Source organism: Brevibacillus sp. TJ4 (assembly GCF_044627595.2).
Classification (GTDB): domain Bacteria; phylum Bacillota; class Bacilli; order Brevibacillales; family Brevibacillaceae; genus Brevibacillus.
The window spans coordinates 4234598-4291846 of record NZ_CP185865.1; the positions used below are offsets into that span (position 1 = coordinate 4234598).

Here is a 57249-nt window from a genome sequence, read left to right on the forward strand (position 1 = left end):
AAGGCGGTTGCTCTATCCGACTGAGCTACTGAGACATATCCAAAATAGGTAAATAAAATGGGGCGATCGATGGGACTTGAACCCACGAATGCCGGAGCCACAATCCGGTGCGTTAACCCCTTCGCCACGACCGCCATGATATTTCGTCTGTATTCATTTCCTTGGCAGGGGCAGTAGGAATCGAACCCACACCAAAGGTTTTGGAGACCTTCGTTCTACCGTTAAACTATGCCCCTGTGGTAGCGGTGGAGGGGATCGAACCCCCGACCTTTCGGGTATGAACCGAACGCTCTAGCCATCTGAGCTACGCCGCCATAATGTAACATGAAATGGCGGAGGGAGAGGGATTCGAACCCCCGTGACGTTGCCGCCTAACGGTTTTCAAGACCGCCCCGTTATGACCACTTCGGTATCCCTCCGCAAAAATGGAGCGGGTGATGGGAATCGAACCCACGCGACCAGCTTGGAAGGCTGGGGTTCTACCATTGAACTACACCCGCAAATAAATGGTGCCGGTAGAGGGACTTGAACCCCCACGGTTTCCCTCACGATTTTGAGTCGCGCGCGTCTGCCAATTCCGCCATACCGGCCTATGTGATTACAAAACAATGGTCGGGAAGACAGGATTTGAACCTGCGACCTCTTGGTCCCGAACCAAGCGCTCTACCAAGCTGAGCCACTTCCCGTAGTATACCGAAAGCTGCTGCGATAGATTCATTCGCTATGTGAACTTTGCTTATGAAAAAAGAAAAGCGTGCCCTGAGAGATTCGAACTCCCGACCTTTTGATTCGTAGTCAAACGCTCTATCCAGCTGAGCTAAGGGCACATGTATCATGGAGCGGACGACGGGTCTTGCTTCCCTGGCGCTTCCTCCTCGGAATTCTTCCTTGGAAAGCCAGATCGGTAGTACCCATGCACTTTCTCCGCTGTATTCGCATCAAGGGTAAACCCGGTACGGGTGAGAGACCCTGCGAATACTTTATGGAGCGGACGACGGGTCTCGAACCCGCGACCTTCGCCTTGGCAAGGCGACGCTCTACCAATTGAGCTACGTCCGCATGACATTTGTTGTAAGACCCCGAAAAGCACACAGAATTCGCTACGAATAGCGCTTCCGCTCTCAAGGTTTTTTGGTGCGGTCGAGAGGACTTGAACCTCCACGGTGTTGCCACCACTAGAACCTGAATCTAGCGCGTCTGCCAATTCCGCCACGACCGCATTTAAAAACTGGTGAGCCATGAAGGACTCGAACCTTCGACCCTCTGATTAAAAGTCAGATGCTCTACCAACTGAGCTAATGGCTCGTATCATTTTTCAACGCCACTCAACATAGATTGAAGATGGCGGAGCTGACGGGACTCGAACCCGCGACCTCCGGTGTGACAGACCGGCGTGAACTCCAACTTCACCACAGCTCCAAAGTAATTTTGGTTGCACCCTACGGGTACTACCTTCCTTTCTGAACAATGCTGCTTAATCGACGTAGTACAGAAAGAAAATTGGTTGCGGGAGCAGGATTTGAACCTGCGACCTTCGGGTTATGAGCCCGACGAGCTACCGAACTGCTCCATCCCGCGACGATGTGGACGAACGAGTGGTCAATCCAGCTGACCTTGTCTCGCGGTATCCATATGGTGGAGGCTGACGGGATCGAACCGCCGACCCTCTGCTTGTAAGGCAGATGCTCTCCCAGCTGAGCTAAGCCTCCACATGCCCCAAAATGTTGTTGGGGCCCCCGCAAAGTGCTCGGTGTTGCTACAACGCATCCACTTCACTTTGCGGGGTATTTTATGGTGACCCGTAGGGGATTCGAACCCCTGTATGACAGCGTGAAAGGCTGCTGTGTTAAACCGCTTCACCAACGGGCCACTATGTAAAAAGGAAGATATGGCGGATGGAGTGGGATTTGAACCCACGAGACGAGTTATCCCCGCCTACACGATTTCCAATCGTGCTCCTTCGGCCGCTCGGACATCCATCCGTAACTTGTCAACAATGCGTTTGCACAACTCTCTTACAGAATCAAAATTCTATCACAGCTCAAATCAAAAATCAACACATTTTTTCTCGACTTAAAAATTTTCACTCGTGTAGAACATTTGTTCAACAGCGACAATAGCCATTTTATCGCGCCAACCTTGCAATGTCAACATCAAACGGTAAAAAATCGCCACCAAAATCCTTCCAGCCAGCACAAACTGCTCCCGCCAACTATCAAAGAACAGGGCTATTCTCGCCATTCCTCGCATAGGACTTACTAGGTGTGCTTTTGCCCGCCCTGTCTGCGACGTTCTTTAGTATACCCGATCGTCCCCGCAAACGAGTAATGCAAATCTCTCCATAGAAAGGATGCGAGAACCGTGTTTCCATTTCGCCAAGCCGTCTCTTCCGACAAAGAAGCCATCCTCCGCATCGATGCGATGGTCACCGGCGACACCAGTCGCGCCCCGCAACTATCCCAAGCGATTGACAGCGGCCATTGCTACACGATCGCATTTGACAACGACGTGACCGGCTATGCTGTCATAGACCAATCCTTCTTCCGGCAAACCTTCCTCTCTCTGCTCGTCATTCACCCGTTCTACCGCCGTATGGGACTTGGCGATGCGCTATTGCAGCGGCTAGAGGAGATGTGCCCGACAGAAAAGCTGTTTCTCTCTACATCGCTGACCAATACGCCGATGCAAAAGCTGTGCAAAAAACGCGGCTATGTTGAAAGCGGTTCAATCGACAATCTGAATCCAAATGAGCCTGAGCTCGTGTTTTGCAAACAAATAAAAATGCCGCAGTCTGCACCCGCTCCCAGACCACGACATCCGTATCTCACCATGTCCCCGCACATGTATTCTTATTGATTCCGTTCAAAAATGAGGCGCAGCCCTTTGAGGGTCAGGTGCGGGTCCACGACGTGGATGCACGGCGTTTCACTCGCGACCAGCTTGGCCAGGCCGCCCGTCGCGACAACCTTCGGCTCGGTACCAGCCTCGGCCGCGATACGGCGGACAATCCCTTCCACCTGACCCACAAATCCGTAATATATGCCCGCTTGCATCGCGGCAATCGTATTGCGCCCGACTACGTGTGCCGGTTTGGCGATCTCGATGCGGGGCAGTTTGTCCGCACGGCTGACCAGTGCTTCCGTGGAAATCCCGATCCCCGGCGCAATCGCCCCGCCCATGTACTGCCCGCGACCATCAACATAGCAAAACGTAGTAGCCGTTCCAAAATCGACGACGATCAGCGGCCCACCGTATTCGTGGAGGGCGGCGACGGCATTGACGATCCGGTCGGAGCCTACTTCACGGGGGTACTCATACTTGATATTCAGCCCGGTCTTGACCCCCGGTCCGACCACCAGCGCCTTTTGCTGCAAATACTTCATGCACATCCGTTCAATCGTATGGTTCAGAGGCGGCACGACCGAAGAGAGGATCACGCCTTTGACCTGATGAAACGCCAATCCCGCACTTTCAAACAGGCTTTTGACCAGCATCCCGTACTCGTCTTCCGTCTTGTTTCGATCGGTAGCAAAACGCCAGTGCTGGCGAAGCTCGTCTCCCTCGTACAACCCCATGACTATATTGGAATTCCCTATATCCATGACTACCAGCATGAAAAGCAGCCCCTCACCATTTTCACGTATTCGAGCCAAGAATCTGTGAAGCTCTACAGACACCCCGCTCTACGCATTTGCGTGATCCACGCACTCCTTGCATTTTCCGTACACTTCAAATTTATGACCTGTCACTTCAAAATCATCGGGAACCGAGGCCATCACATTCATCGGACAACCAGGCAACGACGAAGTCTTTCCGCACACCGTACAAATCACATGATGATGGTGATGCCCATCCGCCGAGCAGGCCAGACGGAATTTCCCCTCGCCGTCCAGCTCCGTCTCTTCCAGAATTCCCAAATCCACAAAAGTGGCAATGTTGCGGTAAACCGTATCCAGACTAAGAGCCGGATACAGCTCCTTGATCCGCTCCATGATATCCTTGGCCGAAAGGTAGCGCTTCTCGTCCGCGAAAATGCGAATCAGTTCCTCTCGCTTGCCCGTGTATTTGTATCCATGCTCTTTCAGGATTTGCAGTGCTTCCTCGACTTTCATCGCTGTACACTCCTTCCCTATTTGTCCTTTGCTTGTGTCGGATGTCAGCGGAAGAGGGCTCGCAGCTTCTTCACAGCCAATACCACCAGCAAAATCAAAACCGCCATCAATACAATTGTACCACCAGATGCCCAATCAAACAGATAGGCAAAATACAGGCCGCCCAGCACAGAGATTTCGGCAAACAAAATGGAGAACAGAATGGTCTGGCGAAAGCTGCCGGAGATTTGCAAACTGGCTGCGACGGGCAGCGTAATCAGCGCGGAGATCAGCAGCACCCCTACGATGCGCATGGAAGCTGCAATCGTCAGAGCAACCAGCACCATAAACCAGAGATTGATCACCCGTCGCGATACACCTGACACACGGGCGAACTCCTCGTCAAATGAGACGGCGAACAGCTCCTTGTAGATCAAGAATACCGTACCGAGCACGACCAGGGAAACCCCGATCAGCGCGTACAAATCTTCCTTGGTCACCGTGACGATTTTGCCGAACAAATACGAGTACAAGTCAGCGTTGAAGCCCTGCGCGATACTGATCAAAACCGTAAACAGCCCCAACCCGGTGGAGAGAATAATCGGAATGGCCAAATCCTGGTGCGAGCGAAACACTTTGCGCAGCCGTTCGATAAACAGCGACCCGATGACAGAGAACAACATCCCGAAAAACAGCGGATTTACCGCTGAAAACAAAGCCACCTTTTTCGACAGGACCATCCCCGCCGCCACCCCGGAAAGCGTCACGTGGGACAGGCCATCCGCCATCATCGACAGCCGGCGGACGATCAAAAACGTCCCGAGAATCGGACAGATCAGCCCGATCAACACGCCGGAAAACAAGGTATAACGCAAAAAATCATACTGCCACCAATCCGCAAGCATGCTCTATTCTCCCTCTTTTCACTTTGCCAGCTCAGTGGTGATGCGACAAAAGCTTCATCGACCCACCGTACATTTGCTGCAAAATGTGTTCGTGATTGTGTTCAAACTCATGTGCCGTTCCGTGGAAGTGGATTTTCTGCTGCACGCAGGCGACTTTGTTCACCCACTGTGTCATCACGCCCACGTCATGGCTGACGATCATCATGGTCATTCCGTTCTCTTCCTTGAGCGAGCGCAGCAAGCTGTAAAACTGCTCGATCGACTCCTGATCCACCCCTACAGTCGGTTCGTCGAGAATCAAAAGCTCCGGCTCCGCCACCAGTGCGCGAGCGATAAACACACGCTGCAACTGCCCGCCGGACAGACTGCCGATGCGCTGGTCCAGCTTTTCCAAAAGTCCTACCCGCTCTACCGCTTCTTTTACTTGCTGGTGATGGCTCGCGGTCAATCGGCGGAACAAGCCGACCTTGCCGACCAGCCCGGAGGAGACGACCTCCCGCACCGTCGTCGGAAAGCCGCCCGCGCCGTGCGCAACCTGCTGCGCAACATAGCCGATGCGGTTCCACTCGCGGAATTTGGACAGCGGTTTGCCGAACAGGTAGACGCCCCCGGAAGTCGGCGTAAGCAAGCCCAAAATGAGCTTCATCAATGTCGATTTGCCTGAGCCGTTGGGACCGACGATGCCGAGAAAATCGCCGCGCTCCAGCGTAAAGTCGACATCGGTCAGCACCCGTTTATCGTCGTATTGAAAGGAGACGGAGGACAGCTTGACGATCGCTTCTCCCTGCACCTGTTGTTCCATACCTATACATCATCCCTTAAATCGGATTTGTTCTGATTTGCTACATTTCATCCTACTATGATTTTGCCCGAACCACAACAGTTTCGTGCGGACGAAACCACCGCGAGCCAAAAAAGGAGATGCCGGACTGACCTAGCATCTCCTCCTTCCCTATTCGTTCAATGCCTTGCGCAATGTCTCCAGATTTTCGCGCATGATGGACAAATAATCTTTGCCGGCTTGCACATCTTCGGCTGTCAGTCCTTCCAGCGGATTGAGCGTCGCCGTCTTCACGCCCGCCTCCCTGGCGATCACTTCAGCCACTTTGGGCGACACCAGCGTTTCAAACAGCACATAGGAAATCTGATTCTCCTTCACATATTCGACCAACTGCTTCATCTGGGACGGAGAAGGCTCCGCGGCAGGATTCAGACCGGAGATCGCGACCTGCTCCAGGTTGTACCGTTTGGCCAAGTAGCTGAAAGCGCTGTGGGAAACCATGAATTCCTTTTTCGCAGCTTGAGCAGCCATCTCCTGGAAATCCCGGTCGAGCTGGTCCAGATCGTCAGCAAGCTGTTGGTAGTTTGCTTCATAAGCCGAAGCATTGGCAGGGTCTTTTGCGACCAGTGCGCCTTTGATCGTTTCCGCTTGGGCTTTCAACAGCGTCGGATCGAGCCACACGTGCGGATCGGTATCGCCATGGTCGTGGTCGTGACCGTGCCCATGCCCATCCTCGTGAGCATGTTCGTCGGCATGTTCGTGCTCATCCTCGTGAGCATGATCGTCGGCATGTTCATCATGCGCATCTGCATGTGCGTGAGCGTGCTCATCGGCGTGTTCGTCCGCATGCTCGTGATCGTGGTCGTGCTCATCCGCATGCTCGTGGGCATGGCCCTCTTCATCCCCACCCACATGTATCAATTCGATTCCTTCTGTCGTGTTGACGACTTGTGTATGGTTTGTATCGAGGTTGGCTACCGCCTTATCTACCCACAGCTCCAAACCGCTGCCGTTGTAGATGAACATGTCAGCTCCGGTCACCGCGACCATATCCTTGGCTGTCGGTTCAAAATCATGTGGTTCAACCCCTGGCGGCACGATGTTTACGACTTCAATAAGATCATGTCCGATGCGCTTGGTCACGTATTCCAGCGGATAAATCGTCGTATATACAGTCAGCTTTTCTGCTGCTGCTCCGCCTTCCTGCGGAGCGGGTGCGCTTGGCGTGCTTGGCGTGCTGGTTGTGCCACATCCGGCAAGAGCGACCGCTGCAACCCATGACAGGATAGCCTGTTTTGTTTTTCTCATCTTCTGAATCTCTCCCCATGAATCATAATGATTCCGATTTACTTCCCGTTACTCATTATAGGGGCGGTCACCCAAAATGTAAATAGGATTTATTACGATTTAATGGTCATAATGGAGATTCGTTCGTTTTCTCCTCTTTTTACCTATGCTATGATAGATACGAGGGGGTTAGTCCACTATGAAACGGAAACGAACGTCTTGGATCGCGATCGCACTGCTCGGAGCTTCCCTGCTTGCCGGCTGCGGCACGGCGGACAACGCCAGCGTACACGGCGACGGACACGGGCATGATCACGTTCATCATACAGCAAACGGAGACTTGCAGGAGCAGACAGCATCTGTCGACCAGCTTCCCAGCTTTCTGGACAATCAGGACCCGGTAGTGGTGGAGTCCTATAAAATTGCGGCAGCAAACTTCGAATTGCTCTCCACGATCCCGTGCTATTGCGGCTGTGGAGAAAGTGCGGGGCACAAGCATAACGGCAACTGCTTTATAAAAGAGGAGCTCCCCGACGGATCGATCGTCTGGGATGACCACGGCACGCGCTGCGGCGTATGCCTGGAAATCGCCGTCATCTCCTCCAAGCTGAAAGAGGCCGGCAAATCCGACCTGGAAATTCGCAACTATATCGACAGTCAGTATCAGCAAGGGTATGCAACGCCTACCCCGACACCTATGCCATCGTAGCATGGACTGTCACACCTTACAGCTTGTAAAAGCCTGGTATCGCTTGGGACTGACCCCCGTTTGTGAGTCAGGGATCAAAACACCTTTCAAGTTAAGCTGCCAGTCGCCTGTAATCCATCGGCGACTGGTTGTTTAGTTTCGTTTGAATGCGAATTGAGTTATAGTAGTGAATGTAGTCTCGAACGGTTTGCTCAACGATTGCAGTCGTTGTGCAGGTCAAACCTTCGAGATAGAACGTTTCAGACTTTAGTGTGGAATGGAACGATTCGATGGGGGCATTATCAGCAGGCGTACCCTTACGGGACATGCTCATGATAATCCCTTTTTCTTTTACCGCTTCTTGATATGCCTGTGACGTATAGACGCTGCCTTGATCGCTGTGAAGCATTGAACCTTCTGTGAGAGGCAGCTGATTCAGCGTATCTAATACAAATGCTGTGTCTTGTTTATCTGCTATACTGTACGCCACGATCTCCCCATTAAACAAGTCTAAAATGCTCGACAGGTACAACGTCTTTCCTCCAAACGGTAAATAGGTGATATCCGTCACGAGTTTTTGCATCGGTGCATTCGCCTCAAATTGACGTTGTAACTGATGTTCCGCTACATGGGCTGGCTGTCCTGTTGGCTTGCGCTTCTTTACCCTGACTCGACACTGTAGTCCCTCACGTTGCATGATTCGCTGCACACGTTTGTGATTAATGGACTGCTCTTTTCGAAGCAGCGCAGTAATCTTCCGGTAACCATAGCGGAATTTATGAAGGGTGCAAAGCTGACGAATCTTCTCGGCGAGCAGATTTTCTTGTTTTGTGGCAAAAGCTGCTTTCCAGCGATAGTATGTTGCACGAGCAACCCCTAGCAGTTCACAAGCTTGCGTGACGGACATTTCATCTCGAATAGATTCCATCCAGGCGACTACGGCCTCTGGTGACACCTCCTCTCCAATTCTTTGTACTTTTTTAGTACATCTAGCTGTTGTTTCAGGTAACGATTTTCTGCCTTTACTTGTTCAAGCTCTGAGGCAAACTCAGGACCTTTCCCAAAGCTATACTGCTTACCGACAGGCTGCCCCAGCCGATGAAGCTCACCATTACGATACCATGACATCCAAACTTTCAGTTGTGTTACATTCCTGATCCCTAGCTCGTCCATGACCACCTTTACCGGAATTCCTGCTAATCTCATTTTAATTGCCTGCATTTTCACTTCTACGGGGTAACTAACTCGTGTTGCCAACGCAAAAACACCTCCAAGTTGTTTTCCATATCTTACGACATGGTTCCGTTCACTTGAAGGTGTTTTAATTTGTCTCACGTTATGGGGTCAGTCCCCTTTGATGCCAGGCTTTTTTCTGTTCACCAAAACCGTTCATGTAACCCTTGCAAAAGGCAGAAGACTGTATTAGGATAATACCTAGATATTCGATGTATCGAAATCCTATGTAAAGGTGGAGCCGATGAAAATCAGCAAGGAATTGATGAAAGGAAGCACCGTTATCCTGATTCTGACCCTTCTCGAGCGAAAGCCGATGTACGGGTACGAGATGAGCAAAGAGATGGAGGTACGCTCCAAAGGTATTCTGTCTTTGAAGGAAGGGACTCTCTATCCGATCCTGCACACGCTGGAGTCAGACGGCATGGTGGAATCATACTGGAGCGATGGCGATGGCGGCAGAAAGCGAAAGTATTACCAGATCACCAAAAAAGGGTCGAAGCATCTGCGGGAAAAGCAGCAGGAATGGGTCTCCTTCCGAACCGCTGTCGACAACGTGCTGGGAGGAGGGCCGGCATGAACCAGCAGAAACAAATTGACGCCTACATACGCGAGGTTTGCAGCCACATCAAACGAACCGACGTGCATGAATCGATTGCCCTCGAACTAAAGGGTCACCTGGAAGAAAAGATCGAGCAGTATCAAAGCGAAGGAATGAGTGAGGAACAGGCTGTCGATCAGGCGATTGCTGACATGGGCAGTCCCGTCACTCTGGGAAAGCAACTGCATTACGCACACAAGCCGCGCATGGAATGGAGCATCCTCGCCATATTGGCTGGACTGATTAGCTGTGGCTTGCTCGTCATGCACGGGCTGGGGACAGCCCAGTCGGGGAACGCGCTGCTCACCAGCAAGCTGTGGGGGATACTCGCCGGAACTGCCGCGTTTACCGTCATGCTGTTTGCTGACTACCGAAAAGGAAAACGGTATAGCACACATCTGTATGCAGGCACAGTCCTGCTGATGCTCGCAACACATGCGCTGGGCACGACCATGAACGGAAAGCCTTATCTCGATCTCGGCTTCCTTACGCTAGATCTGTTGGGAATTGCCAGCATTCCGCTTGTGATCGCGCTGGCCGGAATGTTCGCCGACTGGGACTGGAAGCGGCAGCGGACCATCTGGATCGCCTTTGCTGCTTTTGCGTTGCCGTTTTTGCTCCTCGCAGGCGGCTCGGCACCCTTTTCTGCCGTGCTCTTTTTTGCCGCTTTTGTGCTCCTGGTCGTCCTCTCTCCCGCACAAAAGCGAGTTGCGCTTGCCACTGTCGGCTTGACGGTCGTATTCACGATCGCGTTCGTTGCCCTGACGATCAAGCCCTACCAGATCGAGCGGCTGCACCTGGGCACACCCGCTGACCCGAGCGGTTCCGGCTACACCATCTCACAGTCGTTGCAAGTGATGCACTCTGCGAGCTTGTTTGGCAGCGGCTCGGACGCCACCCTGCCAGCGATTCCGGCATTGGAGTCCGACTTCGTCTTTACGTATGTGGTCCATCAGTACGGATTGGCAGCGGGTACAGCCATTCTCTGCCTCGGAATCGTACTGCTGCTGCGGCTGGTGCGGGCAGCCAGACAGGTGCGCCGCGACACGTACGGCTTCATGCTGATGACCGGCTTGATGACGCTGTTTTTCCTGCCTTATTTCTGGAGCATCCTGATGACTGTCGGACTGGTACCGCTGATCTCGGTAAACCTGCCTCTGATCAGCCACGGCAATGCACAGGTGATCCTCTACATGGGGCTGTTCGGGCTGATGCTCACGATTTATCGCCACAAGGATGTGCCCACTTGCCAGCCGCAGCCCAAATAAAAACGCGCGCGGGATTGCACGATCACCTTCGTCCGCCAGCATACGCAAACAGGGAGCAAGGCCGATTTTTGGCTCTGCTCCCTGTTTTTTGTCGTGGACGTTTTCTTCACACATCGTCCCTGCTGAAATACAGCCTGCTTATTGCTTCGCGATCACCTGCTGCATGATAAAGCGCGCTACTCCGTCCTCGTCGTGGTGAGGCGCGATATAGCCTGCGAGCTGCTTGATCTGCGGCGCAGCGTTCTCCATCGCCACAGCATACCCGGCATTGCTCAAAGCCTCTCGGTCGTTTTCCGCGTCTCCAAACGCCATCACCTGTTCGGGAGCGATCCCCCATTTTTCACGAAAATAACGCAGTCCTTCCCACTTGGACACGTTCGCTCCGATCATCTCCAGATTGTGACGGCCGGACGAGGTCAGCGTCAACCGATCTGCCCACGGCTCCCATTGCTGTCTCAGCCATTGCAAGCGCTCCGGATCACGGTGCCACATAAACACTTTCAAAATTTCGATCTGCCCCGCCTGCATCTTTTCCTGGATTTCCTGCAGCGAAATCGTGCGCGCGAGCTTGTAAAAAGCGTAGTTGCGAAACGCAATGTCCTCGGCGTCTGTGCTGTCCGCAAGCATCGCCGCCAAGCGCGTCCGGTCCTCTTCAATCATCCAGCGGTTGCTTGCCGTGTCATGCAGCTCGTAGTACATGACTTCTTGCCGTAGCATGGCAATGACCTCGTCGATCAGCGCTTGCGGCAAAAGCGTTTTGCGTACGAGTGAGCCGTCTGCCTCCAGAATCGCAGCGCCGTTGCTGCAGACAAAGCCGTCAAAGGGAAAGGCATCGATCGGGATTTGCGCGGAGCCGTACGTTCTGCCAGTCGACAAAACCAGCTTGCAGCCCTGTTCGCGCAGAGCCAAACAGGCTTCCTTCGTCGCCTGGGTCATCTGCGAATCTTTGTTGAGCAAAGTTCCATCCATGTCAAAAGCAGCCAACTTCGGTGTCAATCCCACTGTTTCTCCCCCTTGCACACGTTTATGATAGTGTGAGTATTCAAACTTTTGCGCTGTATAGAACAAAAGGAGCACCATAGGCGCCCCTTATTGTTTTGGTTCATCTTCGTTTTTGGCTTCCGGCTTGTCTTGTGCTTCGTCCTCAGCCGTCGTTGTCTCGTCTTTTGCTTCTTCTTTCTTCGGTTGAATGTTCACGACCACATCCGATTGGTTCTCTGGATTATCCGGATCGTTTTCCATTTTTCCTGTCTCGATCAATTGCTTGATTTGTTCTGCATCCAGCGTTTCCACACGAAGCAGCGTATTGGCAATCAGATCGAGCTGATCGCGATGCTTGGTCAGGATTTCCTTACATTTCGCATAGCAATCGTTGATGATGTTTTGCATCTCCAAATCGATCTCGTACGCGATCTTGTCAGAGTAGTTGCGCTCGTTGCCATAGTCGCGTCCGAGGAAGACTTGCCCCTGGCTTTTTCCGAACTGCATCGGACCCAGACGGCTCATTCCGTACTCGGTAATCATGCTGCGAGCGATCGCCGTAGCGCGCTGGAAGTCGTTGTGCGCGCCGGTACTGATATCGCCCAGCACCAATTCCTCCGCCACGCGGCCGCCCAACAGACCGACGATCTTGTCGAGCAGATCGGACTTGGTGGCGAAGAAGCGGTCTTCTTTCGGCAGGAATACCGTGTATCCGCCAGCCTGACCACGCGGGATAATGGTAACCTTGTGGACCATCTCTGCGTTTTTCAGATGATAGCCGATGATCGTATGTCCAGCTTCGTGGAACGCGACCAGACGTCTTTCGTCCTCGCTGACTACGCGGGACTTTTTCGCCGGACCGGCAATGACCCGGTCGATCGCCTCGTCCACTTCCGCCATGTTGATTTGTTTTTTGTTTTTCCGGGCAGTCAGAAGCGCCGCTTCGTTCAGCAGGTTTTCCAAATCTGCGCCGGTAAAGCCCGAAGTACCGCGGGCGATTACATCCAGTCTCACGTCGTCGCCAAGCGGCTTGTTGCGGGCATGAACCTTGAGCACCGCTTCGCGCCCTTTGACATCGGGACGATCCACTGTGATTTGACGGTCAAAACGTCCCGGACGCAGCAATGCCGGGTCGAGAATATCCGGGCGGTTGGTAGCCGCGACCATGATAATTCCTTCGTTTCCGCCGAAACCGTCCATTTCTACGAGCAACTGGTTGAGCGTCTGCTCGCGCTCGTCGTGTCCGCCGCCCAGACCTGCTCCACGCTGGCGACCGACAGCGTCGATCTCGTCAATGAAAATGATACACGGCGCATTTTTCTTCGCGTTTTCAAACAAGTCGCGAACGCGGGATGCACCGACCCCGACGAACATCTCTACGAAGTCAGAACCGGAAATGCTGAAGAACGGAACTCCTGCCTCACCAGCCACAGCGCGGGCAAGCAAGGTTTTCCCTGTACCCGGAGGGCCGACCAGCAGCACCCCTTTGGGAATACGGGCACCCACGGCGTTGAACTTGCGCGGGTCTTTCAGGAAGTCCACGACTTCCTCCAGCTCTGCTTTTTCTTCATCGGCACCCGCCACATCGGCGAAGGTGACGCGTTTCTTCTCTTCGTTATACAGCTTGGCACGGCTTTTGCCGAAGTTCATCACACGGCTGCCGCCACCCTGGGCATTGTTCAACAGAAAGAAGAACAGGATGAAGATGATCACAAACGGAATGATCGACGTCAGGAAGGTGAGCCAGATGCTGGTTCCTTCTGCTGGATTAAACTCGACGCGCTCCACTTTTTGCTCGTCGATTTTCTGGTCGACCATGACAATAATATCGGAGTCATACAGCGGTACGTTGGTGAAAAATTTGTTGCTCTCTTGTCCGGCAGCCGGATTTTTCAGTACCCCTTCCACCCTGTACGTGCCGTTTTCAGGGCGGATAGACAATTCGGTTACATTATCGGCTTGCAACTGCGCCCGAAATTCCTGATATGTAAGTTTTCCAACCTTATCAGTACCGGAGAGGATGAAATTTACGATCCCGACCGTGACAAGAAAAATAAGCAGGTAGAACCCGGTATTTCGAAAAAAGCGATTCATTCCTTACCTCCTCTCACGAACAGACACATTTCACATTTTACCATAGCAACAAGGTCGCCACAACAAAGCTACTTGCTGTAAACTTCCGGTTTCAGCACGCCAATGTACGGCAGATTCCGGTATTGCTCCGCATAGTCCAAACCGTACCCGACGACGAACTCATCGGGAATGTCGAAGCCGCTGTAATCCGGGGAAATATCCACCTTGCGACGCTCCGGTTTGTTCAACAGCGTCACTACTTTGACAGAGGCTGCTTCCCGATGGCGCAGCAGCTCCACCAGCCGGCTCAGCGTAAGTCCGCTATCCATGATGTCTTCTACGACCAGTACATGCCGGTTCTGTACAGACGTATCGAGGTCTTTGAGGATTTTCACCATGCCAGAGGACTCGACACCGCTTCCGTAACTGGACACAGCCATGAAATCCATTTCGCAGGGAATATCCAACTGGCGGATCAGGTCTGCCATGAACACGACGGCCCCTTTCAACACGCAGATGACGAGCGGATTTTTGTCCCTGTACTCTGCGGCCAGTTGCGCGCCCAGCTCCCGTACTTTCGCCTCGATCTGTTCCTCTGACAGCAAAACCTTCTCGATGTCTTGATTCATGCAAAAACCCCCTGCCAATCTTCTCCAAACTCTACCCGCACATGCAGAATACGCCTGGTTTGTGCGCTGATAGGCGCTGCGGCGGAACGGCGCACACCCGGTACCCAAATGACTTGATCGTCCGCTGTCAGCAAGGGAAGTTTGTCACGCCAGTTCCGTGGGACTTTGGCGTCGATCAGCAACTCCTTCAGTTTTTTATCCGAATGGAAGCCAAACGGGACCAGCCGATCGCCGGGCTTGCGGTTGCGAACATGCAGTGTTCCCGGCAACCGGTCGGCATCAAAAACCGCTTCGTTGTCGAGCAGTTCCCCCAAGTGAAACGGATGGGGCAGATAGGACGCCCGAATCGTAGCATTCCCTTCTGCAACCCGGATCACGCCAGGTACAACAAGTTTATAACAATATGTATGTATGCGCTCCACTCTGCGATTACGACGGAAATGAATCTGGCCGTAGACCCGGTTTACTTCCAGTTCATGCGGCAAATGCAATTCCGTTGAGGGGCGCATCCCCCCAGACATGTGCAAAACGGTCTCCACATGCTGCGAAGACCATTCAGCTTGCTTTGAGAGATAACTTAATATTAGAGTAATCATTCTTCTTTGTAAAGCAACGTCACAACTTTGAAACTTGTCATTGTCAATGGAAATCCGCTCCTGATCCTGCTCGACGATCAACTCCTGCAATCGCTCCCTGGCCAACTGCTGCAAATACGCTTCATCCTGGCGAAACGCCTCGGCAGCTTGCAGGATGTGCTCGCGAAACTTGTCGTTTACTTCCTGCAGGCGCGGCATCACTTCCAGGCGCAGCAGATTGCGCTTGTACTTGCGTGACTGATTGCTGCTGTCCTCGCGCGGGGCAAGAAGATGCGCTTGGCAATACGCCTCCAGCTCCCGGCGCGAAAACGACAGCAGCGGACGAACGAGCTCGATGGACTGATCGTCGTCCAGCCAGCGCCGCCTCGGCATGCCGGCAAGCCCGCCCAGGCGCGTCCCTCGTACCAGCCGAAACAGGATCGTCTCTACCTGGTCATCCGCATGGTGGGCCAGCGCCACCTTGGTCGCCCCGCACTGCTCCGCCACTTCCCGATACAAACGGTAGCGCAGCTTGCGGCTTGCCTCCTGCGCGCCCATCCCGGTTTCTTTCATATAAGAAGGAACGTCGCGGACAAACAGGTGAAAGGCGACACCGAGGCTTTCGCAAAGCTGCTCGGCGTACAGCGCATCCTGCCTCGCCTCATCGCCGCGAAAGCCGTGGTTGAGATGAACGGCGTGCAGCTTCCAGCCGTACTGATAGTGTTGATTGAGAGTCGCCAAGATATGCAGCAAAGCTGTAGAATCATTGCCCCCTGACAGCCCGACGACAATCGTCTCATGCGGAGCAAATAGCGCTTGCTGCTCGATCTCATTGCGCACGCTTGTAAGCATGGCGGGCTCCTTTCCAGATCGTCAGGGCGGAGATGCCAAAGATCAGACCAAACGCAATCGCTCCGGCCACCATCAAGGTTTGCGTCGCCAGGCTGATGCCGTTGACGTATTCATTGTTGACAAAAGCAAGCATCGACCGGTAGGCGAGCGAACCTGGGACGAGGGGGATAATTCCCGCTACGCTGAAATTGGTGGAAGGTACCCGCAGCAGAATCGACAGTACCTGGCTGAGCAGCGAGACGACTGTGGCAGAGGCCAGCGTCGAAACGAGCACATCCGCTCCCAGCCAGGTCAGCAGGGAATATACCATCCAGCCGATCATGCCCGCCAGACCACATCCAGCGATCGTGCGAACCGGAACATGAAACAGCACGCACCACGCTGTCGACGAGATCAGGCTCAACACCAGCCCTTTTAGCAGCATCTCATTCACCTCATAAAAACGACAATGTAATTACCGTGGCCACGGCGACCGACACGGCTGTCAGCATCGCTTCCACTCCGCGCGAGACACCTGCGACCAAATCGCCTGCCATCAGGTCGCGCAATGAGTTGGTGATGGCCACACCGGGGAAGAGCGGGATCATCGCCCCGATAATCAGGGAGCTGATATTCAGCAGAGGAAACAGCGTCACCAGCAAAAGCGACACCATGCCGCCGAGCAGGGCAGCGGCAAATTCGGTAAAAAATTTGATGTGGACAAACTTTTCCAATTGTTCAATACTTCCATACACGGTAAGGCCGGCAATCGCGGTTGGCAAAAAATGGTACCACTCACCGCCCGAAAGCATGGAAAAGGAGCCGCTGGCAATAGCGGCTGCGATATGTTTGATCCACGGTGGATAGTTTGGTTTTTGTTGGTCGATTTCACGCAGGGAGCGATACGCTTCCGCAAGCGTGATGTCTCCGCCTACATAGCGGCGGGACACGTCGTTGACCAGGGTGATTTTGTTCATGTTGGTCGTCCGTTTCGGGGTGCGAATCATTCGTGTATGATCCTGGCCCTGGCAGCGAAAAGAGAGGATGATACTCGTCGGTGTCGCAGAGCTGTTTACATCATCCATCCCTGCCGCCACAGCGATACGGGTCATCGTCTCTTCCGTACGGTAGGTTTCTCCCCCGTTTTTCAATATGATCGACCCTGCCAACAGACATGTATCCATCGTTAAATCAGCGGACACGCAATGTCACATCCTTATAAAAACCAGGCGTAGTAAAGGGTGCCGGCCAACAACAGCATCGAGGCGACGAACAGGCTGCCGATCCATTTGCCCGCTGCTCCCGAATCGGGCTGGGGTGCTGGCTGCGCCGCAACCGCCACTGCAGACTGGCGCAAAATCGCAAGCATCTCCGCTCTCATCTCTCTGGCTGTCGCGTACTTCCCGTGAAATGCCTTGATCAACGGCACACGGTACGGGTACAAACCGTCACTGTTCCGTATTATATCACATAGCGACTGGGTTTGCCGCGATTCCCCTTGTGCAATCGCCATTTTCCACGCTTGCGGGTCAGCCATCAGCCGGACCATCATGGTGGCTGCTGAAAACAGATCGTATGCAATCTCGGCTCGCCTGTCACCGGAGTGCCAATACGCCCGGTCGTACTCCTCGGTAAACTGGCGGACAGCGTTGCCGAGCTTCGTCACGCCGCCGAAGTCGATCAGCCGGGTTTGCTTGTCGTGACGCGTCACGATGATATTTTCCGGCTTCAGATCGCCGAACACATAGCCGTGCTGATGCAGGATGTCGAGACGGGCCAGCAGTTGGACGATCAGCACCGGAACCCACTCCGTGCCCGCCTGTCTGACGTACTCGTCGAGCTGGTCCCCATCCAGATATTCCATTGCGTAAAACGGATACGTCCTGCCGTCGATGACCAGGTCGTCCACATCACACAGGAGCGGTCCCACTCGGGTATCCCGCCCCTGCTGTACACTTTTTAATACATGGACCTCCATGAGAATGTCCATGCTCTCGATACCGACCTTTACCGCACGCCGCACGCCGCCCTGGGTCACCAGGTACACGGCCCCGTTCGCGCCACGTCCCACCTCCCGCACGACGTGGTACGTATTTTGGTTCCACTTGCCGCGAAACTGGCGGGGCAGCACAGGCGTAGACGCTTTAAAAGACATGGTCGCGCAGCGTGCCGTCAGCGTCGTCTTCCTCCGACACGTCACGATAGCGATCTGCCAAATGTTGCGGGAGCTTGATCTGCTCAAACAGGGCAATCGCCTCGACGATCGCCGGACCGGTCGGCGTGATGCCGCTCATCGCCAAATCAGCGCTTAACTGATGCGCCTGCTCCACCTGCTCTGTCCACGGAATCCTTACGTCCAGGAACTTTTGTTTCCCAGGAAATGTGCAGACTGCCATCCGGCTCTGTCCGCTTCGCGAGCGCAGGCTGATGCTGAAGTCGTGGATCGCCTGCTGGACGGCGGACAGCTTTGGCTTCATGCTGCCAGATGTATCGACCAGCATGACTACATTGAGGCTGCTCTTTTCTCCCAGCTCGTCCACCATTCCCGCTACCTGCACCCTTTTTTCCGGCGCCAATTCCTGAATCCCGGAATCTCCGAGGATTTCTTGCAATTCTTTATTCACGACCTGGTGGATGGTCCGGGTCATCGCCTTGCGCGTCAGCATCTGCACGGTTTGCGCCAGCTGCTGCGGGTAGACGATGTCGCACAAGCCTCCACCCGCTTCTGCAATCTCGCGGATCTCTGCTTCTCCCTTTTCTCCCATCTCACTCTTGTCGATTACGCCAATGACATTTACAGTAATGCCTTGATCTCGTGCCAGGGACGCCGCCGCCACGGGACTCATCCCGGAATTGGAGCATCCGTCTGTGACAACCAAAATCTGCCGAAGTGTCGCTTCTTTCACAAATAATCTCCCCATTCTGCCTGTTTTAGCAACAGTATCGCCGCAGGATGGGGAAAACATACCTCGTCAACTGACAATCCGCGGCCGGTCGAGCTTTTCCATGCCCTGCACCTGGATCGCCGACCATTGCGGCACAAAGCGGTCAATGCGGGCGACGAGCACCGTCATATCGTCGACGATCTGGCCGGAATGCTGGCGGATGACCTTTTCCAGCAGCAGGTCTGCCACTTCCTGCGGCTCGTCCGTGACCAGCTCGGATATCATCCGCTTCATCCACATCTGTCTGTTCTCGATGTGGCGCGGCGCTTCGTAGATGCCATCCGACATCATAATCAGCAGATCCCCGGGCTTGAGCATGCGCGAGACGACATCGACCTCGATTTCATCGAGAATCCCCACCGGCAGGTTGTTGGCCGAGATCGTGATCACATCGGAGCCCCGTTTTACAAAGCTGGGCGTCGAGCCGATTTTGATAAACCGCGTATGCGCTGTCTGCAAATCGATCAGCGCCAGATCGACAGTGGCGAACATCTCGTCCGTCGAGCGCAGGGCAAGTATCGAGTTGACCGTCTTGATCGACAGCTTTTCATCGATCCCGGAGCGCAATAGCTGCTGCAGCATGTCGAGCGCCGACTGGCTCTCCAGGAGCGCCCGCTCTCCATTGCCCATCCCGTCGCTGATCGCCAGAGCGATTTTGCCGTTGCCCAAATCCATCGTGCGGAAGCTGTCCCCCGACAACAGCTTGCCGTCTTTGGCTGCGCCCGCTACGCCGATGTCGATCTCGAATGTTTTGGCGGACGACAGGCACATCGTGCAGGAGCCGTCTCTTTGCGCTTCGCAGTGCCGCTCCTTGACGATGATGTTTTCGCCCAAAATCTCCGTCAGCATCGGCGCGACGATTTTGGCGCATTCGTCTCTTCCGTAGCAGGAGGGCTGGCTGATCTCTATATCTACTTTGCCTTCCTCCAGACTGTGTATGTCAACGCGGCGCACCGACAGGCCGAGCCCTTCCAGCGCTTTCGAGACCTGCTTTTCCTGAAAGCTCAGCTCCATCCCTTCCCGCTGGATTTCCATCGCAAAATCACTCATCACCCTGGAGACGCCGGAGAGCTGATCGGCTACCAGCTTGCGGCTTTCCTTCACCTGCTTTTTCAGCAGTTCAAACGACTGCTCGCGGTCGTACTCCTGCTCGATGACGGTGATGACCTTTTCTGTCTTCACGCACTTGCGCTCCCAGTCGCGGGGCGGCGTCACCCCGGCGAGCGTGCCGTTTTCAAACACGCGCTCCATCATCCAGCGCATGCTGTCATACGTCGCGTCCGTATCCTTTTCCCAGCACTGCTCCTTTTTCCAGCACTTCTGGCACGTAAAAGCGGTGACCCGGCTCAGAAAGGCGTCGGCGTGCTCCTCTGACTCCTCGTTTTGCGCGGTCTGGGCAAAGCTGCGCGAGAGTTGTGTAAACAGATCGGAAAACTGCCTGATTTTTCCCGCTGTCACATCGCGCACCTGGCGCATGTACTCCTGATGCGACTGCTGGTTTTCCGGTGTGCCCGGGATAAAGCGGGCGACTTTTTTCCATACAGCGCTGGGGGTGAGCAAAAAGAACACCACCGCAATCGATGTCTCCGCCAGCGAGAAGAACAAGGTATCTTCCGCGCCGCCGTAGATCGCCAAAATTGCGGTCCCGATCAGCAGCCCTGCCGAGACGCCTACCTTGCCCCCTTCCTTGAGCAGACCGGCGAGCAAGCCGGAGAAGGCGAGCAGGTTGATTTGCTGCAAAGCCGAGACATTGGCGAGGCTGAGGATCAGTCCGGTCACGACACCGACGGCTGCACCGACCGTCCCCCCGCCGACGAAGGCGAACAAGAGAAGCAGGTAGCGGGAGAAGACATGCTCCATCGAGACGCCCTCGATGACCCAATCGACGGTTCCCGTCATCAGCGACGCGAGCAGGATCACCAGCGAGACGATCTCTTCATTTTTCAGCGGCTCGTACGGCTTGGACAAAAAGACGACAGAGAGCGACTGAATAAAAATCAGCGTCAGGATAAACCCGAGTATCGCCTCGATCCCGATCATCACGAGTTCGTAAGTGTTTACCTGGTTGGTCAATATATGAAAAAACAGATGGCTGAAAAACACGGTCAGCATCACGAGCAGGGGCGTACGGGAAAAATCTTTTCGCCTCATTCGCTCGCTCAGCCTGCATACGGCATACGCCAGTACGATTCCCAAAAGCGCTTGCATGCCCAGCGGAACCGATTGGGTAAACGAGCCTGCGATCAAGGCAGCCCCTGTTACCAGCATGATGTCGCGCCTGAGGTAGAACATCACCATAAAGTAGGGGATGACGAAAGGAGTCAGTTCTTCGAGGATCAAAGCCCGTCCAAGCAAGAAGCCCATCGCCAAGGGGATGGCATTCCATTTTTGCGCCAGCTTGGCCAGCCTTTCCGTCCATGTTGTTGCTGCGGTATTTAGCGAATCCGATACTTGCCGGGTCCATTCCTGACCGGCTCCCGAGATATTTTTATTTGCGAACATTGTGGCACCACCCCGTCTTGGTCGTTTTTCGTGACTCCATTATACGAAGGGGCCATTGTAAAATTTGTCAAAATACCAAAACGCATACACAGAATCGTGCGACAATATTCCTGACACAATCGGACAAAAGAAAAAGCCGACGTCATGGCGGACAACGTCGGCTAACAGGTGAATCGCGCTTCGCGATACGGGCTTACGAAATAGTATTCTCCATATTTGGTAAATGACCTTCTCTTTTTGAGAAGAAAATGCTCGCGACACAAAGAAAGAAAAATCGGAATTTTTTGGATTTTATGACCGGTTGCGGTTTCGCCTTTCTCCGCCTTTTTTGCGCTCAGCCTGTCGATCTTCGCTTTCTTTTAAAAAGCGACTCAGCTTATCCTCAAAGTTTTCCGTCCGCTCCCGCACCGAACGCTGCGTCCTGGTTGGTTCCTGAGCCTTTTTGATGGACAAGCCAATTTTGCCTTCACGCAGATGAAGCACCTTCACGGTCACCTTGTCCCCGATCTTGAGGAACTGGTGGATGTCGTGTACAAACGTGTCGGCGATCTCGCTGATGTGAACCAGACCGGTAGCTCCCCCTGGCAGCTCCACAAAGGCTCCAAACTTGGTAATTCCCGTCACTCTTCCTTCCAGTTTGCTCCCGATCTCTACTTGCATGAACGCGGAAAGCCTCCCTCTTCTGAAGATAAGCGCAAACCTTATTCCGGAATCACGTATATGCTTTCGCCAGGCTTGGTGTAGTAGATTCGTTTTCGGGCCAACTCGGCGAGATATTCCTCGTCATTGAGGCGACTCGCTTCATAGGTGAGCTCTTCTTGTTCCTGCATCAAAGCTGCAGTCTCCTGTTTGAGCTGATCCAGTTCGGCCTTTTTCTGGGCAAGCACGTCGCTTTGCAGATACAATGTATATCCCGTCCAGACAAAGCAGCAGAGAATGACAAAGAAAAAGAGCCGGATTCTGCGCTTCTGGCCTTTGCGATTTGCTGGTGCGGACGTTGCCTTGCTCATCGTTTCTACTCACCCCTGACGTTTACTCCCGTTTTTTCTTCGATGGAAACCATTTCTTTCCGTAGTTCCAAAATCCTGTTGCCCTGCCTGCAATTTTTTTCCCCAAATCTTGACCCCATCTGGCAAACGGCGATGTGACAAAACGCGTCACTTTCCACAAGAAGCCGAGAATCCCCATCAGAATGCCGTAGATAAATGTCAGCAGCATGAGGATTAGCCGGTACAAAAAGAGAATGGGGCGAACAAGCAGGGTGTGAATCACCAGCAGGCTGGTCCGATATAACCACTGTGAAAATCTTATCACGCGATGCAAAAAATGGATATACTTCTTGCTACCTAGGTAAAAATACACCCACGCTCCGACAATCATGCCAAAAAATACAGGAAAACGAATCATCCCGTCGTTAACCTTGACCAGAATCCAAAAGGTCAGTCCGAGGCTCCCGACCCAAAAGATCACATCGAACAGAAAGACCATCCAGATGGGCATTCTGCTTTTGTCCTTGAAAACGTGGTAGGTGTCAAACCCCATCCCCATCAGCGCACCACACGTGAACATTGCCAAAACCGTCTGCAGTTGGACAGAGATACTCACTTGAACAACTTGCCGAAGAACCCTCTCGACCGATCCCCGGCTTGCCCTTGTTCCAGATAGGCCATTTCGTGAACAAGACCCTCAATGGCCACTTCTCCGGTCTCCAGACTCAAATTTTTCATATGCAGGTTTTGGCCACGTATGGTTAAAAATCCACCCTCTGTCTCCAGAAGGAATTCTTCGCTGTCAAAGCTCTCTACGTTTTTGACGCCGGAAATCGCCAAGCTGCGCCGATTGACCATGACGACTTCGTGCCGAGGCCGCTTCATGTGCTCGTTCATCCTTAACTCCTCCCTCAACGTACCCTTCTTGTACCATCGTATGGGAGGGGATGTCCGTTTATGTGCGTTTTCTCGGAGAATGGAGGAAAATTGAGGGATAAAAAAAAACCGGAGTGGACGTGTGGGATGGACACGTCCGGCTCCGGGTGAAGCACATCGGAAAGGTTGCCTGCTGGCTTAGCGGTAAACGGTGTAGATGCCGTTTACGTAAATAATCTGGTAGCCGGTGCGTTCTGCGACAGCGCGCAGCGGAATGACCGGGATATTGTTGCGCAGTTGCACTGCTTCCGGCAAAGTGATGCTTTGTCCGTTTACAGTAGCAGTCTTGGAGCCGACTGTAAACTGCATCGTCGTATTGCCGCTCACAATGCGCGCGGATGTATTATTCCAGGTAACGGACATGCCCAGCCCGTCACGATAGAAGGAAGCTGGCATCAGGGTGTGGCCGTTCACCACGATTGGCGCTGTGGCAAGTGCGTGTGTCGCGCCATTTTTGGTGTACGAAGCGACATTGGCTTTAAAGCCTACGCCATTGAGAGCCACGATATTCACCGGGCGGGCAAACAGCACGCCTTGCTCCTCGGAGGAGAAGATGGAAATGCTGTACATGCCGGTCGTAGCCGGGTTGACGATGGCTGCCGTCTCGGCGAAATTGATTTGTACGGCAGTGTTAGCCGGAATGTCCTGTGCCGGGAAGACAACCAGGTTTTGACCGCGTACGCCTACATAGTTTGCAGCGACTCCGTTGACCGTGACGGTGTTTGCCGGCACGTAGGCAGGCACCGTGAAGCCGACTGGCAGGACGACTTCAATAAAGTCCTGTCCTCTGGTCAGCGGTTTGCCCAGCCCTTTGATTCCGACCTGCAGGCCTGTCGGCGTAGAAGCCGTCGCTCTGCTCAGCGCAAGTGTAGCTGTGCTGTTGTCGACTGGTACCGCAGGAGCAGTGTTGCCGGTGATATCGAATTTTTTGGAACGGTATGTTTTACCGTCTACTTTTGCTACGATCTCGTAAGACCCAGGCGTGCGTGGGTTAATGATGTACGCCAGCTCCGCGAACCGTACCGTCATCTTATTGGTGCTGCTAAAGCCGCTCGGGATATTGAAGCTGACGCGGTTTCCGCTCACGCTCAAGCCGGAGACAGCAATGTTGTTCACAGTTACATTGGCGCTGGAGATAACCGGTGGAACCATTTCCACGCTCGGGAATTCGATTTCAACCCGATCCCCATACGCTACCCGTTCGTCCAGGTTGAAGTCCAGTGTGTAGCTGGTCCGCGCACCAGGGCTGGAATTGGTAATCGACACGTCAAATGCTGACGAAGACGTACCGGACGACGACGAACCCTTGATTTCAAACGAGTCGGACTTGTACGTCTTCTTGTCATACTCGACCTCAATCACGTACGACTTGCCGGAGGACGGGTTTTCAATCCCTGCCGACTTGAGGAAATCGATTTCCAGGTAGCTGTCGCCATCTGCATCTTCCGGTACGTCGATGCGGACGGTGCTGCCGGAGATGGTCACTCTGTCGGCACGCTCGCCGTTTACCTCTACGTAGTTGCGGTTGATGCTGCTCGGCAACATTTTCCTATCCGGGAATGTGACGGTAATCGTTTTCCCTTCGCGCAATTTCGTACTCAGCTTGATTCTGCCAAGCGAGATCGACGTTTCTTGGCCCGCATTGCTGTTGCCCAGCTTCACGTCAAATTTGCCGCTGCTGCCCGATTTGGAAGAGGAATTTTTGCCACCGATTGTGATCTCTTCCGTCTTGAAGCTGTTCTCAGCGCTTGTCTTGACGCTGATCTTGTAATCGCCCTTGGACTTCGGGTTGGTGATTCCATCGATTGTCAAAATCAGCAGAGTACCCTTGCTGATTTTTTCATCAATCTCGACCTCGATCGTGGTCCCGCTGACCGATACGTCGTAGATGTCGTACTCGTCGCCGTCGTCGTCTTCCAGTATGACGTCTCTCGGCTTGAGATTTTTGTCTACCTTAAACCCGGACGGAAACTTGACGGTGATGATGTCACCTGCTGAAAGTGCCTTGTCAATTTCAAACTCGATCGTATATTCAGTTTCTTCATCAGTATCCGTATCGTCAGCCGAGACATCTTCTACCGAAAGGGCATAAGTCGCTTGAGGGAACAGTACAAGCGGACTGGCGAACACGGATGTAGCCAGCAGTAGGGATACACCTGCATGTAATTTTTTGCGCAAGATAAACGCCTCCTTTTCCTGCAATCCCTTATAGCTTAAAGAATGTTTGGCAGGAAAGGGTTACAGAGCGGTAACGAATTGATTTCTTTACTTTTCTGCCAGGCCCTCCACGATCGCATCCCCGTTTGCGGCGACGCGTACCAGCGCGTACTTCGCCTTCTCCTCCACCTCGCGCCCGGTGCCTTCCGGGATGAAGTAATTCTCGATGCCGTACTCCACGTTGCCGTAGCCGTACACTCTGCCGTTGATGATCACGTCTCCCGCTTCTGCCTGGTAAGTCCGGTTCCAGGTGCCCCCCAGCTCGTAGTAGCCGCTGAAGTCGTACACGTCGTCCTCGGTTTTGCGCAACACGACGCGAATCTTTTCATTGGATGGCAGCTCATTGCTCAATCGGGAAAAGGAGTAGCTCAAGCGAACGTAATCGCCTTGCAGCAGCGAGCGCGGATCGAACGGCCGCAGTTCCAGCTTGACCAAAGTACCCTTTGCTAAAATCGCTTCACTGCTCCACACCTGGTAGCCGGCGACAGCAAACTGCAGCATGATCACCAATCCCAGCGCGAGTCTTTTGCTCGCCCAGACAGGCGGCCTGGCTGCGGAAACCTGCTGCCCGCTGCGAAGCTCAAGCGTGTAGCTGACGAGGAAGAACAGCACACTGAGCAACAGCAGGCTAAACGACTTGTGCAGCAGGCTCCAGAGAAAGTCGTGGTATTTCATCAGCAAAAAGACGAACCAGAATCCAAGCGAGAGGCGGAATTCCCACACGCGTCCTGTACGAAGCGTCCAGTACAGCAAAAAGGTGCTGAGGGCAAAAAAACCGAGATTGAGCCACAATCCTGCCATCTGGGTATAGCTCTCCGCAAGCGTGAGCAAGACGAACAGCCCGTAAAACAGGGAGGTGCCGCGCAAAACGGGATGCAGGCGCGGCCACAGGTACAGTGCCGTTTGCAGAAGGAATACAGCCCATAATCCTGCTTTATTCCAGAACAAAATGTACAGGTTCATGTGCAGGACGAGCGAGAAGGCGACCTGCGCCATCAAACGCCCCGGCAGGCTGGGGACCAAGACCCAAAGGCCGGCGATGATCGCGAGAAATACGATCCACAGCGCATTGTCATTGTATTGGGAAAAGTAAAAACCGAGCAGCAAGCCGACTCCCAGGAGCGTGTAGCGGACAGTCGCATCCATCCGTTTCGCCAACACTGCCGGCAGCAAGAAAACGACTACGGTCAGCAAAAAGAAGCCAAACTCCCCCAGTACATCATCCAACGATGTCAGCGACGCAAGGGCAATGATGGAAAGCGTTCCGAGCAGGCTGGCAACGGTGACGATGAGGGCCGTAAATACCTCGCGAAACACGCGAAACCAGCGGCTAGACGTCACCTGTTCATGTTGGCGCAACCGTTTGACCAGTACCGTCGAGCCCGCCACGAGACCGACAACCAAAAGCAGCCCGATCAGCATATACCCCAGGGAAGGGTAGGTAAACATGTAGTAGATGAATTGGTAGAGCGCAAAGATCGTCAAAAAGCCCGACGTGACCAGCAGCAGTCCGCGCTGTGGCCGCCATTTGAGGAAAGCGTAAAACAGTGCGATATTGACCAGAATGTAAAGCAGCTCAGGAATGAAACTGTACACATCGACGAATGACATCACCAACAGTGCCGTACAAAACACGAGAAAAGACAGGATGCGAACGACAGGCAGGTCAGGCGTTTTCCGCGATGTCAGCCAAAACAAGGCGAGATTGCCCAAAGCGATGAGCCAGTAAAACAGGAACCACCACTGGTCCTCCCAGCGCAGACGAAGAGAAGACTGGTTCAAGTAAAACCAGATAACCAGATGGACGAGCACATAGCTGAGCACGTAAAACGGCTGATAGCGCGTCAGGACGGCAAACAGCAGATTCGGCACCAGCCAGACGACAAACAGCAAGTAGCTGTCGGCATGAGAGTTGTAGATTTGCCCCAGCAGGGCGACCGTGATTCCGAATGAGATACCGCCTGCGACAAGCAGCCAGTTGCTGATAAACGCCTGCCTTTTCCAGAACAGGGATACAAGATAGGAAGTCAAATAGAACAGAGCGAGCACCGCAGCACTGACCCCGATTTTTTCCCAGCGGTCCAGTGCCGGCCAATTGGATGCAAAAAAGTATAAGAGCGCAGAAAGCAGCAGTGAGATGGCCAATAAGTAGCCCAACCGTACAATATTTCCGTGTATCACCCTGACACGACCTTTCTGAATGGGGTACATCCATTATATGCTAATTTTGGGATAAAAAAAGAAACCACCTTTGATGCGGCGGTTTCTTTTTGATCCGATCACGAGGCGGCTACTCCCCTTTGAGGTAGGCATCCTCTTCTTTTTCATCACGCGGCACCGGCACTTCGCCCAGCACCGTGTACAGCGAAGCAGCCTCTTCCTTGCGCGGATTTTCCTTGATGTCCTCTACTTGTACGGTCACGATCTTCTGACCGAAGCGAATCGCCAGCTTATCCCCGATCTTGACGTTGCTCGACGCTTTCGCCGGACGGTCGTTGATTTCCACGCGCGCCTTGTCGCATACCTCTTTGGCCAGAGTGCGCCGCTTGATCAGCCGGGATACTTTCAAATACTTGTCCAATCTCATGCTTCTGCTCCCCTTTTTTGCTGCTGCTTGGCTTCCTCCCACCACTTGTCCATCTCTTGCAGGTCGGTTTGGTCAAAGGTTCGTCCTGCCTCTTGCAGCTTTTTCTCGATATAGGTAAACCGATGGATAAACTTTTTGTTCGTCAGCGCCAGCGCCTCTTCGGGATCAATCTTGAGGAAGCGGGCCAGGTTGACGACGGCAAACAGCAAATCGCCCAGCTCGCCGGGACGTTCCTGCTCGGATGCTTCCTGCAGCTCGCGGAACTCCTCTTCGACCTTGCTGTACACATCGGCGATGTCGCTCCAGTCAAACCCGGTCTGCGCAGCCTTTTTCTGCAGCTTGTAGGCGTACATCAGTGCTGGCAGGTCGCGGGGAATGCCAGCCAACTGCGACTGCTTGCTTGTGTCGATGCCTTTTGCCGCTTTCTCCTGCTCTTTGATCTCCTGCCAGTTGGCCAACGCTTCGCTGGCATCTTCCGCATTTTTCTCGCCGAATACATGCGGGTGGCGGCGAATCAGCTTTTCGTTGAGTCCGGCGACGACATCATCGACGGTAAAATAGCCTTCCTCAGCCTTGATCTGGGCATGCAGCATGATCTGCATCAACAAATCGCCCAGCTCCTCGCACATCGCATCGGGATCGTCGTCATCGATCGTCTCCAGCACTTCGTACGTCTCTTCGATCAGGTTTTTGCGGATGCTTTGATGCGTCTGCTCACGATCCCACGGACAGCCTTCGGGGCCTCGCAGGATAGCGACAATGTCTTTCAAATGGGAAAATTGCCGGTACAAAATCCGCTCATCGCGAGCCGGCGGCACGTAGATCAGCGTCAGATTGCCGAAGTGGTCGAGCCGATCCAGCTCGTACAACGGAACCGTCTCGATCCGCTCCTGCCCGACTACACCAACAGCCGTAGCCACCGTTACCTCGTATTCATCGGGCAGCACTTCCATCAGGCTGAGCTTGACCTCAGAGGCGATAAAGGCATCGTACACCTGGGCGATAATCGTATGTAAACCGGGAGAAACCTGGCTGCTCTGCATGGATGTTCCGTCCAGCAGCGCGAAGCCTTCGATCGGGTCGATTTGCAAACGGGCAAACAGCGGGTCGAGAAAGCTCTGTCCGCCCCCGATCTCGATCTCCACGCCGCGCTCTGCCGCCTGCTCCAACAGAAGCTGAACTGTACGCTCCGCCACCAGCGGATGTCCGGGAACGGCGTAGACGATCTCTCCCAACTCGCGTGCGCGGTCAAACAGCGTCTCTGCGATTTCGGCGTAGACGTCGGAGAAGCTGTCGTGCCGTTCGTACACCTCGTCGAAGGATTGCAGCGACACCCCTTCTTCCGCCAATTGTGCGACGACGGGATGCTCCTTCGTCCGCAGGTACAGATGTTTGGCCTGGCGAATCGTCCGGTAGATGCCGTATGGCAACTGCTCCAGGTCCCCTGCGCCCAGGCCGACGACTGCGATTTTGTATGTTGTCTGTTCCATCCGTTACGCCTCTCTTCCCTTTTCCATCTTGCCTTTTGCCGGTGCGATCAAGCGGAATTTGGTCAGCATGGAAGCGATCCGCTTGCCTTTGGGCAGATACGAAATATCTTCGCGCGTCAGCCCGCCTGTCTTCAACAGCGCCAGCAGGTAGACCAGCGCGCCAGTTCCAACGGCAATCAACCCCACGACGGTGTGGAACAGCCGCTCGGAGGAAAGCACGCCCTCAAAAGCCATATAGCCAAGCCATTCGACAACCAGGACCACTACCGACATCACCAGTACGGCGAGGAAAGGCTTGTACACCGTCTTGCGCATGCCAAACTGCGCACCAGTATACTTTTTCACACCCAATACATTCAGCACCATCGCGACGACGTACGCCAGCACGGTAGCCAATGCCGCGCCGGTAATGCCGAAAAACGGCACGAGCGCCAGGTTCAGCACCAGCTTGACCACGACGCCGATAAACAAGTTGCGTGCAGGGCGCATCACTCTGCCCATCCCTTGCAAAATGCCAGCGCTGGCAATCGTCAGCGTGGCGAACAAGATCGTGAAGGACTGGACGGCAAGCGCCTGCGTCCCGCTGCCGTCTCCGTAGAGCATCACGTTGATCGGTTCGGCGAGCAAGGCGAGTCCAAACGAGGCGGGCAAGCCGAGCAAAAAGGTCAGGCGCACCGCAACCTCGGAACGATAGGCGATCAATTTATTTTGCTTTTGCGCGGCAGCTTCGCTAATCGCCGGTACGAGCGCCAGCGAGAGCGAGGTCGCGAAAAACGTGCCAAACTGGATCAGCGGCTGTCCGCGATCGAACGCCCCTTTGAGCAGCTTGGCGGCGTTTTCCTCCATATTGCTGAACTGCAGCATGTTGATGACCGTAATCGAGTCCACCAGCGGGATCAGCGGAATGACCAGCGAGCCCAGGCAGATCGGCAGCGCATATCTCAACAGCCGGCTGAGAATCTGCATGTTGCCCAGGTTGCTGATGCTCGCCTCGCTGGAGAAGCCCATAGCCGCGCCAGCAGACGGCATTTTCCGGTTCTTTTCCTTGCGCCAGTACCACAGCAAGACCAGCGAGGCGGCAATCGCGCCGGGGAAGGCAGCAAACACAGCGCCGGTCCCGGCCAGGTACGCATCCTCATACACGTTCATCGCCCAGAAGGCGGCGATCAAAATAAAAATGACCCGCACGAACTGCTCGATCACCTGTGATACGCCCGTCGGCATCATGTTTTGATGTCCCTGAAAATAGCCGCGGAAAATCGCGACCAGCGGCACCAGCGGCAGTGACAGGGCGACCGCACGCAACGGCGTCGTCAAATGCGCATCCCCCATGAATGCAGCGACCAGCGGCGCACCGCTGTACAGCAGGATGAAAAAGAGGCAGCCGAGTACAAACAAGGCAAGGCTGGCCACGCGAAATACTTTGCTCGCGCCTGGCGCATCACCAATCGCCGTCCGTTCCGAGACGATCTTGGAAATCGCAATTGGAAAACCCGCAGTCGCCAAAATCAGCAAGGCAGAATACAGCGGGTAAACTTGCATGTATACGTACAATCCGATGTCACCGGCAATATTTTGATACGGAATACGGTATACCGCTCCCAGCAGCTTGGAGACAAGACCGGCCACTCCGAGAATCGCAGCGCCTTTCACAAATAAATGAGATGCCTTTTCATGAGCCATGTGCCTGTACGTTCTCCTCTCCAAACTCAAACTTCGTCCATTATACCACAAGAAGCGAACTACAAAAAAACAGCCCCGATCGAGGCTGTTTTCCTGAAAAAGACGCCTATTGTTCCATCTGTTTCGCCAAAAACCCCGCTGCGGTTTCCGCCATTTTCATCTCCAGATCACCCATCTTCGTCGATTCATTTTTGTTCAGGAGAATCACTGAGCCGATCGGATCCCCTCCCGCTACAATCGGAGCGACGACGAAGGAGCCATAGGTTTCGCTCATATCCCGGCAAATTTCATAGGAACCCGGATTTTTTTCCAGCCTGGTCTTCCGCTCTTCCAGGCATTTTTCCACGATGCTGCCAATTGCTTTTTCCAGATACTCCTTCTTGGAGGCCCCGGCTACGGCAATTACGCTGTCTCGATCAGATATTAAAACAGTATGGTTCAGGCTCTCGTACAGAGAGTCAGCGTACTCTTTCGCGAAATCACCAAGTTCTCCAATAGGGGAATACTTCTTGAGAATGACCTCTCCATCGCGGTCGACGAAAATCTCAAGCGGATCGCCCTCACGAATGCGCAGCGTGCGGCGAATCTCCTTTGGAATCACGACCCGTCCGAGGTCGTCAATTCGACGAACGATACCAGTTGCTTTCATGTCTTGTTGCCTCGCTTTCCCTAAGAAGTGGGTAGTGAATAGGTGCTTGGTGGTGGATACCTGTATTTTTTCCTGAAATTCTAATTTTACCTATGCGCAGCGACCACAACTTTTTCCATCCTGTTTCGGTTACTCTCCCCCGGGCGGTAGCGAGTGACTATAGTATTTGTTCACGTTTCAAGAATATGCGAGAAAACGAAAAAACAGGGAGTCGCGTCTCCCTGTTTTCCCTGTGCTTATTCAGCTTGTGCGTTTTTGATTTCCGGAATGTTGTACGTAACGATCAACTTGTCCAGTTCATCGGTGCTAAACGAATCGTACGCAGCTTCCAGCGCCTGTCCGCTCAGTTGATCCTTCATCTCGTCAAAGGTTCTCTCCTGGCGGCTTTCCACTTTGACGATGTGGTAGCCGTAATCCGTTTTTACCGGCGGTCCCACTTCTCCCACCGGCTGGGTCAAGGCTGCCTCTTTAAACTCAGGCACCCATTGCGCCACGACTGCGTTTTCATACAGCCCGCCGTTGTCCTTGCTGCCTGGGTCTTCGGAGAATTCCTGAGCAAGCTGGGCGAAATCTTCTCCGTTTTTCAGGCGCCCTTCCACGTCTTGCGCGATTTTCAGCGCTTCTTCTGGCGTGCGCGTCTCAGACGAAATGAGAATGTGGCGGACAGAAGCGAGCGTACGGTCCGCGACGTCCATCTTGTCGTAAATTTGTTTCAGATCCTCGTCCTTGAGATCGTTGCGCAGGACTGTAATCGAATCGTTGATGATCGCCATTTGCTCGACGATCGTCTCCTTGGTTACGCCGTGGCCTTCCACGAAACCTGCAAACTTGGACTCGGCATCTTCGCCAAAGAAGGACATGTACTGGCCTTTGATTTGTTCAAATGTTTGTTCAGCCTGAGTCACCGATTCTGCGTGAACCGCTTCATCAGCGCGGCTCGCCAGAATTTTCGTCGCTGTATACTCGCGGGCAAACACTTTGATCATTTCCTGGTCAGCCATGGAAATCATGCTGCCTTGCTGCGGATTGATAAAGTTGATGACGCGCAAAAACGTCTCGAATTCGCCGGCGCTCAGTTTGCCGCCCTCGTATTCGACAATCGTCTCATCTGCATTCGCCTCGTACGGCAGCTCCAGCTTCGGGAACATGCTCAACGGATCGAGCTCATCCGCTGAATTCTCATTTTGGTTGGCAGGCGTCTGGTCACCTGTTTGTGTTTGTTCTTTTGCTCCTCCACATCCGGCGAGCAGTGCCATGGTCAACACGACAGCGGACAAAATGGCCAACGAACGTTTCTTTTTCATACAGCCTTCCTTTCTGGAACGCATCAGTCAGTTTAGGAAACTGTGCTTTCCGTACCGGTATCTTTTCGTACCTGGTGGAATTGGCGCAGCAGCTTTTCCACCAATTGTACTCCCTCGTCTTCTTGCAACCCTTTTACTTTAACAGTAATGATGATCTGTTGTCCACCTGTCAGACCTACACGCCTGCTCCAATTGCTGGCAACCGCAAACAGGGCGCCGCCATCGATGTTGTTGTTCTGGCTGGGGTGGAGGTACAGCTTGATCTCATCCGGGTTTTTCTGGCTGATCTCGGTGATTTTGTGCTCCAAGGCGTAGACGCGCAGGCGGGAGATGGTCAACAAATTCTCCACCGGCTTGGGAACCGGACCAAAACGGTCGAGCAGCTCCTCGGCCAAATCGTCGACATCGTCGAGCGAGGAGACGGCCACGAACTTTTTGTACATCTCGATTTTTTGCCTGCTGTCGGTAATGTACAGCGACGGGATGTAGGCGTCCAACTGCAAGTTGATCTCGACCGGGGAGGAAATCTCCTGTTTCGCTTCCCCTTTCAACTCGTCGATCGCCTCCTTCAGCATCTGGCTGTAGAGGTCAAAACCGACCGAGTTGATAAACCCGTGCTGCTCGGCTCCCAGCAGATTCCCCGCACCGCGAATCGACAAGTCGCGCATCGCGATTTTAAAGCCGGAGCCAAGCTCGGTAAACTCCTTGATCGCCTGCAGACGCTTTTCTGCCACTTCTGTCAACACTTTGTCGCGCTGGTACGTAAAGTACGCGTAGGCAATCCGGTTGGAGCGTCCGACGCGGCCGCGAAGCTGGTACAACTGGGACAAGCCCATCTTGTCCGCATTGTAGATAATCAGCGTATTGACGTTGGGGATGTCGACACCTGTCTCGATGATCGTCGTGCTGACCAAAACGTCGAAGTTGCCCTCCAAAAAGTCGAGGATGACACTCTCCAGCTCGCTTTCGTTCATCTGTCCGTGCGCGACCGCAATACGCGCATCGGGAACCAGCATGGAGATTTGCTCCGCCATTTGTTCAATCCCCTGTACCTGGTTGTAGAGGAAAAAGACCTGTCCGTCGCGCGCCAATTCGCGCTCGATCGCTTCACGCACCAATGCCGGACTGTATTCCATGACGTAGGTTTGTACGGGAAAACGGTTCTCCGGCGGCGTCTCGATAACCGACAAATCGCGCACGCCCAGCATCGACATGTGCAAGGTACGTGGAATCGGCGTCGCGGTCAGGGTGATTACATCTACGTTTGTTTTCATCTGTTTCAGCTTTTCCTTGTGACTGACGCCGAAGCGCTGCTCCTCATCGACGATCAGAAGCCCCAGGTCACGAAAAGCCAAGTCTTTGGAAAGCAGGCGGTGGGTGCCGATGACGACATCTACCGTGCCTTCCTTCAGCCCCTTCAAGGTCGCGTTTTGCTCTTTGCGTGAGCGGAAGCGGCTCAGCACTTCCACCCGGATCGGGTAGTCGGCAAAACGCTCGCGAAACGTCTCATAGTGCTGCTGTGCCAAAATCGTCGTCGGCACCAGCACAGCCACCTGTTTGCCGTCCATGACTGATTTGAAAGCGGCACGGATCGCAACCTCCGTCTTTCCGTAGCCGACATCCCCACATACGAGACGATCCATCGGGCGTTTTCGTTCCATATCTTCTTTGACCTCGGCGATCGCCCGAAGCTGGTCAGGCGTCTCCTGATACGGGAACATCGCCTCGAACTCGCGCTGCTCCAATGTATCCGGCGAAAAGGCGTGGCCGACAGCTTGCTCGCGCGATGCGTACAGCTTGATCAAGTCTTCGGCGATGTCTTTGACCGAAGATTTGACCTTGTTTTTCACGCGCTTCCATTCGCTGCCGCCAAGACTGTAGATTTTGGGCTGGGCTTCTTCGCTGGCCACGTATTTTTGCACGTGGTCGATCTGGTCGATCGGAACGAACAGACTGTCGCCTGCTGCGTATTGAATATGCAAGTAATCTTTATGAATTCCGAGTATTTCCTTCGTTTCGATACCCAGGTATTTCCCGATCCCGTGGTTGACGTGAACGACGTAGTCGCCCGGCTTCAACTCCATGTAGTTTTTGATGCGCTCGGCGTTGTTCATCGTTTGCTGGACTTTTCGCGCCTTGCGCTGCTTGGCGGTAAATACCTCGCCTTCGGTAATGACGACCAGCTTGTTGAGCGGCAGCTCAAATCCGGACTGCAAGTTGCCGAGGATGATCGTCGGACGTCCCGGCGGCACGCTTTCCACCGCTTCTGTCAGCAGGTCCGCTTCCATTTCGTAATCGTGCAGCACCCGCTCCAGACGCTTGGCCCGCTCCACGTCGGCGGCGACGAACACAATCTGGTCCTGCGACTTCTTCCAGCGAGCCAGCTCTGTTTTCAGAACATTCATCTGTCCGTGGAAATTTTGCATGCTGCGGCAAGTCAGATTGACGATGTTTTGCGGCTGCGTTTTCGGAGATTGACGCAAAAACAAAGACAGGTAAACCAACTGCCGTTTGCGGGTGGAGAGAATATCCTCGTACGTGCGGGACAAGGTTAGATTGGCCATGTATTCGCCCTGGGCAATCCGCCCGGTCAGCCACTCCGCCTCTTCCTTTTGCAGTTGCACGGCTGTGTCCATGACCCGGGACGGTTCATCGATGATGACGAATGTCTCTTGCGGCAAATAAGACAAAAGCGTATCCTGCGTCGGATAGACGACCGAGATGTAGGAATACAGATGGGGAAAACGCTGTCCCTCTTTCATTTTTTCCACGTCCGAGCCAATCTGTTCGAGAAGCCTTTCCTTGGCTGCTCCGTCTTTGAGCTTGCCCAAGGTTTCTCCCAGCTTCTGCTCCAGCCTGCCTGCCGACTCCTGCAAGAGCGGCGTGGAGGCGATCATTTCCTTCGCCGGACCGACCTGGTAGGATTGCACGGAAGTGAGGGAACGCTGGGTAGCCATGTCAAACGTGCGGATCGAATCAATGTCCACGTCGAACAGTTCGATGCGCACCGGATAGTCGGAATCGATCGGAAACAGGTCGATGATGCCGCCGCGAACGCTCAGCTCACCTTTGCGCTCGACCATGTCGACGCGTTCGTAGCCAAGCTCGATACAGCGCAGTAAAAACGACTCGATGTCCAGCTCTTTCCCGACGACCAGTTCGATCTGCGCTTCCTTCCACACCGCTGGCGGTACGACCAGGCGGCGCAGTCCCGCGAATGGCGTAACCAAAAAACCCGTAAAGCCCTGGGCCAAACGGTTGAACACATGAATGCGCTGCGCCAGCATCTCCGGACTTGCGATCGCCAGCTCCGAGCCGATCAGTTCATTGCCGGGAAAAAGCAGCACCTGGTCGGAGTCGACCAGTTCGCTCAAATCCTCAAACACTTTCTGGGCTTGATACATATTGTGGGTGACGACGCAAACAGGACGATTGGTCATCTGCCACAACGCGGTCATTAGCGTCTGTCTTGCCGAACCGGCCAATCCGGATACAAGCTGTTCGCTCAGTCCTTTTTCCAATCCGGCAGCAATCGTCCCGACGTTTACGTCCTGTTTCATCGGGTTAATGATGACTTGCATTCACGAATCCCCTCTCTGTTCTTCTATCCTACAAGCTCCCGGCAGGTTCCGAGATGGGGCTGTTTTGATTGACCATGCGAAAAGAAGCCTTAGCTCCCCAAGCTAAGGCCTTGTCAGATCAAGCCTTTTGTGTCCAATCTATCTTACTGAAGCGGATTTCCTACAATGGAAAGCTCGGGATGCGTCATCAGCGCTTCACGGCAATAATCGCACATGATGCTGACTACGGTATCCCCATTTTGTTCTTTCGATATTATAAGAGCCCTCTCTTCCGCGGTCAAGGAATCGAGTCCCAACTGGGCTTCTGTCACCTGTGAATCCGTGAATTCCGCAATCTGCATGCCGCAGCATCGACACGAATAACGTATGCTCACCCTGTATGCCACCCCCACACTTTTCCTACTGTTAGTATGGGCGCAAGCGTGGAAAATCATACTAGGGCATCCTCGACTTCAGTTAGGGGCAGCGTGCATCCGCTTACCTTTTCAGGCTGTTGAAATGGTTCATCACTTTCAGAAAAGGCTCAGTCGTCCACATCGCGGATGCTTCCGCGGCCAGGCTGACAGCTTCATCGATCAAAGCTCTCTCTGACGCGGGAAATGCCTGCAGCACGTAATCGCTGACACTTCGCCCCGGCTCCGGACGGCCAATCCCGACCTTGATCCGTTTGAATTCCTGTGTCCCCGTGTGCTGAATCATCGACTTGATCCCGTTGTGTCCTCCCGCGCTTCCTTTTTCCCGCAAGCGGAGATGACCCGTGGGCAAGTCGAGATCATCGTAAATGACGACCAGATCGTCGGGAGAGAGCTTGTAAAACTTGAGAATTTCCGCGATCGATTCACCGGAGAGGTTCATGTAGGTCTGCGGCTTGACCAGCAGCACCTTTTCCCCCTCGAGGCGGCCTTCTCCGACCAACGCGCGAAACTTGTTCTGCTGGACAGGAATGGACCACTTCTCGCTTATTTTATCTATGGCCATAAAACCTGCATTATGTCGGGTATCTTCATATTTTTTACCAGGGTTGCCCAACCCAATGATTACTTTCACGCCGTATAACCTCCAATCTCTCCCCATTGTACATAAAACCGTTCACGGAATACAATGCACGGATGCTGTGGCGCAAAAGAAAACCCCGGCATTTCCATAATACCGGGGATGTCTGTTCACATGTGCAACTACTCCGCAGCTGCTGTCTTCTCGGCTGCCTCGGCTGTCTCTTCCGCCTGCGCCTCAGCTTCCAGCGATTCGTCGGAGGCTGCTTTCACCGGCAGTACGCTGACCAGAACCTCCATCGGCTCCAGTTCCACATCGACACCTGCGGGAATGTCCAGATCCTGCACCAGCACGACATCGCCTATCTGCATGCCGTCTACATCGACTGTAAACGACTCGGGGATATTTCCCGGCAGACAGTTTACCTCGACGCTATGCCGCACCAGCGTCGCCACTCCCAGCTCCGGATCTCCGGCGATCATCACCGGTACCGTCGTGTGAATTTTTTCATTCATATTGATCTGCTTGAAATCTGCATGCAGAATGTTGCCCTGTACAGGATGACGCTGCAGCTCGTAGACCATCACGTCATGCGCCGTGCCCCCGACCGTCAGCCGAAAAGGCTTGTTCGTGGCCTGTTGCCGCAACGCCGCATCCAGTTCGCGTCCACGAACCTGTATCCGCTGGTTGCCCACCTCGGCGCCGTAGAGCACGGCAGGTATCCACCCCTCGCGCCGCAGTCGCTTGACGTTGTTGCCCGTTTCGTTAGCACGCAGTTGAGCCTGTATCGCTTCCACAAAAAAACCTCCTCTGGCAAGCTAGGTAAACATTTCCTCCTTAGCTTGTCCAGAGAAGGTGTATTTCAACCCCGTCTCGCAATCGGGGGATCGGCTCTCGCTTAGTCGAACAGCTTGCTGACGGACAACTCTTCGTGAACGCGGATGATCGCTTCCCCAATGATCGGCGCCACGGACAGAACCGTGATCTTGTCGATGAGCTGCTCTTCTTTCAGCGGAATGGTGTTGGTGACGATCAGTTCCTTGATTTTCGAGTTGGAAATCCGCTCAATCGCCGGACCGGACAATACCGGGTGCGTACAGCACGCGAACACTTCACGCGCTCCAGCTTCGACCAGGGCATTGGCTGCCAGTGTGATGGTGCCTGCGGTGTCGATGATGTCGTCGATAATGATTGCCGTCTTGCCCTCGATATTTCCGACGATGTTCATCACTTCTGCCACGTTTGGCTCCGGACGGCGCTTGTCGATAATTGCGATCGGCGCTTCCAGGCGCTCTGCCAGCTTGCGCGCACGGGTCACTCCGCCGTGGTCAGGGGAGACGACGACGATGTCCTTCAGGCCTTTTTCGCTGAAATGCTTTGCCAAAATCGGAACGCCCAACAAATGATCAACCGGGATGTCAAAGAAGCCTTGAATTTGCGTCGCGTGCAGATCCATCGTAATCACGCGCTGTGCCCCAGCCGTCTCGATCAGGTTTGCCACCAGCTTGGCTGTGATCGGATCGCGGGCGCGCGCCTTGCGATCTTGACGGGCGTAGCCGTAGTACGGAATCACCACGTTGATACTTTTGGCCGATGCACGCTTCAACGCATCTACCATAACCAGCAGCTCCATCAAATGCTCGTTAACGGGAGCAGATGTCGGCTGAATGACAAATACGTCACAACCGCGAACACTTTCGTTTAGCTTGATTTGGCACTCTCCATCACTAAACTGAACGGCTTGGGCATTTCCCAAAGGAACGCCGATATGTTCAGCGATATCCTTTGCCAGCTTCGGGTTTGCGTTACACGTAAATACTTTCAGTTTGGGGTCGCGGTAGTTAGCCATGGTCTTCTCAAGAACCTCCCGTTATGATTGCTTTTTGCCTTTTCGAGGCATTTTGTCGGCGTAATCCAATTTATTGACTTGTCTTTCCCGAGCGATTGCCAGTGCGTTTGCAGGCACATCCAGATGAATGGTCGAGCCTGCCGCTACATACGCATTTTGTCCTACTGTCACCGGTGCTACCAGATTGGTGTTGCAGCCGATGAACGCTCCGTCCTCGACAACGGTCTTGTGCTTGACTGCGCCGTCGTAATTGACGGTAATCGTGCCGCAGCCGATGTTGACATTGGCTCCGATCTCGGCATCACCTACGTAGCTGAGGTGAGGAACCTTGGAGCCTTCCTTGATTTTCGCGTTTTTCAGCTCGACGAAATCGCCGACCTTTACATGCGGGCCAATTTCCGTACCCGGACGCACATACGCATACGGCCCTACTGTAGACTCACGCTCAATAGAGGCCTCTGCCATCACAGCGTAGTGAATGGTCACCTGATCTGCTACCGTGACATCCCTCAAGTCTGCCTGCGGTCCGATGACACAATCGGAACCAATGGTTGTCCTTCCACGCAAAAATGTTCCAGGCTGAATAATCGTATCTGCGCCAATCGTAACGTCAGCCTCAATGTAGGTGCTGCTCGGATCGACGATCGTCACGCCGTTTCTCATGTGCTCCACGGCGATCCGTCTGCGCAGATATGCTTCTGCATCCGCCAGTTGGACGCGATCATTGATCCCCATTGTCTCCTCGGGATCAGCGGCAGCGAAGCCAACTACCTTTTCGCCGCGCTCCCGCAGGATTGCGACACAATCTGTCAAATAGTATTCGCCTTGCGCGTTGTCATTTTTCACTTCTGCCAAGGCATCCCATAATTTTTGATTGTCAACACAGTATATGCCTGTGTTGATTTCGCGGACCGCCCTCTCCGCCTCTGTCGCGTCCTTGTGTTCCACGATTCGCAATACTTCGCCCGCTTCATCGCGGATGATCCGCCCATACCCGGTCGGATCGGGCAGCACGGCAGTCAAAACAGTCGCCGCCGCCTGCTGTGACTCGTGGTAGCGCAACAGGTCCGTAAGCGTTTGCTTGGAGAGAAGCGGAACATCTCCGTACAAAAGGAACGTAGTCCCTTGTTTTCCTTGCAAAAATGGTGCAGCTTGCTGGACAGCGTGTGCTGTACCCATCTGTTTTTCCTGCATCGCATATGTGACGCCTTCGCCCAGCTCGGCGCGAACACTGTCAGCGCCATGTCCGACGACGACGATCATATTCTCTACCTGCATGGAAGCCATCGTATCTATGACATGTTGAACCATCGGCTTCCCGCATACCGGGTGCAAAACCTTGTGCAGCTTCGATTTCATCCGCGTACCCTGACCAGCGGCCAGAACCACGGCATGGATCTTGGACATGTCAACCCTCCATCGTAGAAGTTCCACAATGACTATATCTTAATCATATGTGGATTTCAAGATAATCGGTCCATGATCTCATCGTTTGTTCACATTGTCCCGGAAATTGACATAGGTCTGGAAACATTTAATATTCTGGAAAAATCATGGTATATTGGATGAATAGAGCACTGCAAAAAGGAGGATATGAGCATGCCTACGCGCGTATACATCCTGACAGGCTATCTCGGCAGCGGCAAAACGACGCTGCTGCAAAAGATGCTTGCCCACATGCAGGAGCACGACGGACAAGTCGTCGTATTGATGAACGAAATGGGTGCAGAAGATATTGACGGGGAACTGCTGCAAGGGTTCGGCTTTCCGGTCAAAAAGATGCTGGACGGCTGCATCTGCTGCTCGCTGCAAGGCGAGCTGACGGAAGGACTGAAAGAAATCCTCAACTCCCTCTCTCCCGATACCATTCTCATTGAAACGACAGGCGTGGCCGACCCGATCGATGTAGTTGACGGCCTGACCCACCCCGAATTGTTCGACCGCCTGGAGCTAAAAGGCATGATCAGCGTCGTCGATGCTTCCCGCTTCCTCGAGCTGAACTCCCGTTTTCAATCAACGGGCGCACTGGTCAAGACAATTCGCAACCAGGTGAGCTACGCCGATTTGTTGCTGCTCAACAAAACCGACCTGACCCCTCCCGAGACTCTGAAAAAAGTCGAGGAAAAGCTGCAGCAGCTCAATCCTCGCGCGCCCCTCTACCACACCGTCCAAAGCGAAGTGGACATCCAGCTTTTGCTGTCGGTCACACGCATCGCCCAGACGGATGATGCACAGCGTGCCGCAAAAGTGCCGGTCCAGACCAGCATCGGCCGATTCGACAAGCTCAAGCAGTCACTTGGCCTGAAAACAAGCCCTTCGCTTTACAACAGCATCGAATCATTCGCCTTGTATTTTACCGGGCCCGTAGACCCAGAAAAATTTGAGGATTTTCTCTATAGCCTGCCGAAAAACGTCTACCGTGCCAAAGGATATGTTCAATTCCAGGGGAAAGAAGAGCTGATCTCCTTTCAACATACGGACAACCAGGTTCTGTTTTTTCCGTTCGAGAACTTCGGCCCCAGGATGGTCGCTGTGTTCATCGGCGAAGGCATGGATCAGGAGAAAATCCGCCGCGATCTGGAAGCGTGCTACGCCCAGACAAAGGAAAGCACCCTGTCGCAATGACAGGGTGCTTCTGTGTTATGCGCCTGCTTCGATCGTGCTTTCTTCTTCTTGGCCGACGCGCTCGTATTCAGTTAAAACAGCCAGCTGAATTTTTTCGCGTGTAGCGGAAGAGATCGGATGAGCAATATCGCGGAATTCGCCGTCCGGTGTACGCTTGCTCGGCATTGCCACGAACATGCCATTGTTTCCGTCAATGACACGGATATCATGAACCACAAATTCATGGTCAATCGTAATGGACGCGATCGCTTTCATCCTACCATCCGTATTCACGCGGCGAAGTCTAACGTCTGTTACTTCCATCGTGTTCACTCCCTTTATCTATGAAAAGCGTTTTGTTATATTTCCACTCTCTGGGTAAATATTCCTGCTAGTTTTATTTAATTTTTCAAAAAAAATTCACCGTTCCACAGAAATTCCCAAGAAAACAGCAATAAAAATAGTCCGCTGCACAAAAAATGTGGCGGACTCTGTCTGTTTTCGCGTGCCGATCAGCCTTCCAGATAGGCGACGAATTCAATTTCTACCTTCACGTCACGCGGCAAACGCGCCACTTGAACCGTGGAGCGGGCAGGTTTGTGCTCGCTAAAAACTGTACTGTACACGTCGTTCATTTTCGCAAAGTCGTTCATATCTGCGAGAAACACAGTGGTCTTCACGATGCTCGACGGCGTTGCGCCTGCTTCTTCCAGCAAGCCCTTGATGTTGGCCAGTACTTGTCTGGTCTGCTCTTCGATGTCTCCTTCTACCAGAGAACCGTCGGGGCGCAGCGGAATTTGTCCGGATGCAAACAGGAACGGACCTGCCTTGACCGCCTGGCTGTACGGTCCGATCGCTGCAGGAGCCTTGTCAGTGGATAGGATGGAGATGTTCATCTTCAATTTCCTCCTTTAGTGGGTGGGTTATTCCTTCTCGAAAAAACTGCCCAGCTCGATGGCGATCTGCTTGCCTTTGATATCCACGCCTTGTACTTTGGCGAGGGAGACATAATCGTCAACCAGTCGCTCGGACACATCCGCCGTCGTCTCTACCAAAACGCCGCAGCCGACGACAGTAGCCTGGAATTCCTGCAGCAAATCAATCATGCCGCGCAAGGTCCCGCCTGCTTTCATAAAATCGTCGACGATCAGTACGCGTGAATGCTCGGCCAATGCCCGGCGAGCCAGCGACATGGTCTGAATACGCTTGCTGGAACCGGACACGTAATTGATGCTGACGACAGAGCCTTCCGTCACTTTGTTGTCCCTGCGCACGATTACGACCGGCACGTTGAGATACGTCGCCGTCGCGTAGGCGAGCGGAATGCCTTTTGTCTCTACCGTCATCACCACGTCTACGTCCTTGTCTGCATACGCTGTCGCGAACAGCTTTCCGATCTGTGCCATCGTAGTCGGGTGTCCCAGTATATCAGACATGTACAGGTAGCCACCTGGTAATAGCCGGTCCGGGTTCTCCAATTGCTGGATCAATACACGCATAAATGCGAGCGCTTCCTCTGTTTTCATCCGGGGGATGTACTTGACTCCCCCTGCCGCACCCGCAACCGTTTTCAACAGGCCGACCCCCTGGAGTTCAAACGCCTCCTTGATGATCGACAAGTCTTCACTGATAGATGATTTCGCCGCGCCATACTGTTCGGCAAAAAGGGTGAGCGGAATCAGCGTATGAGGATGGGCTAGCAAGTGCTGGGTCATATCGACCAACCGTGCACTTCTACGCATTTTCTTCATGGCTCTTCCTCCAAAACCGAATGTTATGACGCTAATGTATCATTTATATACGGGTTTATGCAAGTATTTCCCGTTCTTGCGAGCCTAACATTCGGGCCACGTATACATCCTTCACAAAACCGCGCAGCGCATTGTAGATCCGATGCACTTTTGCTTCCTTCTGGACGAGGGCAAACACAGTCGGACCGCTTCCGGACATCAGCACCCCGTCAGCGCCCGAAGCGATCATCAACTCCTTGATTTGCCGAACCTGCGGCTGCAGGTTCAGGGTGACTGTCTCCAGTACATTGCCGAGCGATTGGCACATCAGGGAGAAGTCTTGCTCCTCGATCGACCGCAGCATACGTCTTGTATCGGGATGCTGTTTTACATGCTCCAGGCGAAACTGGCCGTACACGTCAGCGGTGGACACTCCCACCGGAGGCTTTGCCAGGATGACCCAGCAGGGGGCTGGCGCACCCAGGTGGACGATCTTTTCGCCCCGCCCTTTGGCCAGAGCGGTCCCTCCGTATACGCAAAACGGTACGTCTGAGCCAATCTCCGCTCCTACCTCCGCGAGCTGGTCCAGAGTCAAGTCCAATCCCCAAAGCTGATTCAGTCCGCGCAAGGTGGCGGCTGCATCGCTGCTGCCGCCCGCCAGACCGGCTGCTACGGGAATTTGTTTATCGATATACAGGTGCACGCCGTACGGAACCTGATAGCGTTCCTTCAGGAGTACCGCTGCCTTATACGCATGATTGCGAATGTCGTCGGGTACAAAACTGGCTGAGCAGTCCAGCGTAATCTGGTCGTCGCCGCGCAATGTCAAATCTACGCGGTCAGCCAAGTCTACAGTGGTCATCACCATTTCCACTTCATGATAACCATCCGGCCGTTTGGCAAGTACGTCGAGAGTCAGGTTGATTTTGGCCGGCGCTTTGACCGAGATACGCACATTGCTCACCTCTGGCTACGTTCTAAATTTCCTAGTTTCTTATTGTAGCACAGGGATTCTCTTCCATGCCAGTTGTACCGTCCAAAAGCGAAAAAGGGAAACTTTTTCGGCAATTGTGAACGAGGCAAAAAAAAACGCCGGGTTTCCCCGGCATTTTTGTCAACGAGATTACTTGGTATTCTGTTTGGCTAACGCTTCCTCGGCAATCTGAACAGCGCGTTTTACCATGTTACCTGCATCCCGCGTTGTGATGGCGCCCCAGCCTTCCGATTTTACCGTATCGTAAAACCCCAGCTCCTTGGCCAACTCCATCTTGAACTCTTCAGACATAATGCCTCGTCTGCGACCCATAACACCCTCCCTTTCGTTGACAAGGGATAGTATGTACCCAGGTGCAAAAAATAAAACAGTAGAACCCCGAAGGTTCTACTGTTGTACAAATGTGATGCGGATGTGCTCATTTTCGCGGCACACCGTCAACTCTACTGTTTCTGTCAAGATGTCGGCATAGCTGTAAGAGACCCGCTCAAAAAGCTGGTCGTCATCCAGCTTTACCACAAATACAGACGGGTACGTTTCTTCGAGGACGCCACTTCGTTCGACGGTTTTTCGGCGACCGCCATTGGCCTTCAGTAGGATGCGTTCACCAATATGCCCGTCTAAACTGCGCTTAATGTCAAGCAATGCATTTCTTGCCATTGTTCCATCCACCTCGCTTGTTTCTATTATAACAGCTCATGCTTATTTTGTCAAAGAAATAAAAAATTATAGCAATCCGTCCGAGTTTTTGTCAACGGACTTTTTTTCGTGTTTTACGTAGATATTTGTCAAAATCATATGCAGAATGTGCAGAACACAAAAAAATCCCCATCTTTGGCCGAATGTGCCAGCGATGGGAATGGTGCTTCTCGCTATTTATGGATCAATCCACGGCGCAGACTTTCGTTGGACAGGCGGGCGAATTCCTCGATGTGCAGCGTCTCTCCCCTGCGCGTCGGATCGATTCCGATGTCTTCGAGCATCTGTACTACTTGATCCTTGTGCTCTTTTAGAAACAGACCGTTCATCAGGTTGTTCAACAAGGTTTTGCGGCGCTGGGCGAACGAGCCTTTGACCACTCGAAAAAAGACATCCTCGTCGTCTACCTCGACCGCCGGTTTGTCTCGTACCTGCAAGCGAATCACGGCGGAGTCGACGTTGGGGCGCGGTACAAAAACCTGCGCCGGAACGATCATCGCAATTTGCGTATCGGCGTAGAACTGCGCAGCGACGCTCAGCGAGCCGTAATCCTTGCTCCCGGGCTTGGCGGCGATCCGCTCGGCGACTTCCTTCTGGATCATTACGACGATGTTTTTCAGCGGCAGACGGCTCTCCAACAGCTTCATCAGGATAGGAGTCGTGACGTAGTACGGAAGGTTCGCCACGACGCTGATCTTCTCATACCCCGCGAGCTTTTCCGCAAACAGGGCGGGCAGATCGAGCGCCAGGACGTCTCCGTGGACGACCTCTACATTGCTGTAAGGAGACAGGGTATCTGCGAGGATCGGCAAAAGCCTTTGGTCGATCTCGATCGCCATCACCTTGCCGGCTGTACGTGCCAGTTGCTCTGTCAGCGCGCCGATGCCCGGACCGATTTCGACGGCCGCTGTTTCCTTGTCCAGATCGGCCGCGTCGACGATGTTGTGCAGGATATTCGTGTCGATGAGAAAGTTTTGGCCCAGGCTTTTTTTAAAGGAGAACCCGTATTTCTCCAGTATCTCCCGGGTGCGCGTGGGCGTTGCAATATCTTTTCCTGCGATCTGCGTCATGGCTTGTCCCCCTCTTCGTCAATCGCCCGCATCGCCGCCTCAAAGTCCTCGCGGCTGATCTGAAAGGCATTCAAACGCTGCAGCATCTGCTTGGCGTTGGCGTAGCCGATGCCCAGGCGCTCTCCAAGCTGGATTCGCCGCTCTTTGGAAGCAGGGCCCGAGGTAAGGCCGCACGCGAGCAGGTCTTCGGCAGTAATCTCGCCCGCGGTCTCCACCATCTCTGTGCGCACCTGCTCCAGCGCGCGGACGATCACCTCCGGAGAGGCGTTTTCCACGCCGATGTCGCCTTTTTTCGTCCCGTCCTCCTGCGTGATAAAGGCGTGCTTGCAGCCCGGCACAGACCGGCTGATGATGCGGCGAATCCGCTCGCCCTGGTAATCCGGATCGGTAAAAATAATCACGCCTCGCTTTTTTTGCGCCAGGCGAATTCGTTCAATCGTCTTCTCATGGATGGCGGAACCGCCCGTCTCAATCGTATCGGCATTGACAGCCCGCTTGATCGCCGCAGTGTCATCCCTGCCTTCGACTACGATGAGTTCCCTGATTTTCATGCACATGCTCCCACTTTCAATCCAATTTGGCGATGAGACTAGTTTGCGCAAAAAAGCAAGTCCGACCAGCAAAAATACGTGGAACGTTTTTCGGCAAACAACGTCTTACGAATATCAGCATATCACGAGTACGGTCTTGGACAACAGAAGACAGGAGCAAATATGCTCCTGCCTCAGCCTGTAGACAAAGTTCCGTAAGGAACAGGGTCTGCAGGCTTTTTTGTTGAATATAGAACATGTTACGTTTTCAAAAGTTATTTTTTAGAGGTGGCATTATGCTTAATAAGCAAGAGGCCGAAGGGCGTTATCAGATATCTGCATTCTCGCTAGATGAGTTGGTGCCAGAAGATCATCTCGTAAGAAAAATTGAAAATGCAATCGACTTTTCGTTCATCTATGACTTGGTGGAAAGCCTCTACTGTCATGACAATGGCAGACCCAGTGTTGACCCTGTAGTCTTAGTTAAAATTGCTTTCATCCAATATATTTTTGGAATTCGTTCCATGCGACAAACGATTAAAGAGATCGAAACCAATGTTGCCTATCGGTGGTTTATTGGCTATGATTTCAGTCAGCCCATTCCCCATTTCACGACCCTAGGCAAGAACTATGTTCGCCGTTTTCGGGATACTCAACTCTTCGAGTCGATCTTCCTTCGAATATTGGAGGAGGCGGTTCATCATGGATTCGTGAAGCCTGATGTGCTTTTCATTGATGCTACGCATGTAAAAGCCAGTGCGAATAAGCATAAATACGTGAAAGAAATCGTTGAAGAACAAGCGAAGAAATATCAAGAGCTGCTGGACGAAGAAATCAATCAGGATCGTATTGCACATGGAAAGAAGCCCCTTGAAAAAAAGACAGAAACTTCGAAGAAGGAGGTGAAAGTCAGCACAACTGACCCGGATTGCGGATTGTTTGTAAAAGGGGAAAAGGAACGTGTATTTGCTTATAGTTTTCATACAGCATGTGATCGAAATGGATTTGTGCTTGGTGCCAAGGTAACGCCAGGCAATGTGCATGACAGTCAGGTTTTTGAGGATGTTTTGAATCAAGTGCGAAAGACGTTTGCACAGCCTCAAGCTGTGGCAGTGGACTCGGGATACAAGACGCCTTACATCAGTAAAACACTCCTTGATGACCAGATTCGCCCCGTTATGCCCTACACAAGACCACGCACCAAAGAAGGTTTTTTTAAAAAGCACGAATATGTGTATGATGAATATTTCGACTGCTACATCTGCCCGAACGAGCAAATCTTAACATATGAGACAACAAACAAGGATGGGTACCGTATCTATCGATCAAATTCTCAAGTTTGCCGAAGTTGTCCGTTCTTGAAACAATGCACGGAAAGTAAAGACTACACAAAGAGAGTGAGTCGCCACATCTGGGCTGATTACCTCGAAGAGGTAGACCACCTCCGGCATACCGAGGAAAACAAACAAATCTATAGCAAACGGAAAGAAACGATTGAACGTGTATTCGCTGATATGAAGGAAAAGCATGGCATGCGTTGGACGACCTTACGAGGACTGGAGAAGGTCACGATGCAGGCGATGCTTGTTTTCGCTGCCATGAACTTGAAAAAAATGGCGACCTGGCTATGGAAATCAGGTCGCCAAAAGGTGAACGATCAAAACACCTTCGGTATTTTCATCAAATTATTAAACAAACTCCCTCTGCTGTTCGTTCAGCGAGGGAGTTTGTCTGCAATCTGAGACAGGAGCAAATATGCTCCTGCCTACGGTTTTTCCGGACCGATGATATACACCGTCCTGTTTCGCTTTCGACCGAATTGGATTGCTTCTTGCGTGGTGTTGACAAACACGTCAATTTTGTTGCCGCGCACGGCTCCGCCCACGTCTTCAGCCCGACGGTACCCAACCCCTTCGATGTACACCCACCAACCCAGCGGTATTACCTTGGGGTCTACAGCGATGGTATGCCCTGCCTGAGCCATAACCCCTGTCGCTGTCCGCCCGTAACCGGGAGAACCTGGAGGCTTGCCCCCTCCTTCAGCGGAGTATGCAGTCAGGGTAACCCCGTTCAGTACCTGTTTCGCTCGAAATACTTTGCCACCGCGGGAAACCATTCCCGCTGATGCGACCATGACCCGTTGTGACGCATCGTCCATCTGCGCTGTTGCTGTTGCAGTAGCTGTACCGACCGCCACGACACGGTCTATCTTCGGTGTAACAACATCTCGTTTTACCAGTTCACGGGAGATTTCTGTGCCATTCTCCGTGACCAGCTTGTAGTGTGCAATAGCCTTACCTTCTTGACCATTTTGCAATACTTTGGTTTCCCCCTTGATCAAAGAGGGATCGTTCTTGCGTACTTCTTGAAAGGTGACTCGCTCTTCCACTTGTACGATCTGCTCGACTACCCGTTTTACCTCAATGGTGGAGTCTTTGCGCAACCGTGTGCCCAACTCCGGTACTACCCGGTCTTTTTCACCCAGCGCAATCTTGGCGTCTCGCAAAACGCTCTCCACATCACGGTTCAGCGTCTGGATCAGCTTCTCTTCCCCATCAACAAGGATCGGAATGGTCCAGCTCGTCGTCAGCGTGATGGAATCACCATCAGCAATCTTCTTTTCCGGCTTAGGCCGCAAAGAATCTTTTTCTGTAACGGCAATCCGTTGTTCTTGTAAAAATTGATCGACGGTATCTGCTCTCGTCGCAACCGTCCGACTTTCTCCGTCTAGGATAAATGTGACCGTTTTTGGCTGGGCAGCCTGGGCAGAGAAATAGCCAATTGCGGGAATGACTACAAGAGCAAGGCTGCAAAACCAGATCAGCGCGTGGTTCTTGTACTTTTCCCACATCCTGCATAACTCCATTTCCCACACTCCTTTTTTACAGAAAAGCATGGCTGCTTTTCTATGTCTAGCCAGGTAAGGGTCGATGTAATTGCACTAATTTTCTGGAAGTGGCGTATACTGAACAAGGTCGGATTGTATTGTATGTTACTTTTTCAGCTTTGTCAAATTTACCCTCTACCTGGCTGAAAGAGAGACTGGTACCAGACTAGCAAATGCAAGCTGTTGAATGGAAGTGGATTCCTGTCGAGAGGGACTGTCGATTTGCGAATAATCGTTCGACATATAGACAATCGTATGCCGCGAAAAAAGGGTGTAGAACCGAACAAAAAACCGGGATGGACACGAATGGTAACGTGTCTTCCCGGTTTTTCCTGTTTCCCAGACTCGTTCTTTCGGCGATCTTGTCGATCAAATCCGGAACAATCGTCTCGCGTTTTCCGCTGTAATGCGAGCCATTTCCTCGTAGGACATGCCGCGTATGCTGGCCATTTCCTCGCATACGTACCGGACGTAGCCGCTCTCGTTGCGCTTGCCGCGGTACGGGTGGGGAGTCAGGTACGGACAGTCGGTCTCGATCAGCAGCCGATCAAGCGGTACCTTGGCAGCAACTTCCTTGGGCTGCTTGGCGTTCTTGAATGTCAGCGGCCCGCCGAAGGAGATGTAAAAATTCATGTCCAGCGCCAGCTTGGCCGTCTCCCAGCTCCCGGAAAAGCAGTGCATGATCCCGCCTACTTCTGCCGCCTTTTCCTCTTTGAGAATGGTGATGACATCCTGATGCGCATCCCGATTGTGGATCACGATCGGCATCTCCAGCTTGCGCGCGAGGCGAATCTGCTTGCGAAACACTTCTGCCTGCACATCCCGCGGCGATGTGTCCCAGTGATAGTCGAGACCCATTTCCCCCAGCCCTACTACCTTGGGATGGCGGCTCAGCTCCTCGATCCACTCCAGATGTTCGTCCGTCATGTCTTTGGCGTCCACGGGATGCCAGCCGATTACGGCGTAAATAAAATCGTACCGCTCTGCCAGCTCCAGACAGGTCGGGATCGTCTCGGCATTAAAGCCGATGTTGACGATCGTCTCCACGCCGTTTTCTCCGGCGCGGGCGATCACTTCGTCGCGATCCTCGTCAAATTCCGGTGCGTTCAGATGCGCGTGGGTTTCAAATAGCACAGTGGTCCTTCCTTTCCTGCCTTGCTCTGCCTGGTTACTTCACGATTGCGCCGTTTGGCATGCTGGGGTCCACTGTCGCCAGGGTCAACTGATCCCCTTCCGATGCCGCGAGAATCATTCCTTGGGAAAGCTCGCCGCGCAGTTTGACCGGCTTCAGATTGGCTACCAGAATCACCTTTTTCCCGACCATTTCTTCCGGGCTGTAATACTTGGCGATACCGGATACAACCTGGCGTTTCTCGTAACCGAGATCGAGCTGCAGCACCAGCAGCTTGTCCGCGTTCGGGTGCTTCGCGCACTCGACGACCTGAGCCACGCGCAGCTCTACCTTGGCGAAATCATCGATGCCGATTTCCTTGTTTTCCGTCGCTTGTTCATTTGCCCCTGCCTCACTCACCTTGGAACCTCCTTGCAATGCCTCTTGCTTTTTCTTGTTTTCTTCTGCCTGACGACGCGCTTCTGCCGTCGATTCGTCGATAAATGCCAGCTCTGCCTGCACGTCCAGACGCGGGAAGAGCAATTCTTTGCGGCTGACCTTGCTGCCTGCTGGCAAGCCGCCCCATACCCCTGCCGATTCCCAGGAGGTCGCTTCGGCACGATCCAAAATGCCCAGTTGATCCCAGATTTTCGCCGGAGCCTTGGTCATAAACGGCTGGATCAGGACCGAGCTGATGCGGATGCTCTCTGCCAGATTGTACATCACCGTAGCCAGGCGGCCTTTGGTCTCTTCTGACTTCGCCAGGTTCCACGGCATCGTCTCGTCGATGTACTTGTTGGTTCTGCCGACCAGCTCCCAGATGTGAGCCAGCGCGTTGCTAAAGCGCATTTCTTCCATGTGCCCTTCGACCAGGCCTTTTGTCTTCACTGCGAGATTGATCAGCTCATCGTCTGGCTCGCCTGCGTCTTGCGGAGCGGGGACGACGCCGTCGAAGTATTTTTCGATCATCGTCGCAGTACGGCTGAGCAGGTTGCCGATGTCGTTGGCGAGGTCGTAGTTGAGCCGCTGGATAAAGGACTCCGGCGTAAACACGCCGTCCTGCCCGAAGTTGATTTCACGCAGCAGGAAATAACGGACGCTGTCGGAACCGTAGCGGTCGATCAACAGCTTTGGATCGATGACGTTTCCTTTTGACTTGGACATTTTTCCATCCGGCATCAGCAGCCAGCCGTGACCGAACACCTGCTTTGGCAGCGGAACATCCAGCGCCATCAGCAAAATCGGCCAGTAGATCGTATGGAAGCGCAAAATGTCCTTCCCGACCATGTGGACATCAGCCGGCCAGTAGCGGCGGTATTTGCTGTCGTCCTCGGAGAGGTAGCCAAGCGCAGAAATGTAGTTGGTCAAGGCGTCTATCCAGACGTAGATCACATGCTTGGGATCGCTTGGGACCTTGATCCCCCAGTCAAACGTGCTGCGCGACACGGACAAATCTTGCAGGCCGGGCTTCAGGAAGTTGTTGATCATCTCGTTGCGACGGCTCTCCGGCTGAATAAACTCCGGATGCTCCTCAATGTACTTGAGCAGGCGATCCTGGTACTTGGACATGCGGAAAAAGTAGTTTTGCTCCTTGACCTTTTTCACTTCACGGCCACAGTCCGGGCAGAAATATCCCTTGTCTGTCTTGCACTGCGTCTCGGTCCAGAACGCCTCGTCCGGCACACAGTAGTAGCCTTCGTATTCACCGAGGTAAATATCGCCCTGGTCCAGCAGCTTCTGGAAGATTTTTTCCACGACTTCCTTGTGGCGAGGCTGGGTCGTACGGATAAAGTCGTCGTAGGAAATGTCCAGTTTGTCCCACAAGTCGCGAATCCAGCCGACAATCGGATCGATAAATTCCAGCGGCTGCTTGCCATCCTCGGCGGCCCGTTCCTGGAGCTTCTGCCCATGCTCGTCTGTACCTGTCAGGTAGTATACGTCGTAGCCGCGTAGCCGCTTGTACCGTGCCAGGGCATCACAGGCAATCGTCGTGTAGGCATTGCCGATGTGCAGTTTGTTGCTGGGGTAATAGATCGGTGTGGTAATGTAATACGTAGGCTTCATCGCAAAAACAACCCTCCATTGTACGTGTGTAAAATAGGAAAAGCCCGCCCCCGTATTGGGACGAGCTTGTCTCGCGGTACCACCCAAATGCTCCGTCTCTTCACAGAAAAACGGACTTGAGGAGTCAGGATTGACTCCGCCCGTAACGCGGGCAAACGTCGCAAACTACACAGAACAATCCTCACGATCCGTTCCTTCATCTGCGAGACTCAGGGGCCATCTTCAGCTAGCTCGACTTATACCGGTTTGCAGCTACCCCGGCTCTCTGGAAATAAGGAGTGTCGCCTACTCTTCCCTTCAACGTCAGATGCTATCCAATTCGCATTTACCCTCTATTTTACACGAGCGACCCGTTTTGTAAACCTCTCCCTCCGTGTTCTTTTGCGCCTCTGGAAAAGGGGCTGGAAACGGCTGTGTCGAATACACAATATGGAAAATTAGTGATAATAAGGTGAATTTGTCGAACAACCGAACCTTTTTTCGACATAATCTGACTCTATTATCCCTTGAATTTCCCAGCACCTTTTTCCTATTAAGAACCACTATTTTTACAATGCACTTTTAAAAAAGCTGATATATCAATGTTTTTTGACTCCTGTAGCACCTTTGTTTTCAAAGATTTTACAAAATATGTTGACACCTTTGGGAATCGCTGGTATGATATTCGCAAATAGAAAATGTCGAATAATGACGATAAATGATTGGATCAAGCCATACCATCGAGATCGTTAGATATTGAGAGGAGATCAAATCATGATGAAATCAACAGGTATTGTACGCAAAGTAGACGAGCTGGGACGCGTCGTGATTCCGATTGAATTGCGCCGTACATTGGGAATTGCCGAAAAGGACGCTCTGGAAATTTACGTAGATGGAGAGCGCATCATTTTGAAAAAGTACGAGCCTGCATGTATCTTCTGTGGGAACGCAGACAAAGTTTCCCATTTCAAAGGGAAAATTGTCTGCCAGGAATGCTTGAACGAAATGCCAGTAAAACGATAATTTTCATATTCTTGCCAATTGTCGTTACCAACCTTCTTTCCGTTTTCCGTGCGGGGAGAAGGTTTTTTTATAAACAAAAAAGCCGACCCGCGGGCCAGCTTCCTTCATTATTATTATGATTCTTCCAGACCTTCTTTTTCCCGATGGTACTCGTTGTAAATATCGCGCTTGGACACGCTGCGATCGTCAGCGACCTGCTTGATCGCCTCTTTTTTGCTCAGCCCCTGCTCGATGTATGCGTCCACATGGTCGGGTACGGTGCGTCCCTCCCACCATACGGCAGCATCCGCCGCCTCCTGCTCGCCCGTGCTGCCCTCGACAATCAGGCAGTATTCGCCGCGCGCCTCTGTCTCCTTGAGCCAGGCGATCAGCTCGTCGAGTGTTCCGCGAGCAAATTCCTCGTACCGCTTGGTCAGCTCCCTGGCGAGGACAGCCCTGCGGTTGCCCCACACTTCCTGCATCGCTGCCAGTGTCTTGCTGATGCGATGCGGAGCCTCGTAGAAAATCAGCGTCTCGGGATACCGTCTCAGGCGCTCCAGCTCTTCACGCCGTTCCTTGTTTTCCCTACTGAGAAAGCCGCAAAACACAAAGCGGTCCGTCGGCAGTCCCGAAGCGATCAAAGCGGTCAAGCCGGCATTGGCGCCCGGAACCGGGATGACGGGATAACCGGCCGCTGCGGCGTCGCGAACGAGATCTGCCCCCGGATCGGAAATGGCCGGCAGCCCCGCATCGCTGACCAGCGCGATCTTCTTTCCTTCCGCCAGCCACTGCAGCAGACCGTTGCCGCTCGCTTCCTTGTTGTGCTCATGGTAGCTGACCGTCCGCTTTTCGATCTGAAAATGGTTCAACAGCTTGCGCGTCTGGCGCGTATCTTCACAGGCGATCACATCGACAGCGCGCAGCGTCTCCAGGCAACGCACCGTCATATCATCGAGATTTCCAATCGGTGTCGCCACCAAATAAAGCGCGCCGCTTGCTTCCTCGGAAAAACTGCGCTGGACTTTCATCCGGGCCAGCCTCCTATCAATCCGTCTTTTTCTTTGCGGGAGAGTTTTTTGATGGCGTCTTCCCGCTTCAATCCCCAGGAACGGTCCGCCCCTTCCTCCCAGTACAGAAGTTCAACCGGACCGCGCCCACGCGTGTATTTCGCTCCCTTGCCTGCATTATGCGCGTCCAGCCGCTTTCGAAGCTGCGTCGTGTACCCGGTGTAGAGGCTCCCGTCCCGACACGCCAAAATGTAGACAAAGTGGCTCTTATGCGAGGGAATCGCGTCTTCCGAAATAAATTTCCTGCAGTTCTTCACAGTATTCCTCTCCGTTTTCGTACACAATCAGCGGCGGCTGGATGCGAAGTTCCGGCTTCCCGCCTTTCATGCCTTCAATCAGTACCATGTTCGGCTCCGCATCGCGGCGAGGATAGACAAGCCGCAGCCGTTTTGGCTCCAGGCCGTACTGCCGCATGAACGAGATGATCTCCACCAGGCGAGTCGAGCGGTGTACCATCGCCAGCTTCCCGCCGTTTTTCAGCAGCTTGCTGCCGACACGCACCACATCCTCGAGAGAAAGCAGAATTTCATGGCGGGCAATGGCGAAATGCTCGCTGATGTTTTTCTCGCCGCTTGCCGCCGGCATGTACGGCGGATTGCAGGTAATCACGTCAAAGGCGCCGTAGCCGAACCGCTCGACTGCCTCCTTCACGTCTCTGTGGTGCATCGTGATTCGCGACTGAAGGCGATTGAGCAGAACATTGCGCCGCGCCATGTCGTACAGCCTCTCCTGAATCTCGATGCCATCAAAGGAGGCTTCCGGCGTACGGGTGGTCATAATCAGCGGGATCGCTCCGTTGCCCGTGCACATGTCGAGGATTCGGCCCCGTTTGGGCGCGGAGGCAAACCGGGCCAGCAGCACTGCATCCATCGAGAAGCAAAACACCTCGTGGCTTTGGATAATTTTCATTTCATGCGTCAGCAAATCATCGATCCGCTCTGCTTCGTAAAGCGGCACATGGTTGACAGGCTCCATCCGTCTCTTCCCTACTCCTTTGCTTTTCTTCTGCCAAAAAGCGACCTGACGCTTGGCCCAGGTCGCTTTTTTTGCGTTGGTGTCGGCTGATAGCCGCGCACCGCTTTATTTTTGTGGCCCGCCGCTCAAAAAAGAGAGACAAAACAGGCAATCTCCTTCTTTGCGCAAGCTGCCAAAATGAACATTGCAAATATGAAACCCTTCCGCATACAGACGGGCGAGGTTATCATACCCTTCCCCGACTACTTTCTTCGTGGCTTTCTCCTGTGCAGCAGGGGTGCTACCCTTCTGTTTTGGCGAGGAGCCGGTCTTCTTTTTGTCTAGCCGGTTTCGAAGGTGCTGGTTTTCAACGAGTAGTTGGGCATTTTCCTCCATCAAAACGACAATGACATCTTTCAGTTCACCAATCTCTTGATAGAGTTCGCCGATTCTTTCTTCAATGCTTGCCATTTTGACGAAAATTTCCCGTTTGTCCACTAGCTCACCTCTCCCCTACCCCACGCTTTTATTCAAAAGTCGGGAGCCCGATCGCAATCTCATCAAGTCCAAATACGGTAACGCGCTTGTCGTCGGCCAGCTCCACCTGTACGGACTGATCCAGTACGTTGATGGAAACGACTCGTCCAGCTCCCATCGGAGTCGTGACGTGTTTTCCGATTTCCGGCAGCTCGTCGCGCGTGCTTTCGTAGTTGTCGTTCTCGTACTTCAAGCAGCACATCAGACGACCGCACAAACCGGAAATCTTCGCCGGGTTCAACGACAGATTCTGATCCTTGGCCATCTTGATCGATACTGGCTCAAAATCGCCGAGAAACGTGGAACAGCAGAGCAGCCGCCCACAAGGACCGATCCCGCCGAGCATCTTCGCC

Annotated in this window: 55 protein-coding genes, 16 tRNA genes and 1 other annotated feature (1 of these 72 running past the window's edge); of the genes, 7 read left to right on the plus strand and 64 right to left on the minus strand. The window is 53.3% G+C overall.

Annotated features, from left to right (window positions below; translation table 11 throughout):
- Positions 1-58 precede the first annotated feature (58 nt).
- The 16 genes from ACAF76_RS20875 to ACAF76_RS20950 form a co-directional block, all read right to left on the minus strand.
- Positions 59-134, minus strand: a tRNA-His gene (locus ACAF76_RS20875).
- 28 nt (positions 135-162) lie between these two features.
- A tRNA-Trp gene (locus ACAF76_RS20880) sits at positions 163-236 on the minus strand.
- A gap of 1 nt (position 237) precedes the next feature.
- Positions 238-314, minus strand: a tRNA-Met gene (locus tag ACAF76_RS20885).
- Positions 315-330: 16 nt separating this feature from the next.
- Positions 331-419: transfer RNA gene (locus ACAF76_RS20890), tRNA-Ser, on the minus strand.
- Between the two features lie 7 nt (positions 420-426).
- Positions 427-500, minus strand: a tRNA-Gly gene (locus ACAF76_RS20895).
- Positions 501-507: 7 nt separating this feature from the next.
- A tRNA-Leu gene (locus ACAF76_RS20900) sits at positions 508-590 on the minus strand.
- Positions 591-609: 19 nt separating this feature from the next.
- Positions 610-686: transfer RNA gene (locus tag ACAF76_RS20905), tRNA-Pro, on the minus strand.
- Between the two features lie 67 nt (positions 687-753).
- Positions 754-827: transfer RNA gene (locus ACAF76_RS20910), tRNA-Arg, on the minus strand.
- A 156-nt stretch (positions 828-983) separates the two neighbouring features.
- Positions 984-1059 (minus strand) — tRNA-Gly (locus tag ACAF76_RS20915).
- A gap of 73 nt (positions 1060-1132) precedes the next feature.
- A tRNA-Leu gene (locus ACAF76_RS20920) sits at positions 1133-1219 on the minus strand.
- A 10-nt stretch (positions 1220-1229) separates the two neighbouring features.
- A tRNA-Lys gene (locus tag ACAF76_RS20925) sits at positions 1230-1305 on the minus strand.
- 37 nt (positions 1306-1342) lie between these two features.
- Positions 1343-1419: transfer RNA gene (locus tag ACAF76_RS20930), tRNA-Asp, on the minus strand.
- An 82-nt stretch (positions 1420-1501) separates the two neighbouring features.
- Positions 1502-1578: transfer RNA gene (locus ACAF76_RS20935), tRNA-Met, on the minus strand.
- A 55-nt stretch (positions 1579-1633) separates the two neighbouring features.
- Positions 1634-1709: transfer RNA gene (locus ACAF76_RS20940), tRNA-Val, on the minus strand.
- Between the two features lie 83 nt (positions 1710-1792).
- Positions 1793-1869 (minus strand) — tRNA-Glu (locus ACAF76_RS20945).
- Positions 1870-1889: 20 nt separating this feature from the next.
- Positions 1890-1982: transfer RNA gene (locus ACAF76_RS20950), tRNA-Ser, on the minus strand.
- A gap of 379 nt (positions 1983-2361) precedes the next feature.
- Between ACAF76_RS20950 and ACAF76_RS20955 the strand changes: the two genes are divergently transcribed.
- Positions 2362-2856, plus strand: coding sequence for a GNAT family N-acetyltransferase (locus ACAF76_RS20955; protein WP_400164346.1), 495 nt, complete (start codon positions 2362-2364; stop codon positions 2854-2856).
- Here ACAF76_RS20955 and ACAF76_RS20960 read toward each other — a convergent pair.
- The 5 genes from ACAF76_RS20960 to ACAF76_RS20980 all read right to left on the minus strand — a co-directional run bounded on the left by ACAF76_RS20960 (position 2850) and on the right by ACAF76_RS20980 (position 7085).
- A complete protein-coding gene (locus tag ACAF76_RS20960; protein ID WP_400164347.1) occupies positions 2850-3614 on the minus strand; it encodes a type III pantothenate kinase in 765 nt (254 codons plus the stop codon). The two genes, ACAF76_RS20955 and ACAF76_RS20960, sit on opposite strands and share 7 nt — an antisense overlap.
- 69 nt (positions 3615-3683) lie before the next feature.
- Positions 3684-4112, minus strand: a complete 429-nt coding sequence (locus ACAF76_RS20965; protein ID WP_400164348.1) for a Fur family transcriptional regulator — start codon at positions 4110-4112, stop codon at positions 3684-3686.
- Positions 4113-4156: 44 nt separating this feature from the next.
- Positions 4157-4996, minus strand: coding sequence for a metal ABC transporter permease (locus tag ACAF76_RS20970; RefSeq protein WP_400164349.1), 840 nt, complete (start codon positions 4994-4996; stop codon positions 4157-4159).
- 31 nt (positions 4997-5027) lie between these two features.
- Positions 5028-5798, minus strand: coding sequence for a metal ABC transporter ATP-binding protein (locus ACAF76_RS20975; RefSeq protein WP_400164350.1), 771 nt, complete (start codon positions 5796-5798; stop codon positions 5028-5030).
- Between the two features lie 150 nt (positions 5799-5948).
- A complete protein-coding gene (locus ACAF76_RS20980; RefSeq protein WP_400164351.1) occupies positions 5949-7085 on the minus strand; it encodes a metal ABC transporter solute-binding protein, Zn/Mn family in 1137 nt (378 codons plus the stop codon).
- Between the two features lie 178 nt (positions 7086-7263).
- Here ACAF76_RS20980 and ACAF76_RS20985 point away from each other — a divergent pair, with 178 nt between their 5' ends.
- The gene (locus ACAF76_RS20985; protein WP_400164352.1) at positions 7264-7773 is read left to right on the plus strand and encodes a PCYCGC motif-containing (lipo)protein; all 510 of its coding nucleotides are present in this window, start codon (positions 7264-7266) and stop codon (positions 7771-7773) included.
- 91 nt (positions 7774-7864) lie between these two features.
- On the opposite strand, the gene ACAF76_RS20990 is transcribed toward ACAF76_RS20985, so the two are convergent.
- Positions 7865-9009 (minus strand): IS3 family transposase gene (locus ACAF76_RS20990; RefSeq protein ID WP_400162572.1). Its coding sequence is split into 2 segments (ribosomal slippage): positions 7865-8736 and positions 8736-9009, totalling 1146 coding nucleotides; the frame shifts between segments, so codons are not numbered across the junction.
- A gap of 220 nt (positions 9010-9229) precedes the next feature.
- Between ACAF76_RS20990 and ACAF76_RS20995 the strand changes: the two genes are divergently transcribed.
- Together ACAF76_RS20995 and ACAF76_RS21000 are read left to right on the plus strand one after the other, a co-directional pair.
- Complete coding sequence (locus ACAF76_RS20995; RefSeq protein ID WP_421617311.1) at positions 9230-9565, plus strand: PadR family transcriptional regulator; 336 nt, start codon at positions 9230-9232, stop codon at positions 9563-9565.
- The gene (locus tag ACAF76_RS21000) at positions 9562-10854 is read left to right on the plus strand and encodes an FtsW/RodA/SpoVE family cell cycle protein (protein WP_421617312.1); all 1293 of its coding nucleotides are present in this window, start codon (positions 9562-9564) and stop codon (positions 10852-10854) included. Before ACAF76_RS20995 ends, ACAF76_RS21000 begins: the two co-directional genes overlap by 4 nt.
- 138 nt (positions 10855-10992) lie before the next feature.
- Here the strand turns inward: ACAF76_RS21000 and ACAF76_RS21005 are convergent, their stop codons facing one another.
- From ACAF76_RS21005 to glmU, 26 genes are all read right to left on the minus strand, one after another.
- Complete coding sequence (locus ACAF76_RS21005) at positions 10993-11856, minus strand: HAD family hydrolase (RefSeq protein WP_421617313.1); 864 nt, start codon at positions 11854-11856, stop codon at positions 10993-10995.
- 87 nt (positions 11857-11943) lie between these two features.
- Complete coding sequence (gene ftsH, locus ACAF76_RS21010; RefSeq protein ID WP_421617314.1) at positions 11944-13929, minus strand: ATP-dependent zinc metalloprotease FtsH; 1986 nt, start codon at positions 13927-13929, stop codon at positions 11944-11946.
- A gap of 68 nt (positions 13930-13997) precedes the next feature.
- On the minus strand, positions 13998-14537 hold the full coding sequence (gene hpt, locus ACAF76_RS21015) for a hypoxanthine phosphoribosyltransferase (protein ID WP_421617315.1): 540 nt from the start codon (positions 14535-14537) through the stop codon (positions 13998-14000).
- The gene (gene tilS / locus ACAF76_RS21020; protein WP_421617316.1) at positions 14534-15964 is read right to left on the minus strand and encodes a tRNA lysidine(34) synthetase TilS; all 1431 of its coding nucleotides are present in this window, start codon (positions 15962-15964) and stop codon (positions 14534-14536) included. Before tilS ends, hpt begins: the two co-directional genes overlap by 4 nt.
- Complete coding sequence (locus ACAF76_RS21025) at positions 15942-16388, minus strand: threonine/serine exporter family protein (RefSeq protein WP_421617317.1); 447 nt, start codon at positions 16386-16388, stop codon at positions 15942-15944. The genes tilS and ACAF76_RS21025 overlap by 23 nt, the downstream gene beginning before the upstream one ends.
- Before the next feature lie 10 nt (positions 16389-16398).
- On the minus strand, positions 16399-17145 hold the full coding sequence (locus tag ACAF76_RS21030; RefSeq protein WP_421617318.1) for a threonine/serine exporter family protein: 747 nt from the start codon (positions 17143-17145) through the stop codon (positions 16399-16401).
- A gap of 14 nt (positions 17146-17159) precedes the next feature.
- Complete coding sequence (locus ACAF76_RS21035) at positions 17160-18098, minus strand: serine/threonine protein kinase (RefSeq protein WP_421617939.1); 939 nt, start codon at positions 18096-18098, stop codon at positions 17160-17162.
- Positions 18088-18849, minus strand: a complete 762-nt coding sequence (locus ACAF76_RS21040; RefSeq protein WP_421617319.1) for a hypothetical protein — start codon at positions 18847-18849, stop codon at positions 18088-18090. Before ACAF76_RS21040 ends, ACAF76_RS21035 begins: the two co-directional genes overlap by 11 nt.
- A gap of 66 nt (positions 18850-18915) precedes the next feature.
- Positions 18916-21390 carry a stage II sporulation protein E gene (gene spoIIE, locus ACAF76_RS21045; protein ID WP_421617320.1) on the minus strand — a complete coding sequence of 825 codons (2475 nt, stop codon included), beginning with the start codon at positions 21388-21390 and terminating at the stop codon, positions 18916-18918.
- Between the two features lie 291 nt (positions 21391-21681).
- Positions 21682-22050: a S1 RNA-binding domain-containing protein gene (locus ACAF76_RS21050; RefSeq protein ID WP_421617321.1), complete on the minus strand. Its 369-nt coding sequence runs from the start codon at positions 22048-22050 to the stop codon at positions 21682-21684.
- A gap of 41 nt (positions 22051-22091) precedes the next feature.
- Positions 22092-22400: an FtsB family cell division protein gene (locus tag ACAF76_RS21055; RefSeq protein WP_421617322.1), complete on the minus strand. Its 309-nt coding sequence runs from the start codon at positions 22398-22400 to the stop codon at positions 22092-22094.
- Positions 22401-22422: 22 nt separating this feature from the next.
- Positions 22423-22995 carry a spore cortex biosynthesis protein YabQ gene (yabQ, locus tag ACAF76_RS21060; protein ID WP_421617323.1) on the minus strand — a complete coding sequence of 191 codons (573 nt, stop codon included), beginning with the start codon at positions 22993-22995 and terminating at the stop codon, positions 22423-22425.
- A complete protein-coding gene (gene yabP, locus ACAF76_RS21065) occupies positions 22992-23276 on the minus strand; it encodes a sporulation protein YabP (protein ID WP_421617324.1) in 285 nt (94 codons plus the stop codon). Before yabP ends, yabQ begins: the two co-directional genes overlap by 4 nt.
- Positions 23277-23453: 177 nt before the next feature.
- On the minus strand, positions 23454-25493 hold the full coding sequence (locus tag ACAF76_RS21070; protein ID WP_421617325.1) for a copper amine oxidase N-terminal domain-containing protein: 2040 nt from the start codon (positions 25491-25493) through the stop codon (positions 23454-23456).
- 87 nt (positions 25494-25580) lie between these two features.
- Positions 25581-27689, minus strand: a complete 2109-nt coding sequence (locus tag ACAF76_RS21075; protein WP_421617326.1) for a GDYXXLXY domain-containing protein — start codon at positions 27687-27689, stop codon at positions 25581-25583.
- Between the two features lie 133 nt (positions 27690-27822).
- Positions 27823-28119, minus strand: a complete 297-nt coding sequence (locus tag ACAF76_RS21080; protein WP_421617327.1) for an RNA-binding S4 domain-containing protein — start codon at positions 28117-28119, stop codon at positions 27823-27825.
- Positions 28116-29609 (minus strand): nucleoside triphosphate pyrophosphohydrolase, encoded by a 1494-nt coding sequence (gene mazG / locus ACAF76_RS21085; RefSeq protein WP_421617328.1) that lies wholly within the window; start codon positions 29607-29609, stop codon positions 28116-28118. Before mazG ends, ACAF76_RS21080 begins: the two co-directional genes overlap by 4 nt.
- A gap of 3 nt (positions 29610-29612) precedes the next feature.
- Positions 29613-31292, minus strand: coding sequence for a putative polysaccharide biosynthesis protein (locus ACAF76_RS21090; protein ID WP_421617329.1), 1680 nt, complete (start codon positions 31290-31292; stop codon positions 29613-29615).
- Between the two features lie 106 nt (positions 31293-31398).
- Positions 31399-31941, minus strand: coding sequence for a stage V sporulation protein T (gene spoVT, locus ACAF76_RS21095; protein WP_421617330.1), 543 nt, complete (start codon positions 31939-31941; stop codon positions 31399-31401).
- 236 nt (positions 31942-32177) lie between these two features.
- Positions 32178-33245, minus strand: coding sequence for a peptidylprolyl isomerase (locus ACAF76_RS21100; RefSeq protein WP_421617331.1), 1068 nt, complete (start codon positions 33243-33245; stop codon positions 32178-32180).
- Between the two features lie 32 nt (positions 33246-33277).
- Positions 33278-36826, minus strand: coding sequence for a transcription-repair coupling factor (gene mfd / locus ACAF76_RS21105; RefSeq protein WP_421617332.1), 3549 nt, complete (start codon positions 36824-36826; stop codon positions 33278-33280).
- Positions 36827-36969: 143 nt separating this feature from the next.
- Positions 36970-37200, minus strand: a complete 231-nt coding sequence (locus tag ACAF76_RS21110; protein WP_421617333.1) for an anti-sigma-F factor Fin — start codon at positions 37198-37200, stop codon at positions 36970-36972.
- A gap of 103 nt (positions 37201-37303) precedes the next feature.
- Entirely contained in the window at positions 37304-37873 is a 570-nt protein-coding gene (gene pth, locus ACAF76_RS21115; protein ID WP_421617334.1) for an aminoacyl-tRNA hydrolase, read from the minus strand.
- Positions 37874-38001: 128 nt separating this feature from the next.
- Positions 38002-38616, minus strand: coding sequence for a 50S ribosomal protein L25 (locus ACAF76_RS21120; RefSeq protein WP_421617335.1), 615 nt, complete (start codon positions 38614-38616; stop codon positions 38002-38004).
- A gap of 101 nt (positions 38617-38717) precedes the next feature.
- Complete coding sequence (locus ACAF76_RS21125) at positions 38718-39668, minus strand: ribose-phosphate diphosphokinase (protein WP_421617336.1); 951 nt, start codon at positions 39666-39668, stop codon at positions 38718-38720.
- Positions 39669-39689: 21 nt separating this feature from the next.
- Positions 39690-41075, minus strand: coding sequence for a bifunctional UDP-N-acetylglucosamine diphosphorylase/glucosamine-1-phosphate N-acetyltransferase GlmU (gene glmU, locus ACAF76_RS21130; RefSeq protein ID WP_421617337.1), 1386 nt, complete (start codon positions 41073-41075; stop codon positions 39690-39692).
- Positions 41076-41267: 192 nt separating this feature from the next.
- Between glmU and ACAF76_RS21135 the strand changes: the two genes are divergently transcribed.
- On the plus strand, positions 41268-42293 hold the full coding sequence (locus ACAF76_RS21135; RefSeq protein ID WP_421617338.1) for a CobW family GTP-binding protein: 1026 nt from the start codon (positions 41268-41270) through the stop codon (positions 42291-42293).
- Positions 42294-42308: 15 nt separating this feature from the next.
- Here the strand turns inward: ACAF76_RS21135 and spoVG are convergent, their stop codons facing one another.
- The 8 genes from spoVG to rnmV all read right to left on the minus strand — a co-directional run bounded on the left by spoVG (position 42309) and on the right by rnmV (position 47316).
- The gene (gene spoVG, locus ACAF76_RS21140) at positions 42309-42596 is read right to left on the minus strand and encodes a septation regulator SpoVG (protein WP_421617339.1); all 288 of its coding nucleotides are present in this window, start codon (positions 42594-42596) and stop codon (positions 42309-42311) included.
- A 188-nt stretch (positions 42597-42784) separates the two neighbouring features.
- Positions 42785-43168: a RidA family protein gene (locus ACAF76_RS21145; protein WP_421617340.1), complete on the minus strand. Its 384-nt coding sequence runs from the start codon at positions 43166-43168 to the stop codon at positions 42785-42787.
- Between the two features lie 27 nt (positions 43169-43195).
- Positions 43196-44023, minus strand: coding sequence for a pur operon repressor (gene purR, locus ACAF76_RS21150; protein WP_421617341.1), 828 nt, complete (start codon positions 44021-44023; stop codon positions 43196-43198).
- Between the two features lie 55 nt (positions 44024-44078).
- The gene (gene ispE / locus ACAF76_RS21155) at positions 44079-44957 is read right to left on the minus strand and encodes a 4-(cytidine 5'-diphospho)-2-C-methyl-D-erythritol kinase (protein ID WP_421617342.1); all 879 of its coding nucleotides are present in this window, start codon (positions 44955-44957) and stop codon (positions 44079-44081) included.
- A 168-nt stretch (positions 44958-45125) separates the two neighbouring features.
- Entirely contained in the window at positions 45126-45308 is a 183-nt protein-coding gene (locus ACAF76_RS21160) for a small, acid-soluble spore protein, alpha/beta type (RefSeq protein ID WP_421617343.1), read from the minus strand.
- Between the two features lie 75 nt (positions 45309-45383).
- Entirely contained in the window at positions 45384-45656 is a 273-nt protein-coding gene (gene veg / locus ACAF76_RS21165; protein ID WP_421617344.1) for a biofilm formation stimulator Veg, read from the minus strand.
- 212 nt (positions 45657-45868) lie between these two features.
- Positions 45869-46765, minus strand: a complete 897-nt coding sequence (gene rsmA, locus ACAF76_RS21170) for a 16S rRNA (adenine(1518)-N(6)/adenine(1519)-N(6))-dimethyltransferase RsmA (protein ID WP_421617345.1) — start codon at positions 46763-46765, stop codon at positions 45869-45871.
- Positions 46762-47316: a ribonuclease M5 gene (rnmV, locus tag ACAF76_RS21175; RefSeq protein ID WP_421617346.1), complete on the minus strand. Its 555-nt coding sequence runs from the start codon at positions 47314-47316 to the stop codon at positions 46762-46764. Before rnmV ends, rsmA begins: the two co-directional genes overlap by 4 nt.
- A 275-nt stretch (positions 47317-47591) precedes the next feature.
- Here rnmV and ACAF76_RS21180 point away from each other — a divergent pair, with 275 nt between their 5' ends.
- Complete coding sequence (locus ACAF76_RS21180) at positions 47592-49037, plus strand: IS1182 family transposase (protein WP_400162161.1); 1446 nt, start codon at positions 47592-47594, stop codon at positions 49035-49037.
- 23 nt (positions 49038-49060) lie between these two features.
- Here the strand turns inward: ACAF76_RS21180 and ACAF76_RS21185 are convergent, their stop codons facing one another.
- From ACAF76_RS21185 to metG, 3 genes are all read right to left on the minus strand, one after another.
- Positions 49061-50161: a G5 domain-containing protein gene (locus ACAF76_RS21185; RefSeq protein ID WP_400161759.1), complete on the minus strand. Its 1101-nt coding sequence runs from the start codon at positions 50159-50161 to the stop codon at positions 49061-49063.
- A 390-nt stretch (positions 50162-50551) separates the two neighbouring features.
- Positions 50552-51316 carry a TatD family hydrolase gene (locus ACAF76_RS21190; protein WP_400161760.1) on the minus strand — a complete coding sequence of 255 codons (765 nt, stop codon included), beginning with the start codon at positions 51314-51316 and terminating at the stop codon, positions 50552-50554.
- A 34-nt stretch (positions 51317-51350) separates the two neighbouring features.
- Positions 51351-53357 (minus strand): methionine--tRNA ligase, encoded by a 2007-nt coding sequence (gene metG / locus ACAF76_RS21195; RefSeq protein ID WP_400161761.1) that lies wholly within the window; start codon positions 53355-53357, stop codon positions 51351-51353.
- Positions 53358-53410: 53 nt separating this feature from the next.
- Positions 53411-53667 (minus strand) — a binding site (T-box leader).
- A gap of 443 nt (positions 53668-54110) precedes the next feature.
- On the opposite strand from metG, the gene ACAF76_RS21200 reads away from it, so the two are divergent.
- Positions 54111-54359: an AbrB/MazE/SpoVT family DNA-binding domain-containing protein gene (locus ACAF76_RS21200; RefSeq protein ID WP_400161762.1), complete on the plus strand. Its 249-nt coding sequence runs from the start codon at positions 54111-54113 to the stop codon at positions 54357-54359.
- Positions 54360-54472: 113 nt separating this feature from the next.
- Here ACAF76_RS21200 and rsmI read toward each other — a convergent pair whose 3' ends face one another.
- From rsmI to ACAF76_RS21225, 5 genes are all read right to left on the minus strand, one after another.
- On the minus strand, positions 54473-55366 hold the full coding sequence (rsmI, locus tag ACAF76_RS21205) for a 16S rRNA (cytidine(1402)-2'-O)-methyltransferase (protein ID WP_400161763.1): 894 nt from the start codon (positions 55364-55366) through the stop codon (positions 54473-54475).
- Complete coding sequence (locus tag ACAF76_RS21210) at positions 55363-55662, minus strand: GIY-YIG nuclease family protein (RefSeq protein ID WP_400161764.1); 300 nt, start codon at positions 55660-55662, stop codon at positions 55363-55365. The genes rsmI and ACAF76_RS21210 overlap by 4 nt, the downstream gene beginning before the upstream one ends.
- On the minus strand, positions 55613-56380 hold the full coding sequence (locus ACAF76_RS21215; RefSeq protein WP_400161765.1) for a tRNA1(Val) (adenine(37)-N6)-methyltransferase: 768 nt from the start codon (positions 56378-56380) through the stop codon (positions 55613-55615). Before ACAF76_RS21215 ends, ACAF76_RS21210 begins: the two co-directional genes overlap by 50 nt.
- Before the next feature lie 105 nt (positions 56381-56485).
- The gene (gene yabA, locus ACAF76_RS21220; RefSeq protein ID WP_400161766.1) at positions 56486-56857 is read right to left on the minus strand and encodes a DNA replication initiation control protein YabA; all 372 of its coding nucleotides are present in this window, start codon (positions 56855-56857) and stop codon (positions 56486-56488) included.
- A 28-nt stretch (positions 56858-56885) separates the two neighbouring features.
- Positions 56886-57249, minus strand: the 3' end of a protein-coding gene (locus ACAF76_RS21225) for a stage 0 sporulation family protein (RefSeq protein WP_400161767.1). It continues 452 nt past the right edge of the window; the window shows 364 of its 816 coding nt (coding positions 453-816); the start codon falls outside the window, past its right edge; it ends in the stop codon at positions 56886-56888.

Bases quoted from the DNA above. Each gene is read 5' to 3' on its own strand.
- ACAF76_RS20960 (WP_400164347.1), bottom strand. From the start codon at position 3,614: ATGCTGGTAGTCATGGATATAGGGAATTCCAATATAGTCATGGGGTTG.
- ACAF76_RS20965 (WP_400164348.1), bottom strand. From the start codon at position 4,112: ATGAAAGTCGAGGAAGCACTGCAAATCCTGAAAGAGCATGGATACAAA.
- ACAF76_RS20970 (WP_400164349.1), bottom strand. From the start codon at position 4,996: ATGCTTGCGGATTGGTGGCAGTATGATTTTTTGCGTTATACCTTGTTT.
- ACAF76_RS20975 (WP_400164350.1), bottom strand. From the start codon at position 5,798: ATGGAACAACAGGTGCAGGGAGAAGCGATCGTCAAGCTGTCCTCCGTC.
- ACAF76_RS20980 (WP_400164351.1), bottom strand. From the start codon at position 7,085: ATGAGAAAAACAAAACAGGCTATCCTGTCATGGGTTGCAGCGGTCGCT.
- ACAF76_RS20985 (WP_400164352.1), top strand. From the start codon at position 7,264: ATGAAACGGAAACGAACGTCTTGGATCGCGATCGCACTGCTCGGAGCT.
- ACAF76_RS20995 (WP_421617311.1), top strand. From the start codon at position 9,230: ATGAAAATCAGCAAGGAATTGATGAAAGGAAGCACCGTTATCCTGATT.
- ACAF76_RS21000 (WP_421617312.1), top strand. From the start codon at position 9,562: ATGAACCAGCAGAAACAAATTGACGCCTACATACGCGAGGTTTGCAGC.
- ftsH (WP_421617314.1), bottom strand. From the start codon at position 13,929: ATGAATCGCTTTTTTCGAAATACCGGGTTCTACCTGCTTATTTTTCTT.
- hpt (WP_421617315.1), bottom strand. From the start codon at position 14,537: ATGAATCAAGACATCGAGAAGGTTTTGCTGTCAGAGGAACAGATCGAG.
- tilS (WP_421617316.1), bottom strand. From the start codon at position 15,964: ATGCTTACAAGCGTGCGCAATGAGATCGAGCAGCAAGCGCTATTTGCT.
- ACAF76_RS21025 (WP_421617317.1), bottom strand. From the start codon at position 16,388: ATGCTGCTAAAAGGGCTGGTGTTGAGCCTGATCTCGTCGACAGCGTGG.
- ACAF76_RS21035 (WP_421617939.1), bottom strand. From the start codon at position 18,098: ATGTCTTTTAAAGCGTCTACGCCTGTGCTGCCCCGCCAGTTTCGCGGC.
- spoIIE (WP_421617320.1), bottom strand. From the start codon at position 21,390: ATGTTCGCAAATAAAAATATCTCGGGAGCCGGTCAGGAATGGACCCGG.
- ACAF76_RS21050 (WP_421617321.1), bottom strand. From the start codon at position 22,050: ATGCAAGTAGAGATCGGGAGCAAACTGGAAGGAAGAGTGACGGGAATT.
- ACAF76_RS21055 (WP_421617322.1), bottom strand. From the start codon at position 22,400: ATGAGCAAGGCAACGTCCGCACCAGCAAATCGCAAAGGCCAGAAGCGC.
- yabP (WP_421617324.1), bottom strand. From the start codon at position 23,276: ATGAACGAGCACATGAAGCGGCCTCGGCACGAAGTCGTCATGGTCAAT.
- ACAF76_RS21080 (WP_421617327.1), bottom strand. From the start codon at position 28,119: ATGAGATTGGACAAGTATTTGAAAGTATCCCGGCTGATCAAGCGGCGC.
- mazG (WP_421617328.1), bottom strand. From the start codon at position 29,609: ATGGAACAGACAACATACAAAATCGCAGTCGTCGGCCTGGGCGCAGGG.
- ACAF76_RS21090 (WP_421617329.1), bottom strand. From the start codon at position 31,292: ATGGCTCATGAAAAGGCATCTCATTTATTTGTGAAAGGCGCTGCGATT.
- spoVT (WP_421617330.1), bottom strand. From the start codon at position 31,941: ATGAAAGCAACTGGTATCGTTCGTCGAATTGACGACCTCGGACGGGTC.
- ACAF76_RS21100 (WP_421617331.1), bottom strand. From the start codon at position 33,245: ATGAAAAAGAAACGTTCGTTGGCCATTTTGTCCGCTGTCGTGTTGACC.
- mfd (WP_421617332.1), bottom strand. From the start codon at position 36,826: ATGCAAGTCATCATTAACCCGATGAAACAGGACGTAAACGTCGGGACG.
- ACAF76_RS21125 (WP_421617336.1), bottom strand. From the start codon at position 39,668: ATGGCTAACTACCGCGACCCCAAACTGAAAGTATTTACGTGTAACGCA.
- glmU (WP_421617337.1), bottom strand. From the start codon at position 41,075: ATGTCCAAGATCCATGCCGTGGTTCTGGCCGCTGGTCAGGGTACGCGG.
- ACAF76_RS21135 (WP_421617338.1), top strand. From the start codon at position 41,268: ATGCCTACGCGCGTATACATCCTGACAGGCTATCTCGGCAGCGGCAAA.
- spoVG (WP_421617339.1), bottom strand. From the start codon at position 42,596: ATGGAAGTAACAGACGTTAGACTTCGCCGCGTGAATACGGATGGTAGG.
- ACAF76_RS21145 (WP_421617340.1), bottom strand. From the start codon at position 43,168: ATGAACATCTCCATCCTATCCACTGACAAGGCTCCTGCAGCGATCGGA.
- purR (WP_421617341.1), bottom strand. From the start codon at position 44,023: ATGAAGAAAATGCGTAGAAGTGCACGGTTGGTCGATATGACCCAGCAC.
- ACAF76_RS21160 (WP_421617343.1), bottom strand. From the start codon at position 45,308: ATGGGTCGCAGACGAGGCATTATGTCTGAAGAGTTCAAGATGGAGTTG.
- veg (WP_421617344.1), bottom strand. From the start codon at position 45,656: ATGGCAAGAAATGCATTGCTTGACATTAAGCGCAGTTTAGACGGGCAT.
- rsmA (WP_421617345.1), bottom strand. From the start codon at position 46,765: ATGACGCAGATCGCAGGAAAAGATATTGCAACGCCCACGCGCACCCGG.
- rnmV (WP_421617346.1), bottom strand. From the start codon at position 47,316: ATGAAAATCAGGGAACTCATCGTAGTCGAAGGCAGGGATGACACTGCG.
- ACAF76_RS21180 (WP_400162161.1), top strand. From the start codon at position 47,592: ATGCTTAATAAGCAAGAGGCCGAAGGGCGTTATCAGATATCTGCATTC.
- ACAF76_RS21185 (WP_400161759.1), bottom strand. From the start codon at position 50,161: ATGGAGTTATGCAGGATGTGGGAAAAGTACAAGAACCACGCGCTGATC.
- metG (WP_400161761.1), bottom strand. From the start codon at position 53,357: ATGAAGCCTACGTATTACATTACCACACCGATCTATTACCCCAGCAAC.
- ACAF76_RS21200 (WP_400161762.1), top strand. From the start codon at position 54,111: ATGATGAAATCAACAGGTATTGTACGCAAAGTAGACGAGCTGGGACGC.
- rsmI (WP_400161763.1), bottom strand. From the start codon at position 55,366: ATGAAAGTCCAGCGCAGTTTTTCCGAGGAAGCAAGCGGCGCGCTTTAT.
- ACAF76_RS21215 (WP_400161765.1), bottom strand. From the start codon at position 56,380: ATGGAGCCTGTCAACCATGTGCCGCTTTACGAAGCAGAGCGGATCGAT.